A 55660-nucleotide genomic window follows, 5' to 3' on the forward strand; every position below is an offset into this window, starting at 1 on the left:
CGTATCTATGACCGTTAAGCCGCGCGATGCTTTCGGCGACCGCCGACAGCGTAACCTTCTCGTGGGCATACATCGGCGCGCCCAGTTGGGAAAAGTAGACGGCGACCGCATTGACCGCCGGCGTGTTGGGCTCGCTTTGACCGACGGCGGCAGACCGCAGTCGTCCAATGTAATCAACGAAAGCAGATAACTTAGTGCCATCCATGCGCAACCATCCCGACAAGCGAGGATTGGCCAGTGCTTGGACGGAACACCCGTCTGACGGGGAGACTGCAAACCCCCGTGGGAATACATTAGTGAGCGACCTCCTCTAAAACAAGGCGTGGCCTTGTTCTGAAAGGCCATAGACGGTCATGCTTACAGTCAGCAAGCTGAAGCGCTTGCACATCTGTGTTTCGTTCGAGCTGAAGGATGCCGAATGCGTCGCCCTGCAGGGACCTTCCGGGGTCGGCAAGAGCCTGCTGCTTCGCGCCATCGCGGATCTCGATCCCAATGAAGGGGCGATCAAGCTGGACGGAACGCTCAGGGAAGCCGTACCGGCCCCGCTTTGGCGGAAGCAAGTGACCTACCTAGCCGCTGAACCGGGCTGGTGGGCGGACACGGTGCAAGAGCATTTTGACGCCTGGGATGATGCCATTCCGCTGGTCGCGCGATTGGGGTTACCGTCCAGCTGCGGAACCTGGCCCATCCAACGACTTTCCACCGGAGAGAAGCAACGGCTGGGACTTGCGCGGGCGCTGATGCTGCGATCACGCGTGCTTCTGCTGGACGAGCCTACTTCGGCGATCGACGCGACATCGACCGCGATCGTTGAATCGATCATTGCTGAGCGCGTCTCGAGTGGGACAGGTGTCATATGGAGTACTCACGATAGCACCCAGGCCTACCGTGTCGGATCGCGGTTGTTTGTGATGGGAAGTGACGGTCGCATCGAGGAGCATCAGATTTGACCTACATCCAGCTGACTTACAGTGATCTCATTCTGCCTGCGCTCCTCGTTCTCATGGACGGCGCTCTCTCGCTTGCGCTTCACCTCAAGCTTGAACGGCAACTCGCCGTCGCAACTGTGCGGATGGTCGTTCAGCTGGTGCTGGTCGGATATGTGCTCACGTTTCTGTTTGCTACCGTCTCACCCGCTTGGACGGCCCTCGCTGCCGTCATCATGGTTCTCTTCGCATCGCGCGAAATCGTCGTGCGGCAGAAGCGGAGGCTGCTAGGTTTTGGAACCTACGGCTTGGGCGCAGGATGCACGTTGCTCGCTGCCGGTACCGTCACGATGTTCTCGCTTCTAACGCAGCTGCACCCTGAGCCTTGGTATCACCCGCGCTATGCGCTGCCGCTGTTGGGTATGATCCTGGGCAACACCATGACAGGGGTAAGCTTGGGCTTGGACGTGCTCACGACTGGCCTGATGCGCGAGCGAGCCGCGGTGGAAGCCTGCCTCGCGCTCGGGGGTACGCGGTATCAGGCGCTACTGCCGGTCATGCGGGACGCGCTGCGAAGTGGCTTCATGCCCACCATTAACGGCATGGCGGCAATCGGTCTTGTTTCCTTGCCTGGAATGATGACCGGCCAGATCCTTGCCGGGGTCGAACCGATAGACGCCGTGAAATATCAACTCTTGATCATGTTCCTAATTGCCGGCGGAACGGGTCTCGGAACGTTGGCCGCCGTCATGGGAGGCGGACGCCTCCTTACGGATCATCGGCATCGATTGCGCCTGGACCGGATCGCGGTCGAAACGCAGGGGTAAGGACTAGCTCCTTGTCGTTGCAGCCACGCCGCGTGCGTGGGTTATCATCCTCTGGAAAAAGATCCGGCATCTGTGGGCTGGATCAGGCCGATCGTCATCCTCGTTTTCATCGCATTCTTTCTCTTTCAAGAGTACCACGTAACCTTCGCTGCGCCAGAATTTCGCCGGCCGGGCCGCCGAGCAAGCCGCGGCAAGCTCGGCCCGCACTTACTGCTTGTCACCCATGTGGTGGGGCGTCGAAGTGTTGGGATCGCCCGTGTAGTGATGGCCGCCCGACGTGGTGCCCTTCGATTTGCCGATGGTTTCTTTCTTGCCCATGTGGTGCGGCACTTCGGTCTTCGGCCCGCCGTTAGAATGATGGCCGTTCTTTTCCTTATCGACGGTCTGCGCCAGAGCCGGCATTGCGACAAGCGAAACGACAGCGACTGCAGCCATGAGAGTTCTGGTGATCATGTCCGGTCCTCTAGATTGTGAGAACTCCAGTCAACCGCACGCGGCGCCAAAGACCTTGCGGCAGATCAAGCCTCCGGGCTGGAACGCCTATCTTTCCCTATTATTGTGGCCGTGACAGGCAGCGCCGCGACATGATCATCGTGGCGGATCCTTCGTTAAATCCGGCGATATTTCGCACCAAAATGGCCCTATCGACGTCCCCTTCCCGCCCGGATTGGTTCAGCTTCCATTTAACCACAATGCCTATTATTCCCGACACGTGGTTCGCTTGTCGAAGCGTCAGGGATTGGGAGATCTGTTATGAAGCTGAAGACTGCACTTCTGGCCACCGCATTGACCTTTACCGCGCTGCCCGCGCTCGCTCATGACGACGAGAGCTACGGGCATGGAGCGTTTCATGGCGAGCTTGGCGAGGCTCATGAACGTGCCCACGAGGAAGGATTTGAGAGCCACGCCGAGCATCGCGCCTATCACCGCGCCCTTCGAAACTTGCACGAGGCTTATCACGAGGATCGCGATGGCTACGCAGGCTATTATTCCTACCGGTCGCGCTACTATTATTCCCAACCGAGGTACCGCAGTTCTGGATGGTACTATGGATGGTAGCCATGACCGGCCGCTGAAGGCGAGGAGGATAAGTCATGCGGGCTAAACTTTTGACCATCGGGGTGGGAATCGGCCTTACCTTTGCTACGACCGGAGCAATAGCTCATCCTAGACTCACGTCTACTGTTCCGCCGACTGACGGCACGGAGAGCGCCGCTCCACCCACCAGGGAAATTCGCCTGAGTTTCTCGGAATCTGTCATCGCCAAATTCTCCGGCCTAGAGCTGCGAGACGAGAGCGGAAAATCGATTGCGACAGGAATGCCCGCGATCGATCCGAAGGACAAGAAGCAGCTTGTGGTCCCCCTCAATGCGCCGCTGGAAACGGGCAAGTACCGGGTGATATGGCACGCGGTGTCGGAGGATACTCACCGCGTCAAGGGCGAATACACCTTCGCTATCGGCAACTAGCCGTGGAGTCATGGCTCGTCCTCGCGCGTTTCGTGCACTACGGGTCATCTCTCGCCCTGTTCGGTCTGGTGCTGTTTCCCCTCTATGCGTGTCCGCCAGTCAGAAGTCGCGACAGCGGCAGCCGCGGGCTGGCCGCGTCGTTACCGGTCTCACTTATCGTTCTTGTCAGCGGCATCTTCTGGTTCATAAGCGCTGCAATCAGCATGGCCGACGCCGAGCTCAGTTGGGAAACGGCTCGTTTCATACTGACGGAAACTTCCTTCGGCGCCATCTCATTGTTGCGGCTGAGTCTAGCCATAGTGGCAACAGGGATCCTCGCCCTGCTATTCAGAGGTCCGTCGAGGACGCTTGAGCTGCTTCTCGTCGCATTGTGTGCAATTTTGCTGGGCAGTTTGGCTGGCGTTGGTCACACACAGGTCGAGGATGGCCAAGGCCGGGCAGCACACACCTTGTCGGATGCTCTCCATCTTCTTGCAGCAGGTGCCTGGCTTGGCGGACTCGTTGGTTTGTCTAGTCTTACCGTCATGTCTCTCCGCGGCGAGAAGGAACCGTACTACCCGGCGTGCGAGGCAGCATTTCGGTTTTCGACAATGGGGTACACCGCCGTCGCTATCTTGGTCGCATCCGGGCTGATCAATTCGTGGTTTCTTGTAGGCTCGTTTATAAACCTGGTCACGACAACATACGGCCGGCTGCTTCTTTTAAAGCTTCTTCTCTTTGTCGTGATGGTCGGCTTTGCCGGTCTCAATCGCTTCTTCGTGGTCCCGACTCTCCTGGATTCGGCCGCGACCGGTGCGAAGCTCGGGCTGCGCCGGCTCCTGATCAACGTCGCTGCAGAACAGGGCCTTGGCTTCGCCATCGTTCTGATCGTCAGCTTGCTGGGCATCACCGAACCAGCGGCCACGTCTTAATGCACCAGACTCATTGCTATGCTTCGAAGGCTGGTCTCACCATGCGGCCTGACTTCGCATGGGCAGCTACTTAGCCAGCGCCGACCGACAGCGGCAGAACCTGGTTGTCGACCACACGATGCTTGCTATGCCGCGTTGGCGTAGTCCCCAGTGCATCCTGGTTATCCGTCTTTGTTCCGATTTAGGCCCTCATGCGCACGCTCGGTGCGACGCGCGCCGAATTACATCGATCGCAATCGGTCAGGCGCCTCTCCGGCTGCGATAGGCACTCGTTGGTCGCCTTCATTTTCGCTGAGTCGCGGCGCTCAATTTGCGCTATGATTAGCGCAAACCCTTGTTGCAAGAGAAGCCGAACGGAGGCGGCGATGGCGTGTCAGGACCCGGTACGACGCTCGCTGCTGCTGACGGCTCTGGCCGCCGGGGCTTATCTGGCTGCAAAGCCGGCCGTGGCGGAGGAGGAGGATCAGCCAGGCAGCGATGAGCGACCGCAAAAAGGCGACTTTCTCGTTCACTCCGAGGGGGAGCATGCCGGCGAAAGCATCAAACCGGCTGATCTGGAGGTTGGTGGGCCGCCCGTGCACGCTTGGCCGAAGGACCCGAAATCCTCGGTGATCCGCAAAGGATCGCGGCTCAATGAGATTGTCCTCCTAAGGCTTGATCCGGGCGAACTCGACGATGAGTCCCGGTCGCGATCGGCCAACGGCATCGTCGCCTATTCGCTGATTTGCACTCACGCCGGATGTCCCGTCTCCGAGTGGGTGAAGGCGGCAGAGAGCGACAAGAACATTCTGAAATGTCCGTGCCATAACTCCGAATTCAATCCCCGAGAAAGTGCGCAGGTCGTATTCGGACCGGCACCCCGCCGTCTGGCGGCACTTCCACTCGCTATCGCCGACGGCTCGCTTACGGTGGCCGCAGGGTTCATCGGCAAGGTAGGCGGCCAGCCCGGAAGGTAGCGGTCGCACGGTTAAGGACGCGATGTTGACCTAGTCTCTAGTAGTCGGCCGGCTTAGCGCCGCTCTTTGACCTGACCGCTGCTGTCGACGACGAGCGATACGTCCTTGCCGTCCTTCACCGCCTTGACCGAAATGCCTTCAGCGGTGGATTTGATGTCACGGACTTGGGTGTAGCCGTCCGCTTGAAGCTTAGCCAAGAGTTCCTGCTGGGTCAGGGCATGAGCCGGCGCGACTAGGCTGACCATCAGGCAGCAGAGGATCGCTTGGGAGATTGTACGTACTGACATCATCTGCACTTCTCCTGTTATCTGACGTGGGCGCTCTCGAAGAACCAGAGTGGAACGCCGAACGTCAATCCGACACGAACTTCGTCGACCGGACGGTGATTGGTCAGCGCGTGGCGATAGGCGAGATCGAAAGAGAGCTTGTCGCTCACCTGCCAGATCAAGCCTACGAGCCCGGAAAAGGTTTCCTCCTGGCCGAATTCCTTTTCGTAGAAAAATTCCGAGACCGGCCGCACCCTCCATTTCGACGGCCCCTCGATGATACTGCCGAGGAAGACATCGGCATGATGGTCCCGCGTCAGCAGCATTTCCGCGTTGAGGTGGATCGTTCCCCAGTCCCAGCGCTGCGAGACGATGGTCGCCCAGCTTGCGCCGACGCCGCTGTCCCCCGTGCTGTCCGGCAGCAGCACTCCGAATTCGGTCGCGATGCTCGGTCCGCTCTTGTCCTGCAGGCTGCCCGGCACCACGACATGCTTGAGGAACGCACCTGCTGCGATCAGGTTTGTCGGCCCCGACGGCGAAAGCGGCGTCTCGCCCTGTCCCTCGAACACCGCCTCCCATCCTTCGCTCAATCCGAAATTCAGGACAGTCCATGGCGCGACCAGCGTCGGGGTGGCCCCGTCGCGGCGAACGCCGGCCGGCTGCAGTTCGACTTCGAGTTCTCCAGGGGCGGCCACGGCGGCATCGGTGCCGTCGAACGGCCGGTAGGCGAAGGCACGGCCGGAGCATGCCGCGACACCGACAAAGATCAACGATGCCGCAGCGCATCGAACTAGAAACGAGTCACCAATGAGCATCTTCGTTCGTCCGCGGTCGACACCTGGGGGCGATGGGCGAAACAAGTACCGCCAGCAACGCGGCGGAGAGTTCATTCTCTTCTCCTGCCCTTTGGCGATCTCGAGTTCGATCCGTTAATCGAGCGGCTCCGACACCCTCGAGAATCGCATTCCGGCCAGCAGAACAACCTCGACCGCACTACTGAATGCTTGTTGGCAGCCAGCTCGGATAGTGGCACGAGACCGCGCGCGTGCGAGAGAGCTCTTGCCGCAACCTGCCCTCCGGCGGGCGGCTACCGTACGCCGGAGCAAGCCGGTTCTACTCAATCCTCGTCGTCGTCATCGGCAGAGCGCAACCGGCCGGTCTGCGCGTCGACTGAAACCTTTGTGGTTTGGCCGCTCTTTGAGCCGATCGCTTCGAGATACCTTCCATCACGAACGATCTGTACGTTCGACCAACCATCGGACTGCAGTTTCTGGCGCAACTGATCCTCGGTGACCGGTTGATCGCCGGCGATGAAAACCGGGCCCCTGCTGGGTTCGGCGGTCACCATGGCTACGCCAGCTAATCCCAACAGTAACAGACCACCACCGGCCAATATCCACTTTCGATCCATCGCGTTCTCCTCTTCGCGGTTTCGATTGCTCGCGCTTGCCGACGGCGATCATCAGTCGTGGCGCTGAAGGGCTCTTCCCAGAACCTCTTCTGGATCGCTGTAGTCGCCGAACCGACCCTGGCCACGTTGATCTTGCCAGCCTCTCAGCGCGCCACTACTGAAGAATTTCTGAAATTGTTGTCAGAGAGCTGCGGCGATCGATGGATCGGTCATGCACGCCCAGTTATGCCTTGACCCGCAAGTCGGCTAATCCAGCGGTTCGCTAATGCTCGAAAGTTTCTTCCCGTTCAAGAAACCAAGCGACGCAATGGGCTGCTCGTTTTTCAATTCAGGCACGGCGCTCACCACAATGCTCTGCGAGCCGTATCCTTTTGCCTTGGCCACGGCAGCGGCCAGCGTCACCTTTGCCCTGTCCAGCGCAGCCTTTTGGGCCTCAGCGTGTTCAAGGTCCTCGCCTTCGGTGATGGGCTCGACCTTGCTTATCTCGCCGGTCATGTGATCGACGATGACTTCGAAGAACTTTACGTCTTTTGCGGTGTAGATCGAAAGCTGAAGCTTGCCATCTTCAGCCTCGAATTTTCCGGAGATTGGCCTGCCTTCCCGTTCGCTGGTCACCAAGGCCTGTTGCAAGCTAACCTTGGCAGAACCTAACAATCTGACCAGAACGCCTTCGCCTTCATCATCACTGGCCGCGCGCCCGAATCCAACAGACAATCTCGTCAGACCAACGATGACGAGCCCGGCAGCAGAAGTGAGAAGCAACTTCCTGCGAGTCATGGGTCCCTCCGTTCACTGACCTCAATGCCCCCTCGCCCCGCACCGAAACCCGTCACTTGATCATCACCCACGCTGGCTGCAGCCACGGATACGCGATCAAGCCGACGACCGCCGTCGCTGCAATGAGCGCTGGATTGCTGACCTTCCAGCGGAACAGAACCGCGAGTGAGATCACGCCGATCGCAACCGTCAGCCAGTCGCCGATGGCGATCTTGCCAAGCAGGATGCATGCGCCCAGGATCGTGCCGATCGCGGCCGCGTAGGCGCCTTTGACGAACCCCTGCACATTGGCGTTGCCACGGTGGCGCGCCAGCAACGGCGCAACGATCAGGACCAGCAGGAACGACGGCAGGAAAATGCCGACGGTCGAAACCAGCGAGCCCCAAAAGCCCGCAACCAGGTAGCCGACGAAGGTCGCGGTGATCACGACCGGTCCCGGGCTGATCATGCCAATCGCAACGGCGATCAGGAATTGCCGCTCGTCGAGCCAGCCATATTGCTGCACCAGCCCCTGCTCCAGGAACGGGACGATGACGAGACCGCTTCCGAAGGTCAGCGACCCGGCCTTAAGAAAGAATAGCAAAAGCTTGCCGAGCGTGGAGCCAGTCGCGACCGGGGCGATGGCCGGCGCGGCGGCGGGGATGACGACGATTTGCATCGCGGTTGAGGAACGCTTGAGGACGTTTCCGTAGTAGAGGATCCCGACAATGCCGGCGCCGATGAACAGCAGCGCCGCTTCGGCCTGCAGGACGACAGTAACAACAAGGCAAACCCCAGCGATGGCCCACTGCAACCAGTCCTCCATGCCAAGCTTCGCGAGCCGATAGCAGGAATGCAGGATGAGCGCGATGACCGCAGGGCTGACGCCATAGAAGATCGCGGTCACCGGCTGTAAGCCGCCGAGGTACACATAGAGCGCGCCGAGCGCCGCCACGATGATGAAGTTTGGCAGGATGAAGCACCAGCCGCCGATCCAGGCACCCCAGAAGCCGCAGCGAAGCCAGGCGACATAGATGCCGACTTGGATCGCGAGCGGGCCGGGAAGCGACTGGCAGATGGCAATCGACTCCCGCATCTGCTCCTTGGTCAGCCACTTCTTGTCGTTGACCAGCTCCCGTTCCATCTGGCCGACGAGTGCGACCGGGCCGCCGAAGCCGAGAAAGCCAAGGCGAAGGAAATACCGTGCCAGTTCACTCTTGCTATTGTGTTCTGCCTGCATTGTCGTCGTCACCTGTGCCCCTCTCTCGTGATCGGCGTGGCCCGCCGGAAACTCCAAACTGACTCGTGCGCTGCATGGCGTTGAGCGCCATTGCGAAGGCGTCGCTGACGAGCTGCGGATCGCCATAGAAGACGAGGGTAGACGAGCCGGACGCTCGCGCTGATTCGCTGTCGCCAGGAGTCTGTTTGGACGCCCGCTCTTTTCCCTTGATCATCGCTGGCTCCTCATCGTTCCATTCCCTTGCAAGTTCGACCGCTCAAACTGGCTATTCGCGATCCGAAATGGGCTCGAGAACGCCGACAGCCGGTAGGCCCAGTCCCCTCGGGGTCATGACAATCCATGAACCCGACGATGCCACCTCGAAGCACCCGTCATCCGGCTCCGGAAGGTCGAGGCAGAGATCGTCTGAACGAACGAACCATTTGCCTGTCAGCACCTTGCCCATCGAGTAACTTCTGAACGTCCCGTCACGTTGGTAGACTTCGCGCCAGTGCACCTCATCGGTAAGCTGCCTGTCAGAAAACCGCGCGCATATCTGTGCGCCCGACAACTTCTTCAACTCTTCGGCCGATGCACTGCCGCTCCAGAGTGTGAGCATGGTCAGCAGTCCGACGGCGGCATATCCGACGCGCGTCCTTGCACAGAGATTGCTCATGCTTACGGCTTCGATTTGCATGACTTCAGGCACATCTGGTACTCGGTCTTGCAGGCAGGGCCCGCGTAGTTCTTCATGCATGCCTTGTGCTGCTCGGCGCATACCTTGCAGGACGATTGTGCCTCGGCCACGCGATCGGCGGCTAAAAGGCCTGCCAGCACGGACAGCGCAACGACAACTCTCTTCATCCGCGGTCCCCTCTTGACTCTGCTCCGTGTTGCCTGCTCCTCACCTAACTCTTGGTGCTCGCGGTCTTGTCGAGTGCCGCACGCAGCCCTTTGGCCAGCTTGATCGCATCGTCATTGGCCCAGAAGTGCCTGAAGAACAGGCGCGGCTGCTCGTTGAGCATGTGGTTGTGGACCGCTGTTACATCGATGTCGTTCGCCTTCAGCGCCTTGATCACAGGATTGACCTCGTCGCCGGTGAGCACGAAGTCGCCGGTGATGGCTGCCTTGCCGCTCCCCGTCGGCTGGAAATTGATGGACTGTGCCACACCCATCGGGCCGACCGGTGCGAGTTGCATCCCAGCTTCGCTGATCGGATCGCGCCGCGGAACGGCGAAGGCGTAGACACCGCCATTGTTCTGTCCCTTGGCGCCGATGATCTGATCGAGCTGGGCGGTATCGAGGTCGATGGCGGGCGGTGCGGCAGCTGCCGAGGGCGCCAGCGGCGTTTTGCTCACTGCCAGCGCGTCGCGGATGGCAGCAGCCATCTTCACGGGATCGCCGTGACCGCCGACATGCATGTAGAAAGTCGCAGGGCTCGCCCGGAGCAGGTGATTGTGAACGGCGGTGATCTCAAGCCCGCCGGCGACCAGCTTCGCCATGACCGGATTGATCTCGGTTTCCAGCAGCACGAGGTCGCCCATCACCATGGCTTCGCCGTGCATCGGCATAAACGCGACCCAGCCACCGAGCGCAAGCGTCGGCTTGATGGTCACGCTATCCAAAGTGACGGTCAGGTCGCTGCGCGGGAATCCATAGCGATGCACCTCGCCGGAAACTGCCGGCTTCCGACCGAAGATCTCATCGATCTTTTGCCACTCGATTGCCTGGGCATGCGCACTGGGGATGAACGGCTCGGTGAAGATGTTCCAGTCGATGGTCTGCGCATTCGCAATTGACGCGGATGACAGCGCCAGAATTGAAGCAGCCAGAAGATATCTGAGACACATGGTGAACCTCCATGGTTGGATAGAAGGGCCTCCGCCTGCAGCGTGCCCGGAAGGAGCGGACAGCGTCATTTTGAGAGACCCTCGTAAAGCCGTTCGACGGCGGGCCAATTGACGGCCGACATGAACGCGCCGACGTAGTCGGCAGCCTTGGCGCCGTAATCGATGTGATAGGAATGCTCGTACATATCGAGCGCCAGGATCGGCGTGCTCCCGGCAAGCGTATGGCAGTGATCGGATGCCCATTGATTGACGAGCTTCCGGTCACGCGGCGACCACGTCAGCAGTACCCAGCCGGAGCCGCCACCGAGCGCCTTGCCCATGGCAACGAATTCGGCATTCCAGCGTTCATAGGTACCGAAATCGCGCGTGAGCGCATCCTTCAAGCTTGTTCCGGGCTCGCTTTCATCGCCAAGGCCATCGAAGAACATTTCGTGCAGGATCATTGAATTGCTTGCGATGAGTTGCTCACGCTTCAATCCGTTGAGCAGGAAGCCCGGCGCGGTCGCGTAGTCGAGTTCAGCAAGCTTCTCATCGATCAGGTTTAGCCGCTTCACCGCGCCGCCATAGTTGTTCTCGTAATGGCTGATGATCATCCGCTCCGACATGCCACGCACGCGGCTCGGATCGCAGGAAAGGGGTTTCATGGTGTAGGTCATGGCAGCTTCCTGACGCATGTACCGGCAAGCAACCGGGCGGTGGGAACGCCGGCAGCCAAAGGCACAGTCGGATCAGAAAGCTTGCGGGAGAGGACTCGGATAACGGCAGACATGATGCGCCCTTGGTGAAAACCGGACGCGATTCTTGGGCATGTCGCCTCGTGGGGAGATCGCTTTCCCCATGCCGCATGTAAGTCCCGCAAAGACCAGTTTGTCAACGGGGATCGGGACCCTCTGCCACGCCCTGGCAGAGTTGGATTGGGAACTAATCCAGGGAACTTCGCTGTAGCAAGACCGTCAATCTGCCTGCGCAGCCCGCCGCCCTTTCCCTCAAGATGCTTCCTTCAGATCAGGGCAGTTTGCCGGGCGAAATTTATTCGCCATCCCATACCGGTCGGGTCGCCGACATCAGTGTCGGGGCTTGATCACGGATGCCGACCAGCTCCCGCGCTAATCTAAGAAAAGCAGGATTGTGTGAACCAGATCATAGAGAATTCGCGCAGGAGGTACTTTTCTTCTCGTGCACAACTCGTCAGGCACTTCAAGAACAGAAAAAGCAAGCCTTCTGTATTCAATGATTGGTTGAATATTTTATCGCCTTCGCCTGTCGCAAGAGCTTGTTCCGGATGCAAGGTTAGCCTAACTTTTTCCGGCCGCACCCGCGGTGACGAACGACCGACGGCTTGACGGAGACGGCAATGAGAACAGCCAACTCCAAATATTCGGAATTCCCCAGCAAGATCGATCTTGGCAGACGGCACTTTCTCGAAAAGGTCGCCGTGGCCAGCGCAACTGCAGCCGTCCTTTGGCCGGGATCGGCGAAAGCGGTCATGGAGCTGTGGGAGGAAGGCGACCCGCTCTGCAGCGTTCACTACGAGGCGCTGCAGAAACCGGACGGCTACGATCTGGACATTGCGTATCTCGAAAGTTTCATCGGCGTGTCGAAGTCGCTAACCGGACTCGCCGAGCTCGACCGGCACATCGCAAACCAGTACATGGAACGCTTTGCTACCCATCCGCAGCTCTCAAAGAACCTGGACCTGCTGATACGGGCCTATCGAGCAATACCTGGGGGCAACCCGGGTGAGAATGAGGTCAAGCAGTCGATCTGGATGTCGTCGGATGCCGCCGTGCGAGCCGGCGCGAAGCAGCTCATCTATCTCTGGTACATTTCGGCCTTTTACATTCCGCTCGACATCACACCGGGCCCGAAGCCGCCGCTGCAAGATGATCCTGCCGACACTCGGAAGAAGATCTGGGTCTATGGCACACCGGAGCAGTACAGCCGCGGCATGATCTGGCAGGTGATCCATGCGCACGCGCCGATGACGCCGGGCGGGCCTCGCCGCTATTGGGCCAGCAAACCGCACGTCGCGTGAATGTGGACCGGCAACCACGCACTGTAACTGGAAAGTCGCTGAAGCGACATAGTCGCCAATAGCAAGAAGAGAGTCCGGTTCTAGTCCCCTGAACCGCAACGCTCCGGATCCGCGATCAATGGCTGCTCGGGAGACATGATCATGCGACCAATTCTCGAACATGCGGAATTCGACCTCGTTGTCATCGGTTCCGGCGTGGCTGGCGCGATGGTTGCGCATCAGGTCGCGAAGGACGGCTTCCGGGTCTTGATCCTGGAGGCCGGCGGCGTCCCTCCCGACTCACTCGGCCGCTGGGCCATGGTGCACAACTACACCAATTCTCCTTCCAAGGCGCCGGACTCGCCTTTCTGCGGTGATGATGTGCTGCCGGTCGATCCGAAGGTCGACCCGAAGACCGATCCCGGCAAATACCGTTTTCTGCAGCCGAGCCCGATCGAAGACGGCGGCAAGAACTATTACGACTACACCGCCGAAGCGATCGGCAAGAAGCGCTTCTTCAAGAGCTATTACGAGCGCATCGTCGGCGGCTCCACCTGGCATTGGCAGGGTATCTACATCCGGATGCTTCCCAACGACTTCAGGATGAAGACGCTCTACAAGGTAGGATTTGATTGGCCGATCACCTATCGCGAGCTCGAACCCTGGTACGTCAAAGCCGAATACGAGATGGGCGTTGCCGGCAGCGATGAGGAAAATGAAGACTATTACGAACGGAAGTGGGGAGCTTATCGCAGCGAACCGTTCCCGATGCCGGCCCTCGCGCCTAGCTTCCTCGACAATGAGCTCGCGCGCGTCATCAATGACAAGAAGGTTCCGGATCATGGTTTGCGGCTGAAGGTCAATACGGTCCCGCATGCGATCAACTCCCGACTCTATGCGGGCCGCCCCGAATGCGACGGGCACACGTCCTGTGTGCCGCTATGTCCGATCAAGGCGCGATACGAAGCCGTCATTCATGTCGAGAAGGCATTGTCTGCGGGCGCCGTTCTGCGAACACAGGCGGTCGTCACCAAGCTCGATGTTGACCCCGAGCAGAGGTGGGTATCGCGCGTTTGGTACAAGCGGCCCGACGGAACCGAAGACCGCGCGTCAGGGCGCGTCGTGGTGCTCGCCGCCAACGGCATCGAAAATCCCAGGATTCTGCTGTCGTCCGGGGCCGCCAATTCCAGTGACAAGGTCGGTCGCTATCTGATGGATCACCCCATCAAGCAATCTTTCGCACTGGCGCCCCAGCCACTCTTTCCCTTCCGCGGACCGCAGACCACCTCCGATATTGCGGCATTCCGCGACGGCGATTTTCGCGCGCGCTACGCCGGCTTCAAGACCTCGATCAAGAATGACGGCTGGGCGAGCACCAAAACGGGCTCCCCCCGCGGAAACTTCATTCCCCCGAAGGACCCGAGCGGCAATCAGAACCTGAATGGGACAATCCTGGATTTCGTCGAGAACTTTGCTCTCTTCGGAACCGATCTGCGGAAGAAAATCAACGATCATGTGACTCGTCAGATCACGCTGAACAGCGCCTGCGAGCAGCTGCCGCGCGAAACCAATCGCGTGACGCTTTCCGCGAATTCAGATGGGCTCGGCATCGCGAAACCAATGATCAGCTACAATCTGGACGATGACGAGTACGTTCGCAGCTCGTTCAAGACGATCATCGATGTTCACAAATTCATCTTTGATCAGCTCGGCGCGATCGATCGCGTCATGCAGGCCGACCCACCGGATAGCACCATCTATGGTGGCTCTGGCCACATCATGGGCACGACCCTGATGGGCAACGATCCAAAGACGTCAGTCGTTGACAAACATTGTCGCACGCATGACCACCCAAACCTGTTTGTGCTGGGCAGCAGCGTATTTCCTACCAGCTCAACGGCGAACCCCACGTCGACTGTCGCGGCGCTGGCGTTGAGGGCCTCAGAAACGATCAAGGAACAGTTGAAGGGCTGAGCGCCGAGGGAAAGCCTTGGTTTGCCGCAGGGTGCTTCGGAGAAACAGAATTCTTGAGTTTCGCTTGGCAGGGGGAGTTATCAATGCCGGCAGGATTGCTCGAAGTGGACGGCACAATTGAGCTCAAACAGTTCTGGCCAAGCGGTCAATCGGACGCTGACACTACAAAAGTCATTTTAAGCGTCGGGCCCGACGCGATTAAATTCCGCAAGGACAGCTCTTCGCCATTTCACCCGACGCATGTGTTCAACAATGCGAAGGTCAAGGGCAAGTTTAGTACTCCGCCCATCAAAAACGGAAAAGTCACAATCCGACTGCAGGGAATCGATGCGACCGAGCTCCATTATCAGCCGTCTGCGCTCTCGGCGAAGGAGAAGAACGGCCTGAGTGCGACGAAGCTGACGGCATACAAAGGTCTCATCCACTTCTATCGGCAGCTACTGGGGGCCACTTCGGCGAAGGCGCTGCACGACTTTCTCACGTCGACGGGAAAGACGGTCCTCGACTGTCGGGTTGTGACTCAAGTGGATACCCCAAACGAGGTGTTCGACACTTACGGTCGGCTGGTTGGCGACATCGAAGTGACGGTGAATGGCCAGGCGGTAAATCTGAATCACTGGCTGGTCGAGCATGGCTGGGCATATCCTACGTTCTACTCAAGCATGACCAATGATGAAATCAATGCGCTTCTCGCCCTTGCAAAAATCGCACGGTCAAAGAAGACGCTTGTGTGGAAGTTTCTGTCCAATACGATTAGTCCCTTCGATTTCAATCTGCGCGAACCAAAGGTCGGCGACCTCAGCGTGCTGGCCACGGACAAGGGACCTGCCATCTTTCCCAAGCTTTATCGGCGCTATACCAACTGGTCGGCACGCAAGAAGGCGCAAGTCACAGGTCAGAACTTCCAGGCGTTTCTAGCGGCCGGATCTGGCGGAACGCCCGACATCTGCTTCGTACTCGCTGATTTCCTGGCCACTGGCGTTCATTCGGCGATCCCCCACAACTTTGCCGACTTCGTGGTGGGCGGGAAGACAACCAAGTTCGCCCCAGATAGTCTGGTTTTCAAAGAGGCGCCTTCCACGTTGCTCGGGCCCGACAACAAGCCCATCACCCATTTCTGAGTCTAGTACGCGCGATCTTCGGCCTAATGCTCTTGCGTGGTCATGATTGACCTCCTTCGAATGTTGCAGAGGAAAGGGAGTCCGTGGGACTGGACCCACCACCAGATCAACAGGCAAGTCCGCCCAAGAACCAGACCAGAGCCCTATTGGCGTCGGCCACCAATGCTTCAGACGTCCTCGGCGGAGATCATCGATCGGTTCCGATCGGATCGCCTCATTGCATCTGGCATCTCTGCTAGAGTCGTGCGAGATAATGCGCCAGCGCCGAAATATCGTCCTCGCTCAAGGGATAAGCTACCTCGGCCATAGCGGCCACGCCGCCGCCGGATCGAGCGCCGGCTTTGTAGTCATGGAGTGCCTTCGCAAGATATTCCTCCCGTTGACCCGCAATGCGGGCGACAGCCTTGCTGCCAGCGTAGTTGTCGCCGTGACAAGAGGCGCACCGCCCAGCCGCAGCCGCTTTCTTGCCAGCTTCGGTCAAGTCGGGATGATCGTCGGACACCTTCGCCGCGGCTGGATCGGAAGGCTTGAGCGAAGAGAAGTAAGCGCTGAGGTCGCGGACATCTTCGTTGCTGAGTTGTTCCGCGATTGGTCCCATGACCTCATTCTTACGCGCACCGCTGCGGAAGAAAACCAGCTGCCATTGTAAGAACTGATCAGGTTGCGCCGCCAATGACGGCGTGTTCTCGGTGGCGGAGACACCTTTGTCGCCGTGACACCCCGCACAGGCCTCTGCCTTGTTCTTTCCGGCCTCAGCATCCGCAGCAACGCGATGCATCTCCCCACTGATCGCCAATGCGACCAGGATGAGCAGCGAAGCGTATCCCCAGGATCTCATCCTGGACGGCCAGCTGCGGACCGGCGGTCCTTTCACAATCTTTCGCATAATCGCGATCTCCGCTGTTTGACCTTAGCCTCCCAATCGCCTCTGCGGTTCCGACTGGTCACCGACCGATGGCAAGGGCGCGATCTCGATCTGATCGAAGCGCGCTATGTCCGTGTGCTCAGTCCAGATCCCGCACCGTCCCCTTGCGTGCTCGCCACGGTCGAACGCGGTCAGGACCCATCGACCGTCCAACTGCATCGTGAAACCATCGCCGCTGACGGCGACTTCCAGCGTTTGCCAATGATTCCAGGCAATATCCGCGTCGACCCCGGCGATTTCATCAGGCACGCCGTGGACCACATGGAGCAGCGACAGGCGCTGGTCAAACACGCCGACACGAACGAGGTAGTAGTCGTCCGGACTGGTCACACGCATCGCGAGCCCGGCGCTCGGCCGCGATCCTTTCATCAGCCTGAACCGCGCACGGATCCGCACATCGGTTGCGGCCACAGGATTATAGATTGCCAGCGATGGCTGCTCGTCCCTATCCGCTGCTGAGCTTTGGATGGCCAAGTCGTCGTCAACGGCGCCTTCGTGAACTACGTTCCAACGATCTCGATCGCTTCGACCGGCATGCCAGAATTCGAAATCCCGTGGCGGAACCCCGACCCGTTGGTGCGACAGATCGATGACGGCGGATTGAGCTAACGCTGGGACGATCAAACTTGTGAAGTAAACGAAGTTCGTTAAGGCGGCCGCCGCAATGCTGCGCCAACTGTGCTGGCCGGCGCTGCGCCGCCGAAAAGGAAGCGGCGCCACGTCGAGACGACGCAAAAGCTTGCTGTTCGGCCAGAGCTTGTAGAGGACTGTCGAGTTAACGGCGGGCATGCTGCGTCCTTCTGAAAACCGGACGCGATTCTTGGGCATGTCGCCTCGTGGGGGGATCGCACGCCCCCATAGATCGAATAAACCGATTGCCGTCGCTGCTGTCAATCGGCTGTCAGATAACCAGCAAGACTCCCGAAATCAGCAACAAAGCGAGGACGATCTTTCGGAACATCGCTTCGTCAATGTAGTCAAACAGTCTCAGCCCAAACCATGTTCCGATTAGCAAGCACGGCAAACCCATCACGAAGAGTTTAACGGTCTCGCTGGTCACCGTTCCCTTTCCTCCAAGCCAGAGCGCTGACATGAGGAAGGTCGTAACGGCAACGGGCTGGAATATCGTGCGTTGAAGGTCCTTGGACCAGCCGCGCAGGCCGCACCAGATCGTCACCAGTATGCCTGCTAAGCCGGTCAGGCCTCCAAGCACGCCGTTGAGGAAGCCAACCGCAGCGTCGGCCGCGCTCCCTCCGGTGGAGATCGGTTTTAGGCTGGGTCGAAGAAGTGCGTAGAGACTGTACGCAGCGAGGAACGCACCAACCGCGATGCGGACGGTTCGAGGATCGGACCAGGTCAAGAGAGACACTCCGGTCGGAACCCCGAGAGCGGCGCCGACGATGAACGGCAGCAATTTGCTCCCATCGAGCGCGCGGCGCAGTCTCCAGACTGAGTAGCCTTGCACCAGAAGACCGAAGCCGACGATCAATGTCGCGCTCTGCAGCGGCGTGAGGATGTAAAGCCATAGCGAAGCCGCCACAAGTCCAAAGGCAAAGCCCGAGAGCCCAGCAACAAGTGCACCCGCAAAGGTCGCAAGCAGAAACAGCGGCAGTTCAAAAGTGGACCCGTCCATGCGCTCGCTCCATAGAAAAGCGAGCAGCGCTTGCATGGGGTCACCATTTTACGGGGAGGCTGCGACGTCCCCGATCAGTAAACTAGCGCAGGAAGCGAACGGCCGCAACGAGCGACGGTTTTCCGCCGCCTTTCCTATTCGCAACGGCGATCAGGAAGGATTACTGACCGTTGCTTGATCTTCAATCGTCTGCGTGAGGGCGGATCAGTCCCCGCTCTCTTTGAGCGGGCTCAAGGACCAGCCTAGCTGCTTGAGCTGCCGCAGATCCCTTGAAGCCTCTGCCAAGAGCCAGTCGCGGAACGTGACGATCTTCGGCTGGGCTGTCGTCGCCTTCGGACAGATGATCCAGTTAGGTCTTCGATAGTCGCAACGCTTCCGGAAATGGCCGCACCAGCCGCCCGTTGATCAGGTCCCATGCCGCCAATGTCGTACGGGCAAGCGCAATACCCTGCCCGTTGATCGCCGCGTCGATCACCATGCTGGCCCGATTGAGCACGGGGCCGTGAATGATATTCGTGTCATTGACGCCCGCCGCCTGCAGCCACCTGGACCAATCGGTTCGGCTGTCCATATGGATCAGCGGATAGTTGAGGATATCGGCCGGCTTGCTGAGTCGTCGGCGGCCCGAGAGAAGTTTTGGACTGCAAACGGCAAAGAGCTGCTCCGCGCTCAGCTTGACCGTGTCGAGCCCCGGCCAATTGCCCTCGCCATGGCGCACCGCAAGGTCGACTTCCTCTCGCGCGAAGTCGACGTGATGAAGCGTTGCGGAAACGCGAAGGTCGATCCCAGAATGAGCTTCGGCAAAATGGCCCAGCCGGTGAACGAGCCATTTGGCCGCGAAGTCCGGCGAGGTGCTGACGGTAAGGACGCCGGCGTTCTGCCGTTGCAGAAGCCGCTCTGTGCCAATCGCAATGCGGTCCAGGGCATCGCGAACGATAGTCAGATAGTCCTTGCCGGCCTCGGTGATGATCAGGCGCTGGCGCTCGCGATTGAACAGCTTGATCGCAAGCTCAGCCTCCAGCGCCTTGACCTGATGGCTCACGGCGCCCTGCGTGACGCAAAGCTCCTCGGCTGCGCGGGTAAAGCTTTCATGCCGCGCCGCGGCTTCGAAAGCCTTCAGCGCATTCAGGGGCGGCAAGCGTGGACGCATCGCACAAAGACTTCATGAGAAAAACTAGGGCCGGCCAGAGAAACGATGCTTTGCGGATAACGGCCCGCTGACCTTATGGGAAAGCTTCAATGCAGCATTTCATGAGATTTGGAGCTTGTCGATGTCAACCGTTGCCCGCAACGCCTCGACGTTTCGGCTGATCCGGCCGGCCGGTCCGCTCCCACAACTTCATCAGGAAAATTCGGTGCAAAGGCTCGGCGCTCCGGGACGCGGGCTTCGAGCTTGGTCCGCGCGGCGCAGGCTGCGTCAGGCACTCCGCGATCTGGCCGACGACAAGCATCTGCTCGCCGACATCGGCCTCACACGCGAAGAGGCGCTGGACGAGGCCGCTAAGCCATTCTGGCGATAACAAGCGCCCGTTACCAACAAGATAGAGGAGGAACAGATGGCAGAGCCAATCGTCTATGGCTTCCCGCGAAGCACCTACGTCAACATCGTGCGGTTGATTCTGACGCACAAGGACGTAGCGTATGGCTTTCATGACCTTGAACCGGTGATGGGCAAGCGTGAGCATTTGGCGCTGCACCCGTTCAACCGGGTCCCGATTCTTCGGCACGGCGACTTCACGGTCTACGAGACCAGCGCGATTGCCTCCTATGTCGACGAAGCCTTCGGAGGGCCAAAGCTGACGCCGCGCGACGTCCGCCTCCGGGCGCGCATGAACCAGTGGATCAGTGCGGTCAACTCCTACTACTACCCCTACATGATCTATCACGTGACCCACGAACGGCTGGTCTTTCCGGAACTCGGCATCGCATCCGACGAAAAGGTCGTGGCACACGCGATACCCAAGGTCGAGCTTGCGCTTGGCATGGTGGAGCATGAATTGGAACACGGCCAAGACTACCTGCTCGGCACGGAAATCACGATCGCGGACTTCTTCCTGCTTCCGAGCACATTCGCCTTCAGCCTAACGGACGAAGGCAAGGCGATGTACCCGAACTATCCGGCTTTTTGCCGATGGCGCGAGCGCATGGAAAACCTGCCGGCGACGCGAAAGCTTCGCGCGATCCTGCCGCCGCGCGAACCGATTCCGCATGCCCGCGAGTGGGCGAATTCGCACCGACCGAGATACTGACCCTGCAAATCCAAACTTGTCGGAAACCGCGGCGAGGCAAGGATGCCTCTGCACACCGCATTCGACCCCAAGACCCGGCGCGTCTTCATCGCGCATATCGCGCGCAACACCGTCGAAGTGATCGATCACGCTGAGGGTAAACACGAAGCGACCCTGCGGGGATTCCACTAGAAAAATATATCCCTCCGCTGGAACCTTTGTCGGCTGCCTCTATTTGCTCGCTGTCCAATGCTAGGAGGTAGATACTATGACGAAAATTCTTTTTGCGACGGTCGCCATTCTCGCATTTGGGGCACCTTCATTTGCGCAGCAGGATAAAACCACCGGACAAGCGCCCCCATCAGGCACTTCCGCGTTCTACGTAGCTCAAGATCCCGCGACGATGAAATGTAAAGTTGTCACTGCCCAGCCCGCGCCTGGTGAAATGAAGGTTATCGGTACGGCTCATCCGACACAGGCGGAAGCGCAAACAGCTTTGGCAGCTGAGAGAACTTGCGCCAAGTAATGAAGTGAAGGCGCGAGTACGGGGATGAGGCATTGGTTCGACAAAACTACTGACGCCCCAGGCCTCGGCGTCGATGTTAGGTGTTCTCGCGAACCATCGCCGACCGAACCACCGTTCCAAGCGGCGGAATGCCCTTGGTGGTCGCCAAGACCGGTGTCTCCTCCGACAGGCCCGCCGTAATCTCAATGCGACCGTTATCGATGAGACCAGTCCTGACGGCGAGGCGCGTGACCCGATCGGTAGCGATGGCGTAGACGAAGTTGCCGCCATCATCCGAACCTACGGCAGCGGTGGGTACGGTAAGCGCATCGGGCCGTCGGTTCATTTCCAGTGAGACCTCCGCATACGTGCCCGGATAAAGCCGTTCGTCGGGATTGGGCAGGTCGATCTCGGTCCGCATGTCGCGGGTCTCGGGATCGAGGCGCAGCGAGAAGCGGGTTACCTTGCCGATGAATGGCTTACCGTCGAAACCAGAGGGCTTTACAACCGCCGGATCGCCGACGTGAAGGTGAGACACGTCGTTCTCCGGAACGTCGCAAAACACCCTGATCGTGTCGATCCGCTGCAGTGTGAAAAGTGATCCTGCGGACGGCGTAGTCCGCGTTGCCGCGGCGGCCTGGACCAGATCGCCCCGGTTCACCTGGCGCCGCGCCACCACGCCATCGAAAGGCGCCACGACCTGCGTATAGGCAAGCAGCGTCTTGATCCTCTCCACGGTGGCGGCGGCGACGTCGACCTGGTGGGCCGCGAGATCGCTGTTCGCCTCCGCAACGCCGAGGTCCGCCTTGGCGATGGCAGCATTGGCGTGCACCTGATCGAGTGTCCGGTCGCTGATGAAGTTCCGTCCCTGACCCAGCTCCTCCCGGTCCTTCGCCAGGGCGTCCTGAAGCGCCAGCTCTGCCTTGTTGTGATCTAGCTGACGGCGCGCGCTCTCCAGCACACTTCGTTTGGCTTCCAGCTCGGCCTTGGCTTCGGCAAGCTCCTGCTTCATTTCCGGAACGTCGATAACGGCGAGCACTTGACCCGCCTTCACATGATCGCCGATATCGACCCGCACCTCCGACAGGTATCCCGAGACTTTGGCGAAGAGATCCGCTTCCTCAAAAGCTTCGAGGGTCGCATTGGTTTGAAGACGTTGGGCCACCGTGACTCGGCGTGGCCGCACAACCTCGACCCGCGGAAGGTTGTCGACCTTCGTTTGCTTCACCGGTGATGGCGATGCCGCCAGGTGTTGCCGCTCAACAGCGACGCTTCCTGCAGCGACGCCGATTAACAAGACCCTGATGACGGTTCGGCTCGTGAAATTCATAGTACGCCACCTTTAGCATCCACTCTGGCCATTCGCTTATTCCGCCGCCAGATCGCGGGATTCTGCTGCTTGATCGCCAGGATACCGCACTGGCCCGAGCCGCGGTTCCCGCTCGAAATAGCGGCAATGCGGGTCGTCGGGATCCAGCGACGCGGACGTCGACGTATGTCGCGACTGGAGCATGGCTATGATCGCGGGCAGAATGAACAGCGTAACGCAGGTTGCGCCGAGCAGACCGCCGATCACCGCCCGCCCAAGTGGTGCACTTTGCTCTCCGGTTTCGCCTAGTCCGAGCGCCATCGGCAGCATCCCCGCCAGCATCGCGAAACTCGTCATCAAGATCGGACGCAGGCGGCTTCGTGCGCCTTCGATGGCTGCCTCCCACGGCTCGCGGCCCTCAGCGCGGCTTCGCTCTGCGAAAGTTACAAGCAGGATGGCGTTTGCCACGGCGACGCCGATTGCCATGATCGCGCCCATGAACGATTGAATGTTGAGTGTGGTCTGGGTCAACCAAAGCATGATTACAACTCCCGCCACTACGCCGGGAATCGTCAATCCTACCGCCAGGGAAAGCCGGAACGACTGGAAGTTGGCGGCCAGCAGCAGAAGGATGACGCCAACGGCTATCAAGAGCCCGAGACGGAGGCCGCCGAACATCTCTGCCATCGGCTGGATCGCTCCGCGCAGCGTCACACTCACCCCATTTGGCGGCTTTCCCACGTCGCCGATCGCCTGCTGCACACGGCTTGCCACGCGTCCTAGATCCTCGCCGTAGATATTCGCGCTAAGCGTCAGCATACGTTGCATGTTGTAGCGATCATATTCGCCAAGCGCGGTGCTATCCGTAACATGAGCAACATTGCGAAGGTCGATCTGTTGGGCCGATCGGCGAGCGATTGGGAGGTTCTTCACCTCTTCCAGGGAATTCATCCGGCGCTCAGGGATCTCGACTTGCACCTGATATCCAATGCCGCTCTTTGGATCGGCCCAATAATTGGCCGAGGTGTAGCGACTGGATGAGGTACCTGCGACAATCGATTTCGCCACGTCGTCCGTCGTCACTCCCAGAACGCCCGCTCGCTCGCGGTCGACGGCGACTGCAACGGTCGGGTAATCGAGTTCCTGCTCGAATTCCAGATCTCGCAGCGTCGGCACCTGTCCCAGCCTCGCTCGCAGCTTATCGGCATATTGGCGGCTGCTGGCGAAGCTCGGCCCGCTCACAGCGACTTCGATCGGGGTTGGCGCGCCGAAGCTCATCACCCGGCTGACGATGTCGCTTGGCTCGAACGAGAAGCGTACACCAGCGAGTTCCTGCGGCAACTTCTTGCGCAGCCGCTCCTTCAAGTCCTCGATGCGGATCCCGGCGCCACGCTTTAGCTGCACCTGCAGCACGGCTTCCTCGGACCCCGAACTCCAGAGATAGATGGTATTGATCGGGTAGTTGGGCGGCTGCGTTCCGACAAAGCCAAGACTAATGTCCACATTGTCGGGCCCCACCTCGCGCTTGATGATATCGAGTGTTTGTAGCGTAATCTGCTCGGTACGCTCGATCCGCGTTCCCGCCGGAGCCCTAAGATGCAATTGCATCTGGCCGGTATCCACGATCGGAAAGATCTCCGTGCCGAGCGAGCTGCCGACTACGAGGATGATGGCACCACTCGCAACGAGATAAGAGAGTACAATGATACGCCGGCGCTTCATGACCGCGCGCGTGAGCTGATCGTATCTGGCGCGGAACCGATCAAAACGACCGTCTTGCGATTTGTGTCGCTTGGCCGGTTTGCGCAGCATCCAGACCGACAGTACCGGCACAAAGGTGCTGGAAAGCAGATACGATCCTACCATCGAGAAGCCGACCGCCAAAGCGAGCGGCACAAAAAGATTGTGCGCTGCGCCGGTCATGAAAAAGGCTGGAATGAACACCGCCAGGATGCAGAGCATGGCCACGAAGCGCGGCAGCGTGGTTTCGGCCGTGGCCAGGCTTGCGGCACGGGCGAGGCTATGTCCATCAGCGAGACGCGTGTGGATATTCTCGATGGTGACGGTCGCTTCGTCGACCAGGATGCCGACAGCCAACGCCAACCCGCCCAGCGTCATGATGTTGATCGTCTGACGCGATATCCAAAGCGCGATCACCGAGGCCAGTATCGCAAGCGGAATATTCAGGACGACGACGAGCGAACTGCGCCAGTCCCGGAGGAAAAGTAGCACCATGAGACCCGTGAGAACCGCACCGAGCGCCCCTTCAACGAACAGGCCCAGGATCGCACGAGTCACATATGGGGACTGATCGAACTGGTAACTTACCTGAACGTCGTCTGGCAGTACGGATTGGAAGCGGGGCAAGTTGGCCTTGACGGCCTGGACGACCGCAAGGGTCGATGCGTCCGCTCGTTTGGTGACGGGGATATAGACGGTGCGGCGCCCATTCACTAGCGCGTAGCCGGTCTGAATGTCGGCGCCATCTTCGACCGTTCCGACATCGCGTATGAACACGGTCTGCGTTCCGTGCGAGCGGATGGGAATGTTACTCAGGCCCTTGAAATCTCCGACAACGGAGTTGACGGGCACCATCGGCATGAGATCACCGATGCGGATGTTGCCAGATGGACTGATCGTGTTGCCGGCGGCCAATGCCTGCACCACCTCGTCCGGCGACATGTTGTAGGACCGCAGCTTGTCGGGGTCCAAATGAACCAGGATGGTCCGTTGGCTCGACCCGAATGGCGGCGGTGCCGACACGCCTGGCAAGGTCGCAAACAATGGGCGCACCTTGAAGAGCGCCGCGTCCTGTAGTTCGGCGACGGTTTTCGTCTCGCTGGTGAAGACGAGATCGCCGACCGGAACGCTGCCACTGTCGAACCGCATCACGAATGGCGGCACAGTGCCCGCCGGCATGAACGCGCGAGCGCGGTCGACGTAGGCTACCGTCTCCGCTGTGGCCTGCGCCATGTCGGTGCCGGGATGGAATTGAAGTTTGATCAGTCCTACGCCCTGGATCGACTTGCTTTCGACATGTTCGATGCCGGTAATGTAGAGAAAGTGGTACTCGTAATAGTTGACGATGAATCCTTCCATCTGGGCCGGGTCCATGCCGCCGTAAGGTTGGGCCACATATAGAACGGGCACCCCCAAATCCGGGAAGATGTCGCGAGGCATGCGATCGAGCGCCAGAAAGCCTACCCATGCGACGGCTATAACCATCGTCAGAAGCGAGATCGGACGTCGCAGCGCCAAGGACACCAGGTTCATCGTTCCGCCTCAGCCGGTTCTGCCGCGTCCGAGCGACCCCACGCGCCTCGACGGCAGCAACAAACGCTACTGACACATTTTGGAGAAATGCAGCTCATGTTTCGGTCCAAACGCCCAACGCACGAGGTCACACGACCACGAGCAGTGAGCAGAACTTGGACGGAGAACCGTCTTGGTATGCCGGGGGTCTGCAGGCCCCGACGTGAAGATCAAACATTGCAATCCAACGTGATCTTCTCAACTAAATTTACATTTACGTTTCTGGAAATCCAATTGACGAGAAATTGTAGGCGTACGTTAACTTGGAATGCTGCGTCTCGAGCCTATGTCGGCAATTGTGAAGCGTCGTGTTAGGATATTAATTGGCACAAGTCGCGCCTTCGGCACTACTGGGGTGACGTCATTCCGTGCTGACTGATAGCGAAAAAATCGCTCGTGCTGCTGCGGAAGGTCGCCGCCGTCCAGACCTTGGCTGAAGCGTCGGCGGCATGTGAGGTCCCGCACAACGATCACGCAGCACCACCTGGACGACGCCGAATCGGTCGACGACCGCGACCGCCACCTGATAGTCGCGCTTTTGGCAGTCTGCGAGCGCGGCTTGCGCCAGTTCCAGGGCTATGCTGAGTGCCAGCGATTCTTAATGAATCCTAGGCACGTGCCTAGGCGAAACTAGCAAGAAGAAATAACGCGCCAATTAGACTTCTCGTAATCATGACCACATCTCGCTCGAGGGGCAGATGATGCGTGCAGTTGTAGCAACATATGCGTGAAAGCCTAATCGCCATGTTTCGAAGCGTGGTGCGGACCTCCAAAGCGGTTCTTGAATTATGCGCTTGCCCTATCGCCTTCCCAGCGTCGCTTCAGTTTCTCACGACGACAATCAGCGGCTTGTCCCTGGCCGCTCTGCTGTGCACGACCAATGCCTTGACGCTTGCGCTGGTACTTTCATTGCGGGCGAGATGGACGAGATCGGCCGCGATGATTCCTGCTTCTCCGGCATTGAGCCGAGTCGCGGCTGCTCCTTCGACTTCCACGACAAGGCTTCCTTCGAACACATGAAGTAACTCCTGCGCACCGGGATGCTTGTGCCATGGAGCAGCCGTGCCGGGTGCGAAGTCGACGACACTGACGATCGTCTCCTGGACGGTTTCGCCCTGACTTTCGAGGTCTTTTCGGAGTATCTGGGTGAGCTTGGGCGCTGTCTGCGTCTGTGCCCAGGCGATCGTTGGCATGTATGGAAGCGCTGCTGCCGCTCCAGCAAGGTAAAGCATTTCACGGCGGATCATTTTCATCTCCTGCCTCTCGAGTTTCTCGGCGGTTGCTGTCCCTCGTGTTGCCTATCCGCTTCGGATACCCAATGAACCCCGTGCTCGGGCGGAAATTCCGGGAACCAATTCCGCCAGGCTTTGGACCTTGCGCGTGATTTGGCATTGCCGATAGAGGATTATGTGCGGTTCTTTAGCATGTCGCTTCATGGGAGAGCCGAAGCTCACCAGTTCGACATTAAAGGCCAAGCTCCAAGTACGATCACCGCGATGCCCGCGAAGGCTTCCAGTCCCGATGCGGCACAGTTACGGATCGTCTCCGTGCGCTCAACGAGGCGCAGAAGCCATGTCCGAGCGAACACCGCCGCCAATGGAAAGAGCGCAACCGTGAGGGTCATGCCGGCGGCGAAAACGGCCGATAGCAGCAAGCCCCATTTGACCGCACCATGGGCTGCTGCATAGGTCATGATGAAGGTGGTAAGCGGGCATGGAATGAGGCCGGTTGCTATCGCAAGCAGCGGCGCGGAGCGGTCATGGCGATGAGGTTCGGGACGAAACGCGCGCCACAAGAGCCAGAGTCCGATCAACACGATCAGGATTTGGCTGGCCTGCTCCAGGGCTGGCGCACGACCGGCGCCGCCAATCGTGTGTTTGAGGACGGCATAGCCGGACAGCACCAGGACGACGGCCGAGCCGACATGTGTGAGGATCAGCAGCAGGCTTGAGCCGAGGGCGCTTCGCCAGCGGCCATCTGCCGCATAATAGGAGGCGAGCACCGATTTGCCGTGGCCGGGCAGCAGGGCGTGCAACATGCCGAAGGCGAAGGCCGCTGCGGCCAGCGACGGCAGCGCACCGGCTCCGTTGGCCTGCAGCGCGTTCAGCGCCTGCGCTGCGTTCGCATAGAGCGCGCGCTGCGCCTCGAAGATCGAATCGAACGCCGCGATCAATGAACCCGCCCGCTTTGGATTTGCTCAGGCATCGTTGGGCCAGCGCCGGTGATGCTCGTCGATGACGAACAAGTGAGCATGGCGTTTCATAGGCGCGCCCTGCAAATGGGGATCGTCCAGCGCAAGGCCAGGATGATCGTGCTCGACCACTTCCGGGTCGTCGGCCGGCCACTGCATTCGCGCTACGACCACGCCCGCGAGCGTGATCGCCGCGAGCACGAACGCCGTGATAGACAGGCCTGCCCAATTGCCGAGCCAGCCGGCCACGGGGTAGGTGAGCAGCCAGCAGGCATGGGAGAGCGCAAACTGCGCCGCGAACACCGCCGGGCGGTCGGAAGGCTGTGCCGAGCGCCTCAACAACCGCCCGGTCGGGGTCTGAACCGCGCTGTAGCCAATTCCCATCAATGTCTATCCCACGAGCAGAGCCGGCCAGATCTGATCGTGCCCGGTGGGGAGAACAGCCGTCAGTCCCAGCAGCAGGAGGGTGAGCAGGGCGGCGGCGGAAAGCATCACGGCGCGATCCGGCAACCGGTCGAGCACTTTCGGCAGCAACAGTGCAGCCAGCATCGAGCCGCCGCCAAAACAGGCGAGCGCGATGGCGACATCGTTGTCGGGCCGCCTCAGCACTCCGCGGACCAGCACCACGGTATTGACGATGACCATGGCGCCCGCCGCGGCAACCGACAGGTTCAGGGCGAGTAGCCCGCGCAGGCGCGGCGTCGCCAGGTAGATCCGGACGCCTTTCGTGGTGTTTTCGTAGAACGACTGGCCCGCTTCAGCCTTGGCTTGTGTCGAAGGCAGCCGCACGGACACCACCAACAGCGCGGAACACAGAAAGCCGATCACTGTGCCGGCAAATAGATTGTTGAACGAGATGACCGTCAGCAGCGCCGCCGCCAGCGTCGGGCTGAGCAGGTTCTCGAGATCATAGGCCAGGCGCGAAAGCGACAGGGCGCGCGTGTAGTCGCGCTCCTCCGGCAGCACGTCCGGAATGGTTGCCTGGAAGGTCGGGGTGAAGGCCGCGGATGCGGATTGCAGCAGGAAGATCAGCACGTAGACCTGCCAGACCTCGGTGACGAACGGCAGCGCGACCGCGACCGAAGCCCGCAGCAGGTCCATGGCGACCAAAAACGGCCGACGCGGCACATAGCCGGCGAGGCTTCCCGCGATCGCCGCGATGCCGACATAGGCGATCATCTTGATCGCAAGCGCGGTTCCCAGCACCGCGCCCGCCTTCTCGCCGGCAATCTTGAAGGCCAAGAGTCCGAGCGCCACCGTCATCAGGCCGGTGCCGATCAGGGCGATGACCTGCGCGGCGAACAGATGGCGGTAGGTCCGGTTGGCGAGGACGGACAGCATGGCAGGCTATTCCGCTGCCCGTCTCGGCACGAAATGGTGTTCTGTCTCTAGTTGCGAGTGCCGCGGCGCGAAATAGGCATACAGCGCGGGCAGCACGAGCAAGGTCAGCAATGTCGCCGTGAGCAGCCCCCCGATCACGACAGTGGCGAGCGGCCGCTGCACTTCCGCACCGGTGCCGGTGGCCAGCGCCATCGGCACAAAACCAAGCGACGCAACCAGAGCAGTCATGATGACCGGTCGGAACCGGGTCAATGCGCCGTCCTGGATCGCAGTCCGTGTATCCACGCCGTCGCCGATCAGCTTGCGGATCTGGCTCAGCATCACAAGCCCGTTCAAGACGGCAACGCCGGACAGCGCAATGAAACCGACAGCGGCCGAGATCGAGAATGGCATGCCGCGGAGCCACAGCGCGGCGATGCCGCCAGTCAAGGCCAGAGGCACGGCGCTGAACACCAGCAGGGCGTCGCGTGCCGATCCGAGTGCTCCCAGCAGCAACAGGAAGATCAGCGCAAAGCAGCCCGGCACGACGAACAAGAGGCGCTGCCGGGCAACCGAGAAATTCTCGAACTGGCCGCCCCAGGTCAGATAGGTGCCCGGCGCGAGCCTCACCTGCTCGGCGACCTTGGCCTGCGCTTCGGCCACCAGCGAGCCGATATCCCGCCCGCGCACCTCGGCGGTTGCGACCACGCGCCGCTTGCCGTTCTCCCGGCTGATCTGGTTGGCGCCCTCGGTCAATTCGAACGACGCGAGCGTTCGGAGTGGAATGGAGGCTGCCGGCGCATTGGGATTGGCATGCGGCAGCGGCACCGGCAGGTTTTCCAGCGTGGAGACATCGGAGCGCAGTGCATCGTTCAGGCGAACCACGATCTGGAAACGGCGATCCCCCTCGAACACGAGGCCGGCGACCCGGCCGCCAATGGCGGTTCCGATCAGGTCCTGGACGGTGGTGAGGTTGAGTCCGCGGCGGGCGATCTCGGCCTTGTCGATCCTGATCTCCAGGAACGGCAGGCCGGTCGTCTCCTCGACCTTGACGTTCTGGGCACCCTCGATACGGCGCAGAACGTTGGCGATGCTCCCGGCCGTCCGCTGCATTTCGGCAAAATCGTCGCCGAAGACCTTGACGGCGAGGTCCTCGCGCACGCCAGCGATCAATTCGTTGAAGCGCATCTCGATCGGCTGCGAGAAGCCGAGCTTGTTGCCCGGCAATTTGCTCGCCTCGGCTTCGATCTCCTTGATGAGATCGTCCTTGGACATCGACGGATCCGGCCACTCGCTCTGCGGCTTGACGATGATGTAGGTGTCGGAGGCGCTTGGTGGCATCGGATCGGCGGCAAGGTCCGGCGTGCCGGTTCGTGAAAACACGAACGCGACTTGCGGAAACTTGCTGACCGACTGCTCGATCAGGAGCTGCATCGCCTGTGCCTGCGCCAGCGAGGTGCTGGGCACCCGCTTGACCTCCATCACGATGTTCTTTTCGTCCAGCGTCGGTGTGAATTCCTGACCGAGCCGGGTGAACAGCGCACCCGCCCCGAGGATCAGGAGCAACGCCAGCCCGATCGCTGGCAGCGGCGCGCGGGCGGTGCGGGAGAGCAGCGGCGCATAGACGGATTTCAGCGCGCGGATGATGGCATTCTCCTGCTCCCGCACCGGCTTTGAGATGGTGATCGCGATCGCCGCCGGGACGAAGGTCAGCGACAGCACGAATGCAGCCGCGAGCGCGATCATGACCGTGAGCGCCATCGGCTCGAACGTCTTGCCTTCGACGCCGGTGAAGGTGAGAAGCGGGACGTAGACCAGGATGATGATGAGCTGGCCATAGACGGTGGGCCGGATCATCTCGGTTGCGGACGCCGTGACCGTTTCCAGCCGCTCAGGCAATGACAGGCCGCGCCCAAGCTCGCGCTGCCGTTCCGCGAGATGCCGCAGGCTGTTCTCCGTGATGATGACGGCGCCATCGACGATCAGGCCGAAATCGAGCGCGCCGAGGCTCATCAGGTTGGCGCTGAGCCGTCCCTGCAGCATGCCGGTCGCCGTCAACAGCATCGTCAGCGGAATCACGCAGGCTGTGATCAGTGCCGCGCGGAAATTGCCGAGCATCAGGAACAACACGGCGATCACCAGCAGCGCGCCTTCGGCCAGGTTGGTCGCAACCGTCTGGATCGTGGCGTCGACCAGTTGAGTTCGGTTGAGCACCGTTCGGGCATGGATGCCCGGCGGCAGCGTCCGGCTGATCTCCTTGATCTTGCGGTCGGCCGCAGCGGCCACCGTGCGGCTGTTGCCCCCGATCAGCATCAGCGCAGTGCCGAGCACCACCTCGCGGCCGTCGACGCTCGCGCTGCCGGTACGCAGCTCCTTGCCGATTGCGACATCGGCGATATCGGAGACGCGGACCGGCACGCCGCCCCGGGTGGTCACCACGATCCGGCCGATATCATCGAGATTTTCCACCCGCCCGCTGGCCCGGACGACGACACCTTCGCCGTTCTGCTCGATGAAATTGGCGCCGCGGCTGATGTTGTTCGCCTCGATGGCGTCGATCACTTGGGTGAACGACAGCCCATAGGCTGCCAGCCGGACCGGATCGGGCTGCACCTGGAACTGTTTCACGAAACCGCCGATCGCATCCGCGCCAGCGACCCCGGGAACGGTCCGCATCTGCGGGCGGATGATCCAATCTTGGACCGTGCGGAGATAGACCGTGCGCCGAAAATCGTCCGTCAGCCGCTCGCCTTCGGGCGTAAGGTAGCTGCCGTCGCTCTGCCAGCCGGGCTTGCCGTCCTCCACCGGTGTGGTCGCGCCCGGCTTTTCATACTCCACCGCCCACCAATAGATCTCGCCGAGGCCGGTAGAGATCGGACCCATCCGGACATCGACCCGGGGTGGAAGGTTGATCTTCGCCTCGTTGATGCGCTCGGCGATCTGCTGGCGGGCAAAATAGATGTCGGTGCGGTCGGCGAACACGGCGGTGATCTGCGCGAAGCCGTTGCGCGAAAACGACCGGGTTGACTCCAGGCCCGGCGTGCCGGCCAAGGCTGTTTCCAGGGCCACCGTGACCTGCTTCTCGATCTCGACCGGGGTCAGCGCCGGCGCGACCGCATTGACCTGGACCTGGACGTTGGTGACGTCAGGGACGGCGTCGATCGGCAATTTGGTCAGCGACAAGAAGCCGGAAGCGGCAGCCGCCAGCGTGACCAGCACAACGAGCCAGCGCCGGCGAACGGAGAAATCGACGATCCACGGGATCATCGCCTAGTCCTCGTCGCGAGGTTTGGCGAATTCTGCCTTGAGCGAGAACGTGTTCGAGACGGCAATGGTCTCGCCGGCAGCGATACCGGAGACAATTTCGACGGACTGCCCGTCCTGCTCGCCAAGCACGACACTGCGCTTTTCGAACCCGTCCTTGTTGCGGACGAAGATCGCCTTTCCGCCATCCACATTCTGGATCGCGGTTGCGGGCACGACGACGCCGACGTCACGCTCGCTCAGTGCGATCGCGGCCGTGACGAACGATCCCGGACGCCAATATCCATTCGTATTGTCCAGCGCCGCCACGACACGGGCGGTCCTGGTTTCCTTGTCAAGCAGTGGGCTGACGAACACGATCTTGCCCGTTGCCGTCTCCGGCAATCCGCGCGCCGAGACGCGCACCGACTGACCCTCCCTGACCTGCGGCAGGTCGGCGGAAGAGACAGACAGCTCGACCCAGACGCGGCTGAGATCGACAATGACAAACAACTCGGTCTCGAGGTTGTCGCGCCCCACCGCTGCGCCAAGCTCGACCTTGCGCTCGGCAAGCCGCCCCGAAACCGGGGCGCGGACGTTCTGGCTGCGCAACGATGCGTCTGGGGATTGCGGCAGGCCGGCGATTTCGTCCGCCTCCACGCCCAATGCGAGCAACTTCTGGCGAGCGATGTTGAGGCGCATCTCGGTCTGCGCGGCGGCATTGCGCGACTTGATGTACTGCTGCTCCGGAACGGCCCGCCCTTCCCACAGCGACTTGTCGCGTGAGGTGAGGTCCTGCTGCAACTCGTTGGCAAGACGGGCGGAGAGATACTCGCTCTTGGCGTCCGCCACTTCGCGTGCTTTCAAGAACGGCAAGCACGTCACCCTTGGTGACGTCATCACCGATATTCTTGCGCAACTCGGCCACTGTCCCCGACAGCTTCACCGAAACATGGGACACGCGGCCCGCATCGGGAATCGCCGTCCCCGGTACGGCCAGGCGTTTTGCGACCATGCCGGGACCGACCGTTGCCAAGTCGATGTGCGCCAGCTTGATCCGATCGTCGTCCATGGCAACGACGGGTATCTTCGGCGCGGCCTGTCCAGACGTGCCGTTCGCCTGCGTCGGGGCATTGCCCGGCGCTATACCGACGGTGCGCTGCAGCCTGGTCGAAACGTCCGGCATCAGTGCTACGAAGGCACCGCCTGCCAGAAAGGCGACGACTGCAATGAAGGAGCCATTAGCCATCGAAGTCTCTGATCCGGCGCGAAGAAAACGGATGCATCGCGTTAAAGATATTTTGAGATGGCCTTGAACTCGGCCACCACGCTCTTGGTCGATTTCGCGGATCCAGTCGCGGCGGCATCCAGGCAGTGATCGACATGATCGTGGATCAGGGTCCGCTTGGCCTCGCCGATCGCCTTCTCGACCGCGTGTAGCTGCTGGGCGAGATCGAGGCAGGACCGGCCTTCGCTGAACATCTCGATCACCCGGTGCAGATGTCCCTCGGCGCGTCGCAGCCGCTTGACGATCTCGGGGTGGGTTTCGTGGACGTGCTCGTTTGCCATGCCCCATACCCTATCCCCCTGGAGGGGATCATCGCAAGACCCCCAATCCCTACAAGGGCGGCAATCGGCAACTTGCAACGAGTGTCTAAAGTCGCGTAAGCTTCTCCGTGGGGAAAGGCAGACTCCCCGTCAGACTTTTCGGTCCAAGCTCTGCGCAACACGCGATCCGTCGTGGAGCTTGCGCATGGACACCGAACGAAACGCCTCTCTCCAACACACCGTCGCCATCCTCTCGCGCGGAGATGCTGCCGCACGCCGGGACGCAACCCCGCAGAACAGCCGCTTTGTCCGCGTCTTCGAGGCCCTAGCCTCAGTTGGCGTCGAGGCCCGCCCCGTCATCTACGACGAAATGTTCGCTGATGCGGTTCGCGACCAATTGCTTGAGGTCGATGGAGTCCTTGTCTGGGTCAATCCCATTCATGAAGGGAAGACGCGCGCGGCGCTCGATGAGTTGCTGCGGGAGGCTGCGGCAAGAGGCCCCTGGGTGAGCGCACATCCCGATGTCATCCTGAAGATGGGGGTCAAGGAGGTGCTTTACCGAACGCGCGATCTCGGTTGGGGCGGCGACACGCATCGTTACGACAGCGCGGCGGCTTTCCGTGCTGAATTCCCGTCGCGCCTGCGGGCTAACGGTCCCCGCGTGCTCAAACAAAACCGGGGCAATGCAGGCCAAGGCGTTTGGAAGGTCGAGTCTCTGCCAGATACTGACGCCGCAGTGCGGGTGCTGCACGCCCAACGCGGTAGCCTGCCTGAGGACATACCGCTGGAGGCCTTCATCGTTCGCTGCGAACCATATTTCGGGTGGGGAGGCTGCATCATCGATCAACCGTTCCAGCCGCGCCTGCCGGAAGGGATGATCCGCTGCTACATGAGTGGCTCCAAGGTCGCCGGCTTTGGGCATCAATTGATCAAGGCCTTGATACCTCCGCCGCCGGAAGGCCTGGACTCGCCGGAAGCGGAACCCGGGCCAAGGATCATGCACGGGCCCGACGCCCCGTCGTTCCAGGCGCTGCGACGATTGATGGAAGACGAATGGACACCACAAATGCTGGAAACGCTCGGCATCGACGGAACGGCGCTCCCGGTCATCTGGGACGCGGATTTCCTCTATGGCTCGCGCGACAAGTCCGGCCGCGATACCTACGTGCTCTGCGAAATCAACGTGAGTTCATGCTTTGCCATTCCCGACGAGGCGCCGGCAACGATCGCGCGGACGGTTAAAGACCGTCTTATGCGAACTTAAGAATCCGGCTGCCGCGCCGACTTCCGTTCGCGGCCTAAGAGCGAAGTCTCTGATGACACGAGGTTGTTGCAAAGATGGCGGCCTTGGACATCGTGAGCACGGGCTCTTACAACGCAGGCCAATCACGTCCGGCTCTCATAAAGCTCACTGCTGATTTCAGCGGTTCTCGTCACGTTCAGGATGCGCTCGCCAGTCACGACCCACTGTTTGATGGTCCATGTCAGTCTTGCCCGCAGATCCCTCGTGGTCGGTAGCCGGTCGGCTGACATTTTCTTGAGCCTTCCAGTCGCGGTCGATCTGAACGTTCTCACCACGCGCCTTATCTTGGTTGCGAGATTGGTCCGATTGTTGTGGCGTACGGTCTGGCTGCACCGGAACCGACTGCCCCTCCTTATACGTCTTGGATAATCCGGACTCTTCTGCAGATGCGGGAACCAAAGCAAAGGACAACGATGTTGCCATTGCTACTGCAAGAACGCGCATGGTCTCTCCTCCTCCGTTCGACCGAGGCTAACGGCTCGGTCAAATTTTTGTTCGAGAGAGGAGCTAATTCTTGTGGTTCTCGCCGCAAGTCGGGCGGTTGGCCTTTTCGCCGCCTCGCCTTCGAGGTCCCGGCGAGTGATTTGAACTGGCGCAGGTCGTTCGACGCCTCCGCGAGCAGCCACTCACGAAAAGTGACAACCTTCGGCAGCGACGCGGTCACCTTGGGGCAAACGATCCAATAAGTCTTCGACACCGGCAAGGACTGCGGGAAAGGCAACATCAGCCGACCGTTGATCAGATCCCAAGCCGCTAGTGTCGTGCGAGCAAGGGCGATACCCTGCCCGTTGATCGCGGCATCAATAACCATGCTCGCACGATCGAGCACGAGACGGTGTGTGACATCGGCGTCATGTATGCCGAGGCCGCGCAGCCAATTCGCCCAGTCGGATCGGCTGTCCAGGTGGATCAGGGGAAATTTCAGGATATCTGCGATCCCGCTAATGTAGCGGCGGCCCGACAGCAACTTTGGACTGCACACCGCAATGAGCCGTTCCGAGCAGAGCCTTACGGCATCGAGGCCCGGCCAATTGCCATCGCCGTGGCCTGCCGCAAGGTCGACCTCCTCGCGGGCAAAATCGGCGTGATGCATCGTGACCGAGACGCGGACATCGATGCCGGAATGCGCTTCCGCAAAATGACGGAGCCAATGCACCAGCCATTTGGCGGCAAAGTCTGGCGAGGTACTGACGGTGAGAACGCCTGCGCTCTGCCGCTGCAGCAAACGTTCGTACCCGCAGCGATACGATCCAGCGCATCGCGCACGACAGCGAGATAGTCCCGGCCCGCCTCGGTGATGATCAGGCATTGCCGCTCACGATTGAAGAGCTTAATCGCAAGTCCTGTTTCAAGCGCCTTCACCTGATGGCTCACCGCACCTGAGTGAGACACAGCTCTTCTGCGGCGCGTAAAGCTCTCGTGTCGGGCCGCGGCTTCGAAGGCCTTCAGTGCGTTCAGCGCGGCAAATGCGGCGCATTCCAATCCACCCAGAAGAGTTCATGAGGAAAATTGGGGCAGGCCCGAGAAAGGATGCTTTGCGGACTGCGCCTTGCCTATGCGGCACTGCGAAATCATGGGATTTGGAGCTATTAAATGTCAATGCCTTTTGCCAATAGCGACTTTCTGGCGCGAGTCGCCGCAGCGCGACAATGGGGGATCGTCAACGAAATTCATGGCCGGCGCTGCTCGACCGCTGGCTTGCCAGCAGCGAGCCGATGCACCAGTGCGCCGGTCTGCGCGCGATGGCCGATGATCCCCACACCTCCTTGCCGACCTCGGTCTTACCTGGCGCTGATCGAACTCGATCGACTGCAAGCGAGCGACCTGGGAGGAGAAACGATGTCTGAAATCACTGTTTACGGCTTTCCGCGAAGCACGTTTGTCAACACGGCTCGTGCTAAGCCACAAGGACGTGGCCAACACCTTCCAGGACCTCGAGCCTGTGATGGGCAAGGCCGAACATCTACTACGGGAAACACAGACTCCCCACCAGACGGCCAAACCGTCCAAGCTCTGTGCAACGCTCGATTTTCGATGAGATTGCACATGGACGGGACTTCCATTCAATCTTCCAGACAGATTGCCCGCTCACGGCGACGTAGCGACTTCAGGTCGCCATGCCCTTGAAGAGCCTTCATCATCAAAATACAGGCGCTCCGGACAGCGCCTTCGACCAGCCGCATTCGATCCGAAGACCCGGCGGGTCTTCATCGCGCATACAACGCGCAGCACAGTCGAAGTGATCGATCACGATAAAGGTAAATATCAAGCGATATTGCGGGGATTTCCAGGATTGCCGGCGCCGGGCAGATGGATGGATTTTCATGCGAACTCCTGATCTTCATTCTCGTCACATTCGCCGGCGCGCTGATCGCCGGCCGCTCCGGCTTTGCCTTTCGGCTCATCGTCGCCTCGATCTGGCTCAACATTCTCTCGCCGCTGCAGACGGCCACCCTGATCATCGCCTATGGCCTCATCGTTCAGGGCTATTGGGTCTGGAAGCTGAGGCGGTCGCTTGATCACCACAAGCTCTGGCCATTTATGGTCGGCGCAGCCATCGGCGTTCCCGTAGGCGTCGCGTCCTCACCTGGGCTAATCCTGCTCATGTGCGCGCGGGTGTCGGCGTGTTCTTAGTGTCGTACTGCCTCTATGCCCTGCTCCGTTCGTCGATCCCTCCGGCCGAGGCCGGCGGCGCGGTAGCGGATGTCGGCGTCGGCTCTCTCAACGGCGTGCTTGGCGGCATCACCGGCCTCGCCGGCATTCTCGTCACCATCTGGTGCGGACTGCGCGGCTGGCCAAAGGAGGTGCAGCGCACGTTATTCCAGCCGGTGGCAGTCGCAGTTTTCTTTATGAGCGCGCTGTGGATCGGCGCGAAGAGCACCATGAGTCCGGAGACAATCAAGCTGTTCCTGATTGGATTGCCGGCCCTTCTCGCTGGCATCTGGCTCGGCATGAAATTGTTCGGCCGGCTCGACGAGGCAATATTCCGCAAGATCGTACTGGCGCTGCTCCTCGTATCGGGCGCCGCGCTGATGATCTAGGAGGCCCGTAGCAACGCGGGGGAAATCGCTAGTGGCGTAGGAAATCGTGGAATTGAGTAGCGGTGGAGCAACTCGAACCCCGATATCGATGCTTGTCATTTGCATTGCTTTTCGAGAACGGCCGAACACAAATCGCTGCTCGCGATGGCAGCAATCAGCTCCGAAGTCCTCGCGTGCACCTTGCCCTTACGATCCAACTCTCTAGACCCCAGGCTTCCACGGACGTCGCATCCACTTCCAAAGAGCGACTGCCTACACCTGCCCCCAATGGGTTTTTCTTGATCTCTCAGTGCACACGTCGTGCACACGGAGGCTACTAACAGATTGAAAAACCTAAACTCTCGGTCCACTCCATCATGGGACCGACTGTGTCGCCAGCGACGTAAAGTGCCTACCGAAGCTCACTGACCGCACCAGTTTCGCACCAGAAACGACGTGAACAAACCACGACGAACGCGATCAAATTCAAACGAAAATGCAGCAAAATCAACGAAGCTTATTGATGGTCTGCCGCTCATAACGGCCTGGTTTCTGGTGCGAGGCCTGCCGCAGATATAAGGAAATCACCCGCGCTTTGATTTTTGACTGGCCTCCTTCGCCCTGCGGCTTTGAAAACGCCATTACTTCCGTACGCTTGAACGCCGCGTGAAAGCTCGCCACTAGATGGCTCCTTTTCTGCTCAGCATTCCAGGGTGCTCCTCTATTCAACCGCCAACTGCAGTTGTCCAGCTGAAGTCATAGTGAGCGCTCAACAACTTCATTGCGATAACAGCGACGGGAACGCAGATGATTTGCAACAACGTTCTGGTCGAGAACACCGTATTTAGAGCGGCATGATGTCGCCTCTAGCGCTGGTGACCGAGAGGGATTCCAAGCTTGAGCGCCTTTTGGCGGAGTGAGCCTTCGGAGCGCTTTGTCAGCTTCGCGATTTTTGCAACGGGCGTCTTCGCTTTCGAATGCGCGCGCAGCTCTTTCACGTCAGCCTTTGTGTATTCGCGACGCACAGTTTTCTTCTTCGTAACCATATTCTTTGCCTTATTCGCCACTTTTAGCTCCTCGATTCGAGAGCGGGCGTACTAGCACAGCCGCATTGAGGCGCAACCCTCGATCAGCTGACTCTATATGCTGGTACGATCAGTGAAGTCTCTGGTGACATCAGCATTGCAAGGCGATTTGCCCGATCTATCGAATTGTTTCGGCAATTCCTGGTGGGCCAACATTACAACTTGAAGTAATCTGACCGATGTAGGGCCAAATCCTAATTTTACCGTGGGCCTGCGATGCTTGGTAACACTGCTAGTAGAAGAGATGCGCGGGGACCAATGCCAACTATTAGATTGCCGAGCGGACCTATGGCAGCCTTCCAAGACTCCTCGCATTCTATCCGCGCAAGGGTTGTCGGCAGATCCTTTGAAACGCAGAGAATTGTGAGTGGCGGTACACTCAATCCCAACATGAGAATATTTTGATTCCAATGACCCCGCGTACGTTAGAAGACATTGTAGAGGCGCTGCGGCCGAAACCAGGCACAACGCGAAAATGCACCGTGCTACTCGGTGCTGGCTGTTCGATCAGCGCGGGGATTCCGTCGGCAGGTGCCGTGGTCGAGCATATTAGGACCTCATATCCTGCCGCCTACGCGCGCGCGACCACGAAAGACTATCCTAGCTGCATGGCCAGCCTCGACCGGGGAGTCCGGCGCGACCTTATTGGCGGATACATCGACAATGCGAAAATCAATTGGGCTCACCTCGCGCTCGCTCAACTTATTGATCACGGCTTTATCGATCGAGTACTTACCACCAATTTTGATCCTCTCGTTTCTAGGGCCTGCTCACTTATAAATTCATTCCCGGCGGTTTATGACTTCGCCGCATCGCATCTCTTCAATCCCGACCAGGTGAGTGAAAAATCGATATTCCATCTCCATGGCCAGCGTGATGGCTTTGTGCTTCTCAACACGCGTGAAGAGGTGAACAAACATCGGCGCTATGTGAAACCTGTTTTCGAGGATGCGCATAAAGGCCGGATTTGGATTGTGGTCGGTTATAGCGGCGAGAACGATCCGGTTTTTGATCTTCTGGCCGATGTCAGGACATTTGAGTATGGGCTCTATTGGGTGGGCTATGGAAAGACGCCGCCGGCCCATGTCTCCAAACGGCTCCTCACCCCCGGACGCGGCACGCACTTCTTGGGGGGTTGGGATGCCGATGATTTTTTCGTCACGCTGGCTCAAAGGCTCGGATGCTTTCCCCCGCGTTTCGTAACGCAGCCATTTTCGCATTTGAAATCTATGTTTCGGATGCTGAAGGACTACAAAGCTCCGAGAAGCAATCTGGACGACGAGCCTGGGCTCCGCGAAAGCCGGTTGATGTCGCCGCCGTCATACGGCCCCAGCTCGACGCCCTGATCGCTGGCCAGGAGCAAGCTCTATCTGCCGAATACTATTTCCTCGCAGGCGAGCATGAGCGCGTTGCCGCCTTGTTTAGGGGCCGGCAGCTGAAGAAGCTGACCAAACGGGAACGGGACACTTACGGCTGGTCCCAACTGATTCTGGGCGATCGTGCGCACTCAATGGCGAAAATCGACGATGATCGTGACGTTTATCGGAAGGCCGCTGAGCATTTCGCCATCGCCGCGAAGATTCGGGTCACAGAAGCTGACGCGCTCTACAATTGGGGCAATGTCCTGTTCGACCTGTCTCTGGCAGCCCGGGATGGCGCGCCGGAAGTGATGACCAAGGCGGCGGAAGCGCTGCTCAAGCGCGCCGTCGTGAAATATCGGGCTGCACTGGCAATAGATCCTCAATTTTCAGACGCCCACAACAGTTTGGCGAATGCGTTGGCGGATCTGGCGCGCGCAGAATATCCCCGCAGCGACAATTTGATACTGAGAGAAGCATTTGGCCGTTACGAAGCGGCGCTCCGACACACTCGAACGCCAGACGTCGTTCACAATAATTTTGCCAAGGCATTACATGATTTGGCGCGGATCACGGACGACCTCGTGCTGTTCAAGAAGTCGATGGTGCATTTCCAAGCTGCGGGAGCGGCTAATCCAAACTATTACAGCGTTTATCTGAGCTGGGGCCACGCACTTGCCGATCTCGCGCGTAGGACCGGCGCTGCCAGGAGCTATAAGGCGGCATTTGAGAAATACCGCCGGGCTGCAGAGATTGAGCCGACGGATACAGCAGCGCATCACAGTTGGTATTATACAATCCTAGAATTCGCCAAGAAATTGAAGGGAAAGGAAAAGGCGGCTTATCTGAAGCAGGCCGCGGCCGTGTCCGCCGAACAAAAGCGCCGGCGCCGCAATCTGGAGCGCCGCGTTCTGCGATCCGAGGGAGCAAGATAAGGGAGCGGATGCCGAGAGGCTTGCGGTTGAGCTTCAGCTCCCGCGGCGTAGACGATAATTGTTGCGGACGTGACCACCCGCGCTGTGCGCAAGTGGGCAAGCTCACATTTCGGCCCGTGCAATCTGTGATATGGATTGGCCTTTGGCGCACTTTTGGGGATGGTGTGCAATGCCGAAGAATATTGTGATCTTCTCCGACGGCACAGGCCAAGCCGGCGGCATCAATTTCGACGAAGCGCGGACGAACGTTTACAAGCTCTACCGCGTCTGCCGCGTCGGCCCGGACACGAAGGTCGAACCATCCGAACAGGTCGCCTTCTACGATGCGGGTCTCGGTTCGGCGTCGGATGGCGGTCATTTCAAGATCGGCTGGATGCGCTGGCTCTACAACCTTGCCAGCATGGCGACGGGCCTCGGGATCACCCGAAACATCGTCGATTGCTACGCCGCGATCATTGCCCTTTATGAGGAAGGCGACCGCGTCTTTCTGATCGGTTTTAGCCGAGGGGCCTACACGATTCGATCAGTTGCCGGCGTTATGACTTATTGCGGTGTCCCTCGTCATATGCCGGATGGCTCGCCTCTGCGCCGCGATCCAAAGAGCGTCCACAAGCTGGCCGAGCATGCCGTCAAGGATGTCTATCAATTCTGCCCATCCTACTCGCGCAAAATTCTTGGATACCGGCAATTCTTGTTGGAGACTCGAGACGCGATCGCCGCCCAATTCAGACAGCAGTACGGTAGCTCAAGCACCATCAATGGCGCCGAGCGGGCGAACGTCTTTCCATACTTCATCGGCGTGTTCGATACGGTCGCCGCCCTCGGCCACAAATATCTCGGCACGGCGCTCGTGACCTCCGGCATTGCGCTGCTGATCGGGGTGCACTGGCTCGGTGGCTTCCTTCAGCCGGTCTTTCCATGGGCGGGATGGGGGGCTTGGATTCTGAGTTACCTCGGCGTCGCCGCAGCCCTGATCGCTTTTCTCATGAACTATCTCAAGATCGCGCCATCCTTGCCCGGCTACGGGTTCTTGAAGCGCCTCCGGACCGTGCATTTCGCCCCGCCGAAGCACAAATTCTACGACACGACGCTGGATCCAAATGTCGGCTATGCCAAGCATGCGATCTCGATCGACGAGAACCGCGCGGACTTCAAGCGCGTCGGCTGGTCGCCCACGGTCGAGAAGCAGGACGTACGCGACGCGCACGGCAACCTCTATTTCGAGCAGGTCTGGTTTCCGGGCGTGCATGCCGATGTCGGCGGCGGTTATCTGGAAAACGAGGCTCGCTTGTCCGATATCGCGCTGAACTGGCTGCTCGCAGGAGCTTCGCTCATCCCGGGCGGCCTGAAACACGACGGCAGTGTCCTACGGCTGTCACCCGATCCCGCCGGCCCGCAACACAATGAGCAGGCGGGTAGCTTCCTCAAGGCTGGGGTTCGCGACCTTCCCATTGATCCTGAGACTGAGGAGTCGAGATCACCGATGCACAAGTCGGTCTATCGGCGTTTTCGAGGCGGGATCGGTTCTTCTCTATGACCGCATGGCGGCTTATCGGCCGGATAACATGAGGGTACACGTTGACTTCAAGCGCTACTTCGATGGAAGCGCGGCGCAGCCGCCGCAATGCGTCGCTGACGACATTGAACAGAAGTGGGAAAATGCCGGCCATGTCGGACGGCTCTTACCCAGATACGCGGTTCTGTCGGGCGACATTCGAGTTGCCTTGGCCTCCGCCGAGACAAGTAGCGCAGATCACAATGCTGAGAGTGGACTCGCCGACCTGCCGCCAAAAACACCGTTTGAAAAACCGTTTTAGTTCGGCCTTCTCAAACGGTTTCTCGCGCTAAGGTCTTGATTTGTATGGTGGGCGCACCAGGGCTCGAACCTGGGACCCGCTGATTAAGAGGCGTATGATTTCCCAGTAAAATCAATGGCCATTCCGACAAACACGTGTTCAAACCTGCATTGAATCCCCAACAGGTTTTACCCTTGTCGGAATGGCCCGATAGCAAACTCTCGGCGAAGAGCCGCTCGTATTTGGATGAGTTCTTGGAGTTGTGCGTCCAGATGGTGACGGAGCGCTGCATCGGCCGACGGCGAAGCCGACCGGTCTCCTGGACGTGACATGTTGGGCACCTGATGCATTCGCAAGAGAGCGGCATCGATGACGTGCGGCGGCGTTCTGCGGTATAAAATTCGAACCGTAGGTCGAGGGCTCATTTTTTGACCTTACGCAGACGTCGCGTATGAGGCTTTGAATGCCAGCAGCGCTTCACTCTGTCATTTGGGCGGCCCTAGTCGCATCCCAAAGCGGACAAGCCAGCAATCACAGCCAGCCAAACCGCGGGAAAACGTCCGAGACGCCCTAACTTCGCTGATAACTTTGAGTTTTCTTGGGGATTGAGCTTACCTGCTACGTGTAGATCAGAGCTTTAGGTTCATAGTCTCTCCTTCTTCGGAGGATGCGGGTTGACCCAACTAACCGTAGTCATCAGTAACTGCAACCGCGTGGATCGCGCCGAAATTAGCGTGCTGAAAGGCACGCTGAACATCAAATATGGACCCAACGGCCTTGGCAAAAGTACTCTGGCAAAAGCCATTGTCAGCCAAATTCGTGGAGACGGCACTCTAGGTGACCTCATGCCATTCAAAAGCCGAGGCAAGGCCGATGCACCGTCGCCATCTGTGGAGGGTATTGACGGTATGGCGTCCGCCCTTGTCTTCGACGATGACTACGTTCAGCAATTCGTTTTCCAGAAAGACGAAGTCCTTAAAAACAGCTTCGACATCTTCATCAAAACGCCGGATTATGTCGCGGCGATGGAGGCCATCGACATTCTGCTAGCTGCTGTGAAGCAGACGCTCACCAACAATGCGGAAATCGAACAGACCATTTCAGACTTCAAGGAATTGCGGGATGCGTTCGGCAAGTCGAAGCCCGGTAACATTCCGAAGAGCAGCAAGATTCATAAGGCGTTCGGTACCGGCAATAAGACCGAGAACATTCCCGACGCGCTGAAGCCCTTCGAGACCTTCATCAAGAGCCAGGAGCCCTCCAAGTGGATTGGCTGGCAGATCAAGGGCAACGAGTATCTAAAGCTGGGTGACAATTGCCCCTATTGCGCCACCCCCCTTGTTGGTGAGGGGCAGAAAGACATCGCGCTCGCAGTCGAGAAGGAATTCGACGCCGCGGCTGTCGGTCACCTCAACACGCTCAAAGCCGTTATCGAAAGGCTTGGCAAGTATTTCAGCGAGAAGTGCCGCGAAAACCTGCAGAGGGTAACCAAAACCAAGATTGACCTGACCGCCGCCGAGGTAAGTTTCCTTACGGGGCTTAAGGCTGAGATCGACGGCATGATCACCCAGCTGGAAGGTCTCCGGGCTATCTCCTTTTTCTCCCTGCGGGACGTGGACCAGATCAGTGAGAAGATCACCCCGCTGAAGATCGACTTGGCGCTGATGGACAAGCTCGATTCCCCAGAGACCCGGAGCATCACAGACCCTGTCAACGCGCAACTTGAAGACCTGCTTACGAAGGTTGGCGACCTGACTGGAAAGGTCAACAAGCACAAGGCCAAGATCAAAAAGGCGATAGAGGCCAACCAGGTCAGCATCAACACGTTTCTGAAGTCCGCCGGCTACAAGTACGCTGTCGAGATCGTTCCGGAGGAGCAATCCTACAAAATGAAGCTGGTGCACCGGGATCTGGCCGGTCACCTGGAAACGGCGTCGAAGCACCTGAGCTACGGCGAAAAGAACGCCTTCGCCCTGGTTCTTTTCATGCACCAAGTGCTGAGCGAAAACCCGGACCTGGTGGTGCTGGACGACCCCATATCGTCGTTCGACAAGAACAAGAAGTTCGCCATCCTGCACGAACTGTTCGAGGGCAAGGCAAGCCTGAGAGGGCGGACCACCCTTTTGTTGACCCATGACATCGAGCCTGCCATCGATGTTATCAAAAGTACCAAGGACGTGTTTCAGGGGGCAAAACCATCGGCATCTTTCCTTTCTTCGCGCGGGGGCATTGTGAAAGAAGTGCCGATCGCGAGGGAAGACATCCAGACCTTTGCCAGGGTCTGCAGGGCGAATATTGCCACGCTGCAGGATCCGATCCTGCAGGCCATTTATCTGCGGCGCGACTATGAGCTACGTGATGAAGTCGGCTTGGAATATAATCTGCTGGCAAGCCTGTTCAAAGGCCGCGCCGTTCCCACGCTGCAGACGGCAGCTGAAAACCGGAACATGAGCCTGGAGGAGAAACAGGCAGCAGAGGAAAGCATCCGAGAAGAACACTTACCAGGGTTCAACTACGATGCGCTGGTCGCCGAGGTGAACGACGCGAACGCCATCCGCGCAAAATTCGCGGCCACGGACGTCGGCTACGAGAAAATCCAGCTGTTCCGGATTTTCAACATCGAACACGACGATGACGTGATCCGCAAATTTATTAACGAGTCGTACCACATCGAGAATGAGTACGTGATGCAGCTCAACCCGCATAAGTTTGAGAGCATACCCGAGTACGTCATTGATGAATGCGTGCGCATGCTGCCGCCCATCCGATAGACCTTAACCAGCATTACATTGAGGTTCGCATGCTTGACGATGGTGCCGGAGAGCGCGACTGCCGCAATTGAAACGCGCTTTATGAAGCTGTGGATCCATGGTGGACACCAATCTATCGGGAGCGTGTTTTAGGACTACGAGCTATATCACCAGTTGCGCACCCGGTGACCAAGTAAAATCGCCGTTCACCTTAATGGGGAAGTTGATGAGTGAGGTTCATGAGGTGCTGTGCAATTTGCAGACCTCGAACACCATTCCAGACCTATTGGTACATATCGCTGGAGATGGAACGGCGATCAGCGCAGGACTGGCGCGTGCTAGGCGTGCGCGATTTTCTGACGGTCTTGGCGATCAATGAGCGCCGCGGCCGCCAGTGAGATCGAGGGACGCAGCTCGAAGAGTGGATCGCATTGGGGGGAATGGGTGGCTTCAATGGGCCGATCCAACAGCAAACAGTGTCGATGGCGTGTTCAGTCGGATCATCGCCCAAACAACCGCCGAGCAGGTTGAAATCCCGGAGGCGCAACCACCGATACCGACATTTGGTTCAAGTTGCGATCTGATCGAGGCCGCCTCATGCGTCCCGAACGCAGTGAGCATCTTCTAAGTTGTTGATTTTTCTTGATGCTGCAGGTGCTTCCGTCCCGTTTTGTTCACGGTCGTTTCACCCAATTCATTGCGATTTCGTTGCGCTCAGGGATGAGAACAGTGATGGCTGCGCCAAGGTCGCAGCCAACAGTTCGCCTCGTCGAATAGCCGGTCCAAATCCGGAGGGCGTCGAGAATTGCCCCAAGCGCGAATCCCGGGACTACGTCACCCAGTGCGCCAGGACCATTATGCGCGTCAGCGACAGACCGACCGCGAGCGCGCGGATTGACGCGAAGCCTGCAAGGGCATGGAGGACGCCGCCGCAGACCTGCGCTGATCGGAGCCACGCAGCGCGTTGAGCACTATGAAATCGCCGGGTCTTTCGGCGGCCGATCGCGACCGTGAGCCTGGTCCATGACGAAACCCTCATGCGCTTCATAACGGAGCGGACATGCGCCTTCCATGCTGAGCACCGAAGCGTTTCGCGGTACCGCAACTTCAGTCACTGCATTGCCTTTTCACGCATCACCCGTTTCGGTCTTCGCCTTGCGCTTCGATCTCGGCGTGACACATCAAGACGGCCCGCTTCAGTTCGGCCAGCTGCCCGCGAAGCGCGTCGGCAAGGCGCTGTCTGGCGAAGATCGCGGCTTTCCTCGAACGGGCGAAGAGCTGCATTGGGCATGGAATCCCACGATAATGGTTCGCTCGCAGTCGATGGGTTAAGACTGAAGAAGGTCACGGGGACCCTCAGCTTGCGTTAGTGACCGCATCAGTTCCCCCCAGTTCCCTCCTCGGGCCCGCGCCGCTCTCGCGTCCTCCCTCCGCGCTGATCGCCATGAAGCAAGGCGGCGGGCCAGAAGCAAAGCCGGGCGACGGCACGCCCATTCCGACCATCGTCTTCCACGGCGATCGCGACACGACCGTGCATTCGAACAACAGCGGTCGAATTGTCCGGCAATCCATCGGCGAGCCGGGCCGCCAATCGGTGCGGGTCTCCTTCCGATACGGACTCGCATCACGTCGGCTCGATTCTTTCCGTCGGGAACGACCGGCCGATTGGGCCGTTCGACTGCGCGACGGATGCCATTTCCTAGTGAGCCACCAGTGAGCGTACTTCTCGTCGAGGACGACCCTCTGATCCGCGAATTCGTAGTCGAAGCGCTGCGCGAGGCAGGCTATCACGTGATCCACGCGAGCACTGGAGAGGAGGCTCTGGCCTGGTGCGAGCACCACGTCGCGCTGGTCACCGACGTCAGGCTGCCCGGACAAGTCGATGGATGGCAGATCGCGGAACGCTACCGAGAGCAGGATCCGAACCTGCCGGTCATCTACGCAACGGGCTTCTCGCCCACCCCACCACGCCCCCGGCAGCCGCATCGTGAACAAGCCCTTCCATCCGGAGGAGATCGTCCGGACAATCAAGGAGCTCGGCGAGGAAAAAGGGGGCACCGCCTGGTTAGCTGCTCTACTCATGGCATAGCCTTTCTCTTCTTCAAACAGTTCGGTGAGGGGTCGTTGCGATCCTGTACGCCGATCCTGCGCAGGGCATGTTCGTAGGCTCGAGACAGCCGCGCGATCTCTTCAGGCCCGAGAGGTGAGTTTTGAATTATCCGGTAGATGGCCAATTGTTATTCCCATGCGGGCACCAATCGCTGAAGGAGCATTGCATCGTCGAAGCAAATTTTGGTTTCGCGAACTGCCGCCTTACTTTCGTCCTGCGAGGATGCAGTGAGAGGTAGTTAGCGAAGAGCGCCGCTGACCTGCGGTCGTACTCGTCTGCCTTTCCGGGCGACTGGATCAAGAAACTTCGCTGCGCGCAGAGGAACGATAGCGCGAGCGCCAGGTTTTCCCCGACGCCCCTGCCCCAAGGGGCGAAGCCCGTACTGGCCCGAGCTCATAGCCCCTGCCCCCCGAGCTGGGCCTTCATCCGGCGAGCTTGGGAAGCGCCGCGAACCGGAGGCATCGGCGAAGCTCCCGCCCTTCCGAATCCTTTGCTCCCCAGAGGCTATTGGTCTTCGTCTGCGGCGGCCGAATCCTGGGTGCCGAGCAGCTTCAACGCGGTCTCGATCTTGGCGAGGCGCGCCTGGATTTCGGCGCGCTCGTTCGAGCCGGGATCGGCTTCGAGCCGCGCCAGCAATTGCTCCTTCTGTCCCAGGAGCTTTGCAACGGCAGTCATCTCATCACCGAGAAAAGTAGCCATATCGAAGGGCCGCTCAGAGAGCGGCCCTTTTCCTAGTTCACCAGCGGCCGGTGCCGAAGCTGAAACCGATGCTCGGGCCACCGCCGTAGTAGCCGTAGCCGCGATCGTAGTAGCCGGGCCCGCCATAGGAGCCGTAGCTCCGGCGCACCACATAGCCGTCGTCTCCGCCGTAGTATCGCTGGACGTAGCGGGGACCGCGGGTGCGGTAGCAGCGACCGTACTCACTGCAGACCAGGCGAACCTGATCGACGTTGGCCACCTCCGCCGACCCGAGCGAGGTTGGATTGAGCGGAGCTGCCGACGCAGCCGACGCCAACAAGGCGGTCGCGAAAGCACCGAGCGCAATTGTCTTCATGTTCGTCTTCCTCCGTTTGGCGAGATCAGTCGATTTCTTCGATGACGCGACGTTCCTGCGGTTCGACGATGTAGGTGCGGCTATCCCGGTGAATGTACCGGTACTCCCGCAGGCTCGGCGCATCGCGATAGACCTCGTCGGGGAAGGCATCGATTTCGACGCCCTCCGGCACGCGCTCGCCCCGGCGGATCTCGGTTCGGACCGTGCTGCCGGTCGTTTGCCGCTCGCGCTCGACGGGACGCGCCTTGGCGTGCTTGCGGATCACCTCGCGATCACGATCGGTGAACGTCACTTTGCGCTGCTCGGTGCGCGCCGGCGCCGCCGCCGTGGAGCGCCCCGAATACGGCAGGACCGCGACGATCTGGTAGCTGGAGGGCTCCACGATCACGATCTCGTCCTTGACCAAGACAAAGTTGTAGCCCCGGTACTGCGGCACGACCTCGACCACCTCAGTCGGCAGCGGCTGCAGGCGGACATCGCGCGGCACGGCCGTGCCCACCGACAACGAGAAGTTCACGTTGGTGAGAGGCTGCACGTTCAGACGCGAAATCGACGTGCTGATGCGGGTCCGCTGCTGATCGTTGATATTCACCGACGCGTTCACGTTGGTGTTCGACGAACGATCGGCCGTGTTCTGCTGATTGTTCGGCTGCTGGGCCGTATTCGACCCGGTACCCGTCGGCGACTGCGCCTGGTTGGAGCCCGAGGCGGGCGGGTTGGCGCTTTGCGTTTGGGTGTTCGTGTTCGAAGGAAAGTTGGTCTGCGCCTGGTTGGTCGAATTATTAGAGGTCGGCGCCTGCGTCGTATTGGCCGTTCCGGAATTGGACGGCTGGCCTGCAGCGGTCTGCCCGGTCGACGATGGAGACTGCGTCTGGGCCGAATTGGTGGAAGGATTGGTCTGCGCGGACCCCGAAGACGAGTTCGACGACGGTGTCGAAGTTGAAGAGGACGGCGTCGTCGATGTGGAATCCTGCTGGCGCTGCGTGGCCGACGGATTGGAGCTCGACGTGCTCGGAGAAGACTGCGCGAGAGCCGAAGTCGCGATTGCCACTGCAGCGGTCGTAGCCAAGAGTAAACGCTTGTTCATCTGAAACCTCCAAAATGCGGACGTCGGTCAACATTCCATGCGGCGCGCGGTTCCAATTCGGGAAAACTTGGTAACTCTCCTGAAGCAGGGATCTGGATGTCCTCCGAGGCGCAGAAGCATTCTGGTGTACCGAAATGGCGCGTGCCCGCTGCAGCCGGGAATAAGCGGAACTTCACTCGCACCTCGCGGTTGGCATTGACTGCTTACAACCAACGAGGAGAACACCCATGAAGAAGCTGATCGTGTGCGGCGCTCTCGTCGCCTTCGCCCTCGGCACCCAGGCCGCCAGCGCCGCCGAGTTTTACATCGTTCGCGACGCGACCACCAAGAAATGCACCGTCGTCGACACCAAGCCGACGACGACCACCACGACGGTCGTGGGCGATGGCGTCTACAAGACCAAGGTCGAGGCCGAGTCCGCGGTCAAGACCACGAAGGTCTGCACCGAACAGTAAAGCGATCATCGGGCTTAAGACCCGACGGAAGCGTTCTGACAGCAATTGGAGGAGAAATGCCCGTACTGATTTTGTGGGCCGTTCCCGCCGTTCTGGTCGTTGGCGGCGTCGGCTATTTCTTGGTTCACATGCACTGAGCGAACGATCGTCAGCATGAACGGCTCGCCCGCAATCGGGCGGGCCGTTTTTTGACCCCGCCGCCGCTGGTTGCCATAAGGCAGAAAAAGGGCCCCGTGTGGGACCCCAATCTCAATGAGCGAACACCCTACTCTAGAACTGCGGAATCGCTTTCAATTGCTCCTCGTTGCCGCTCATGACGGCGTGTTCGGGGAACCAATCGTTCGCTTTGCGGCTCGTGGCCGTTGTCGACGCCGCGCCCGTGGGTGTCGTGAAGGATTCGATCAGATCCCCGTCCCTATCGACGTTCGATGGTCACGACGCGGACGGAAACGCCCTTACCTTCGGAGCGCAGGCAGTGATCAGAGAAATGTGGCCAGACCTGCTTCGAACACTCTGCCGCTCCCGACGTGGAGTCGCGGACCTGCTGGATCGTCGGCTGCGAAGGAGGCGTTTCGTCCGCGAGGGCCGGCGTCCCGAGAATGACGATAGCTGCCGTCGCGGCAAGAATGATTTTCAGGGGTTCCTCCTGATCGGCGACAACGGTTGGCGTCGTCAGCCGTTCCGGCAGCGATCAAACGAGCTGCTCCGTTTTCGAATCCTTCGCGCGCCACTGCTTTGCCCTCACGGTTGGCGCCCTCCGCGAGCGACCAACTCGCGATATCGGCTTTCATACGCTCTCGCCATCAGGTCGGCGCCAAAGCACTCCTCGAACCGGCCACGGACTATTCTCCGGTCTAGCCGGACGACTTCCTTGACCGCTTCGATCGCCTGCTCCTCGCCGTCTACCATGAAGCCGGTGACGCCGTCTTCAACGACTTCGGGCACCGATCCCGAACGATACGCGATCACGGGCGTGCCACAGGCCATCGCCTCGATCATGACTAGCCCGAACGGCTCGGGCCAATCGATCGGAAATAGAAGGGCTGCTGCGCCGGCGAGGAACGGCTGCTTCCGGATTTCATCCACCTCGCCGACCAGCCGGATGTTCTCACCGTCGATCTCGGGTTCGAGCTTCTTCTTGAAGTAGCCCGTCTCCGCGCGGGGTATCTTGGCCGCGATCCGCAGCGGCATCCGGACGGCGCGGGCGATGCGTATGGCGTCTTCCGGGCCCTTCTCCGCCGTCAACCGGCCGAGAAAGGCCAGGTACGAACCGGGTTCGTAGGAGGGCTGAAGCAGATGCTTGGGTAGCCCGTGCGGAATCGTCGCGATCCAGTTTGCGTCCGGAAGCGCACGGCGCTGGTTGTCGGAGATGGAGATGAAAGTAGCTTCCTGAAAAGCCCTGATCACGTCGGATAGCCCCGGAAGGTCGAGTCGGCCATGCATCGTCGTCAGAAAAGGCACTCCGGTCCGGCTCAGGACCGGCAGGGGCAACCAGTCGACATGGGAGTGGATCACGTCGAATTCGCGCGCGCGCTCGGCGATGGCTTCGATCAGCAATGCGCAGGCGGCGTTCGGATCGACACCTCTCCGCCCCAGACGAAGCGCGCGGGGCCACACCGCGTGGAGCTTTCCCCTGGTGTTCGAATCCCCGCTTGCGAACAAGGTGACGTCGTGTCCGAGATCGACCAGTTCGTCGACCAGCCAGGCGATCACTCGCTCGGTGCCTCCGTAAAGCTTGGGTGGAACGCTCTCGGCCAACGGCGCAAGCTGGGCGATCCGCATCGCGCTAGTCCCCCAAAACGATCCGCAAGCCGATCACGATTGCCGCGGAAATGAGGAACGAGATTGCGAGCAACGTCCAACTGGGCCTTGTGCTTCCGCGGGCTACACGGGCGACGAGCATTTTCATGCTCGTCAACATTCGTCGCGGGGAAGCCGGTGCAGGTAGGCAATCCCGAAGCTGGCGAGCTCTTCGGTATCGCTCTCTCGCTCTTCCCATCTCCTGTGCAGATGACGCTCCAGCAAGCAGCGTCGGCTGTCATGAGCTTCCACGTCGGGGTGCCGCGCTCGGTACACCGTCCAGGCGGTCTCCGTGGCGTTCTTCAAGACGGCTTCGTCAACCATGCTCGCTCTCCGGAGACTGGTCCCGTCACTGCCAACTCAAGGCACTTCGGAAAGTTTCCTGTTTTTCCCGACTGTAGACGAAGTGAGGACGAGATCAGGATGCCTCCGCGCGCGCTCGCGCCGCCCGTCGGCGGTGCAGGCGTTGGGTTCGGCCCGCTCTTGTCGAGGCGAAAAGTCTGGGCGCGGGCTCTACGACTGAGAGTTGTTCGACGGGAGCATCGGGTCCCGTCTGTGGCCCAGACAACCTGTTCTCCATGAAGTCGAGTACCGTCCGACCCTTCTCGGTGATGCGCCACCTCCATTCAGACGCTCGACCAGCGCCTGCGAGAAGATGTCGAGATCAGGCACGCGCGCCGCTAGGCGCTTGGTCCGCTCGGCCCAGTCGCGGCCGCTGCTCGCCAGGATGGCCATGTCGCGCTTGAGGTCAGCCATGACGGCAAATCCATCCGGATAGCTCACCAGGATCTTGAGCACGGTGACCTGGAAATTCACCCCCGTCCTCCGCTATCGCAGCATGGTGGAAGCAACGTGCAACGCGTCGCGACCTACCTGCTTCAGGCTTTCCGGCGCGGTGTCGCCTTTGGCAGCGGCTTCCAGAATCCGCGAAGCGATGTGAGCGCGAGCGCCGGTTTCGAGCGACGCTGCCCCGGCGCCGAGCATATCCATTGCCCCTGCCGCCGGGGCCAGCAGAAACCATTGCCCGTTTTTCCCGTTATCGGCGGGGCGCGAACAGTGTGAAAGGATCATTCGATGAAGAAGATCGCAATGTCGGCGCTGATGGCCGGCGCTCTTGGTCTGGCCTCGGTCGCCACGACGTCTCCGGCCGAAGCTCATTGGCGAGGTGGAGGGGACCCGGCATCGCGGGCGGCTTGGTCGCAGGCGCCGTGATCGGCGGCCTTGCCTCCTCGGCGTACGGCTGGGGGCCCGGCTATGGCTACTAGGGGGGCCCCGGCTACTATAGAACCGGCTATTATGGCGGGCCCTACGCCTACGATGTTGATGGGGTAGCTCTTTTCGAGGTCGGGAATGGTGAGATTGGAGATGAACCAGGCGGGCACGCTGCTATCCTTCCCGCGCAAAGGTGGCACCGGCTCATATGTTCCCGCTGGAAATATCGGATTGCCTCGGAATTTCCGAGCCCCTTGCCAAAGGCATCCAGCGTCTGCTCCGGATTGAGCGAAGCTGTAAGAGCTCCATTGAGGGCTCTCGCGACAGCGCGTGCGGACCCCGACTCCTGTTCATTTTCGTACTCGAATTGGTCGGGGGAGAAGATTAGAAGCGCCACCGCGCCGGACGCCAGCGCGCTCAGGATCATCAAAGCGATCGGAAGCAGCAGCCTCTGCCGAAAGGAAAGAACATTCCAGATCTTCTGCAATTCGTGCTCCTTCGGTCGGTTCGCCCGACGTCCCGCTCAGATATTTGAACCATTACAGTGCTCGCGACGTTCTCCACAACTGGAGGAAGCGACGACGTGCTAATGAGGACCAGATCGACATGCGGGTACTGATCGTCGACGACCATCCCGTTGTCGTGACGGGATGCCGAGCCCTATTCACGGCCGACCCTTCCGTCGAGATCCTGGCGGCTTCGAATGCGAAGGAGGGCCACCGTGCGTACCTGCAGAAGCATCCCGACGTTACGGTGGTGGACGTAGGGCTTCCCGACCTAACCGGGTTCGAGTTGACGCGCCGAATCCGCAAGGATGATCCGGCCGCCAAAATCGTCATGCTCAGCGTGAGTGAGGATCCGGCGTTCGTGGTGCGCGCGGTCGAGATGGGCATTCAGGGGTATATCTCGAAAAGCGATGATCCCCGGCTCCTGGCCAAGGCCATCCGGAGGGTTGCAGCTGGGGAGCGCTTCGTCTCGCCGCGTCTGGCTGAAGCGACGACCTTCGCGAGCGCGGCGATCAAGGCCAGCCCTTTGACGCAGATGAGCGCACGCGAGCTCGAGATCCTGAGGCTTTTGGGTCGTGGCGACCGCATCTCAGAAGTCGCGTCCGAACTTGGCATCTCCTATAAAACCGTCGCCAACACGACCTCCACGCTGAAGACCAAGCTCGGCGCCAAAAATCACTCCGACCTCGTCCGGATTGCAGTCGAGATCGATTTGCACCGCTGAAGAGTCGTCGACTGGAATCCTGTTTTTCGGCGGTTTTCGCGCAATAGCGACATCGGTGAGAGTTCTGCTCACCAAATGCCATCATTCGTTGTGCTTGAAAATCGAATTCTTTGATAGTTTTAAGGCCGGCCGGAGGCCATCCTATGGGATGAGCAGTGCTTCACCTCCTCGGTCGCAAAGCGGGATTACCAGAAAATTACCTTCAAGTTGCAGCACCCCTGCGCACTGGGAGCGGTACGACCTCTGACGGACGGCCAAGAGGGCGAGCCATATGGAGCTATCCCGACGAACTGATTGAACTCATCGTCAGAAGCGTCCGCACGAACCCAATATGACAATTAGGAACGCAATCGGCCGAGCGGAGTTAGATCGCCGCCTCTCATGTTGTGTTGCGAGCCGAGCGAAGGAAGCCCATGCGTCGCGTTCGACTTGTGATAGCAGATCGACGTCCCATCGTTCTACAGGGTTTTGCATCGCTGCTCGGAGCGCAGCCCGATTTCGAAGTGGTTGCGTGCTGTCTTGATGGAGCTAGTTGCCTTGCGGCCATTCGC

Annotated in this window: 59 protein-coding genes and 4 pseudogenes (1 of these 63 running past the window's edge); 26 read left to right on the forward strand and 37 right to left on the reverse strand. The window is 59.9% G+C overall.

The genetic code is table 11. The features are described 5' to 3' along the window. A protein-coding gene (locus ACZIRK_RS16610) for a DUF3182 family protein (RefSeq protein WP_130225092.1) crosses the window boundary here: on the reverse strand, positions 1-205 show its beginning. 1055 nt of this gene lie to the left of the window's left edge; only the first 205 of its 1260 coding nucleotides appear in the window; its start codon is at positions 203-205; its stop codon lies off the left edge, out of view. A gap of 148 nt (positions 206-353) precedes the next feature. Here ACZIRK_RS16610 and ACZIRK_RS16615 point away from each other — a divergent pair, with 148 nt between their 5' ends. Next, on the forward strand, positions 354-950 hold the full coding sequence (locus ACZIRK_RS16615; protein WP_130225091.1) for an ABC transporter ATP-binding protein: 597 nt from the start codon (positions 354-356) through the stop codon (positions 948-950). Continuing rightward, complete coding sequence (locus tag ACZIRK_RS16620) at positions 947-1753, forward strand: ABC transporter permease (RefSeq protein ID WP_130225090.1); 807 nt, start codon at positions 947-949, stop codon at positions 1751-1753. Before ACZIRK_RS16615 ends, ACZIRK_RS16620 begins: the two co-directional genes overlap by 4 nt. A gap of 207 nt (positions 1754-1960) precedes the next feature. Here ACZIRK_RS16620 and ACZIRK_RS16625 read toward each other — a convergent pair whose 3' ends face one another. Further along, positions 1961-2206, reverse strand: a complete 246-nt coding sequence (locus tag ACZIRK_RS16625) for a hypothetical protein (RefSeq protein WP_130225089.1) — start codon at positions 2204-2206, stop codon at positions 1961-1963. Positions 2207-2506: 300 nt separating this feature from the next. Here ACZIRK_RS16625 and ACZIRK_RS16630 point away from each other — a divergent pair, with 300 nt between their 5' ends. The 4 genes from ACZIRK_RS16630 to ACZIRK_RS16645 all read left to right on the forward strand — a co-directional run bounded on the left by ACZIRK_RS16630 (position 2507) and on the right by ACZIRK_RS16645 (position 5089). Then, positions 2507-2812: a hypothetical protein gene (locus ACZIRK_RS16630; protein ID WP_130225088.1), complete on the forward strand. Its 306-nt coding sequence runs from the start codon at positions 2507-2509 to the stop codon at positions 2810-2812. 35 nt (positions 2813-2847) lie between these two features. Continuing rightward, complete coding sequence (gene copC / locus ACZIRK_RS16635; RefSeq protein WP_130225087.1) at positions 2848-3222, forward strand: copper homeostasis periplasmic binding protein CopC; 375 nt, start codon at positions 2848-2850, stop codon at positions 3220-3222. A 2-nt stretch (positions 3223-3224) separates the two neighbouring features. After that, on the forward strand, positions 3225-4133 hold the full coding sequence (gene copD / locus ACZIRK_RS16640; protein WP_165435140.1) for a copper homeostasis membrane protein CopD: 909 nt from the start codon (positions 3225-3227) through the stop codon (positions 4131-4133). 317 nt (positions 4134-4450) lie between these two features. Continuing rightward, positions 4451-5089, forward strand: coding sequence for a QcrA and Rieske domain-containing protein (locus tag ACZIRK_RS16645; protein ID WP_130225129.1), 639 nt, complete (start codon positions 4451-4453; stop codon positions 5087-5089). A gap of 53 nt (positions 5090-5142) precedes the next feature. Here ACZIRK_RS16645 and ACZIRK_RS16650 read toward each other — a convergent pair whose 3' ends face one another. The 9 genes from ACZIRK_RS16650 to ACZIRK_RS16690 all read right to left on the reverse strand — a co-directional run bounded on the left by ACZIRK_RS16650 (position 5143) and on the right by ACZIRK_RS16690 (position 11247). After that, a complete protein-coding gene (locus tag ACZIRK_RS16650) occupies positions 5143-5376 on the reverse strand; it encodes a PepSY domain-containing protein (RefSeq protein ID WP_130225085.1) in 234 nt (77 codons plus the stop codon). A 17-nt stretch (positions 5377-5393) separates the two neighbouring features. Then, positions 5394-6125, reverse strand: a complete 732-nt coding sequence (locus ACZIRK_RS16655) for a hypothetical protein (protein WP_130225084.1) — start codon at positions 6123-6125, stop codon at positions 5394-5396. 347 nt (positions 6126-6472) lie between these two features. After that, entirely contained in the window at positions 6473-6766 is a 294-nt protein-coding gene (locus ACZIRK_RS16660) for a hypothetical protein (protein ID WP_130225083.1), read from the reverse strand. 246 nt (positions 6767-7012) lie between these two features. Then, positions 7013-7543 carry a PepSY domain-containing protein gene (locus ACZIRK_RS16665; RefSeq protein WP_130225082.1) on the reverse strand — a complete coding sequence of 177 codons (531 nt, stop codon included), beginning with the start codon at positions 7541-7543 and terminating at the stop codon, positions 7013-7015. A 52-nt stretch (positions 7544-7595) separates the two neighbouring features. Next, entirely contained in the window at positions 7596-8762 is a 1167-nt protein-coding gene (gene chrA / locus ACZIRK_RS16670) for a chromate efflux transporter (RefSeq protein ID WP_463327757.1), read from the reverse strand. 265 nt (positions 8763-9027) lie between these two features. Further along, a complete protein-coding gene (locus ACZIRK_RS16675) occupies positions 9028-9438 on the reverse strand; it encodes a hypothetical protein (RefSeq protein WP_130225080.1) in 411 nt (136 codons plus the stop codon). Beyond that, positions 9420-9605 carry a hypothetical protein gene (locus ACZIRK_RS16680; RefSeq protein WP_130225079.1) on the reverse strand — a complete coding sequence of 62 codons (186 nt, stop codon included), beginning with the start codon at positions 9603-9605 and terminating at the stop codon, positions 9420-9422. The genes ACZIRK_RS16675 and ACZIRK_RS16680 overlap by 19 nt, the downstream gene beginning before the upstream one ends. 44 nt (positions 9606-9649) lie before the next feature. Beyond that, positions 9650-10591 carry a DUF1259 domain-containing protein gene (locus ACZIRK_RS16685; protein WP_463327758.1) on the reverse strand — a complete coding sequence of 314 codons (942 nt, stop codon included), beginning with the start codon at positions 10589-10591 and terminating at the stop codon, positions 9650-9652. 65 nt (positions 10592-10656) lie between these two features. Further along, entirely contained in the window at positions 10657-11247 is a 591-nt protein-coding gene (locus tag ACZIRK_RS16690) for a superoxide dismutase (RefSeq protein WP_130225077.1), read from the reverse strand. 698 nt (positions 11248-11945) lie between these two features. Here ACZIRK_RS16690 and ACZIRK_RS16695 point away from each other — a divergent pair. From ACZIRK_RS16695 to ACZIRK_RS16705, 3 genes are all read left to right on the forward strand, one after another. After that, positions 11946-12626 (forward strand): twin-arginine translocation signal domain-containing protein, encoded by a 681-nt coding sequence (locus ACZIRK_RS16695; protein WP_130225076.1) that lies wholly within the window; start codon positions 11946-11948, stop codon positions 12624-12626. Positions 12627-12767: 141 nt separating this feature from the next. Further along, complete coding sequence (locus ACZIRK_RS16700) at positions 12768-14579, forward strand: GMC family oxidoreductase (protein WP_165435137.1); 1812 nt, start codon at positions 12768-12770, stop codon at positions 14577-14579. An 83-nt stretch (positions 14580-14662) separates the two neighbouring features. After that, positions 14663-15700, forward strand: coding sequence for a thermonuclease family protein (locus ACZIRK_RS16705; protein WP_463327759.1), 1038 nt, complete (start codon positions 14663-14665; stop codon positions 15698-15700). Positions 15701-15935: 235 nt separating this feature from the next. Here the strand turns inward: ACZIRK_RS16705 and ACZIRK_RS16710 are convergent, their stop codons facing one another. The 4 genes from ACZIRK_RS16710 to ACZIRK_RS16725 all read right to left on the reverse strand — a co-directional run bounded on the left by ACZIRK_RS16710 (position 15936) and on the right by ACZIRK_RS16725 (position 19408). Continuing rightward, positions 15936-16538, reverse strand: a complete 603-nt coding sequence (locus tag ACZIRK_RS16710; protein ID WP_130225128.1) for a c-type cytochrome — start codon at positions 16536-16538, stop codon at positions 15936-15938. Between the two features lie 72 nt (positions 16539-16610). Continuing rightward, the gene (locus tag ACZIRK_RS16715; protein WP_130225073.1) at positions 16611-17453 is read right to left on the reverse strand and encodes a hypothetical protein; all 843 of its coding nucleotides are present in this window, start codon (positions 17451-17453) and stop codon (positions 16611-16613) included. Positions 17454-17526: 73 nt separating this feature from the next. Beyond that, positions 17527-18294 carry a sulfite exporter TauE/SafE family protein gene (locus ACZIRK_RS16720; protein ID WP_245474636.1) on the reverse strand — a complete coding sequence of 256 codons (768 nt, stop codon included), beginning with the start codon at positions 18292-18294 and terminating at the stop codon, positions 17527-17529. A gap of 313 nt (positions 18295-18607) precedes the next feature. Further along, the gene (locus ACZIRK_RS16725; RefSeq protein WP_463327760.1) at positions 18608-19408 is read right to left on the reverse strand and encodes a transcriptional regulator GcvA; all 801 of its coding nucleotides are present in this window, start codon (positions 19406-19408) and stop codon (positions 18608-18610) included. 121 nt (positions 19409-19529) lie between these two features. Here ACZIRK_RS16725 and ACZIRK_RS16730 point away from each other — a divergent pair, with 121 nt between their 5' ends. The 4 genes from ACZIRK_RS16730 (at position 19530) to ACZIRK_RS16745 (ending at position 21012) form a co-directional block, all read left to right on the forward strand. Then, positions 19530-19778 (forward strand): DUF1127 domain-containing protein, encoded by a 249-nt coding sequence (locus ACZIRK_RS16730; protein WP_130225072.1) that lies wholly within the window; start codon positions 19530-19532, stop codon positions 19776-19778. Between the two features lie 36 nt (positions 19779-19814). Beyond that, positions 19815-20507 carry a glutathione S-transferase family protein gene (locus tag ACZIRK_RS16735; RefSeq protein WP_130225071.1) on the forward strand — a complete coding sequence of 231 codons (693 nt, stop codon included), beginning with the start codon at positions 19815-19817 and terminating at the stop codon, positions 20505-20507. A gap of 42 nt (positions 20508-20549) precedes the next feature. Then, complete coding sequence (locus ACZIRK_RS16740) at positions 20550-20678, forward strand: hypothetical protein (RefSeq protein WP_463327761.1); 129 nt, start codon at positions 20550-20552, stop codon at positions 20676-20678. Between the two features lie 76 nt (positions 20679-20754). Beyond that, positions 20755-21012, forward strand: a complete 258-nt coding sequence (locus ACZIRK_RS16745; protein ID WP_130225070.1) for a hypothetical protein — start codon at positions 20755-20757, stop codon at positions 21010-21012. A 76-nt stretch (positions 21013-21088) separates the two neighbouring features. On the opposite strand, the gene ACZIRK_RS16750 is transcribed toward ACZIRK_RS16745, so the two are convergent. From ACZIRK_RS16750 to ACZIRK_RS16795, 10 genes and pseudogenes are all read right to left on the reverse strand, one after another. Then, complete coding sequence (locus ACZIRK_RS16750; RefSeq protein WP_474418183.1) at positions 21089-22288, reverse strand: efflux RND transporter periplasmic adaptor subunit; 1200 nt, start codon at positions 22286-22288, stop codon at positions 21089-21091. 69 nt (positions 22289-22357) lie between these two features. Next, complete coding sequence (locus ACZIRK_RS16755) at positions 22358-25573, reverse strand: efflux RND transporter permease subunit (RefSeq protein ID WP_463327762.1); 3216 nt, start codon at positions 25571-25573, stop codon at positions 22358-22360. A 400-nt stretch (positions 25574-25973) separates the two neighbouring features. Continuing rightward, positions 25974-26204 carry a heme-binding protein gene (locus tag ACZIRK_RS16760; RefSeq protein ID WP_463327787.1) on the reverse strand — a complete coding sequence of 77 codons (231 nt, stop codon included), beginning with the start codon at positions 26202-26204 and terminating at the stop codon, positions 25974-25976. A gap of 229 nt (positions 26205-26433) precedes the next feature. Continuing rightward, complete coding sequence (locus ACZIRK_RS16765; RefSeq protein ID WP_165435135.1) at positions 26434-26859, reverse strand: cupin domain-containing protein; 426 nt, start codon at positions 26857-26859, stop codon at positions 26434-26436. 203 nt (positions 26860-27062) lie between these two features. Continuing rightward, entirely contained in the window at positions 27063-27785 is a 723-nt protein-coding gene (locus ACZIRK_RS16770; RefSeq protein ID WP_463327763.1) for a nickel/cobalt transporter, read from the reverse strand. 24 nt (positions 27786-27809) lie between these two features. Then, positions 27810-29144: pseudogene (locus tag ACZIRK_RS16775) on the reverse strand (MFS transporter). A 6-nt stretch (positions 29145-29150) separates the two neighbouring features. Then, positions 29151-32390 carry an efflux RND transporter permease subunit gene (locus ACZIRK_RS16780; protein ID WP_463327764.1) on the reverse strand — a complete coding sequence of 1080 codons (3240 nt, stop codon included), beginning with the start codon at positions 32388-32390 and terminating at the stop codon, positions 29151-29153. A gap of 3 nt (positions 32391-32393) precedes the next feature. Next, a complete protein-coding gene (locus tag ACZIRK_RS16785) occupies positions 32394-33266 on the reverse strand; it encodes an efflux RND transporter periplasmic adaptor subunit (RefSeq protein ID WP_474418187.1) in 873 nt (290 codons plus the stop codon). Further along, positions 33181-33615, reverse strand: a pseudogene (locus ACZIRK_RS16790) (hypothetical protein); the annotation flags it as partial. The pseudogene ACZIRK_RS16790 and the gene ACZIRK_RS16785, both read right to left, overlap by 86 nt. A 41-nt stretch (positions 33616-33656) precedes the next feature. Continuing rightward, positions 33657-33935 (reverse strand): metal-sensing transcriptional repressor, encoded by a 279-nt coding sequence (locus ACZIRK_RS16795; protein WP_130225065.1) that lies wholly within the window; start codon positions 33933-33935, stop codon positions 33657-33659. Between the two features lie 184 nt (positions 33936-34119). Between ACZIRK_RS16795 and ACZIRK_RS16800 the strand changes: the two genes are divergently transcribed. After that, on the forward strand, positions 34120-35178 hold the full coding sequence (locus tag ACZIRK_RS16800; protein WP_463327788.1) for a Cj0069 family protein: 1059 nt from the start codon (positions 34120-34122) through the stop codon (positions 35176-35178). A gap of 391 nt (positions 35179-35569) precedes the next feature. Here the strand turns inward: ACZIRK_RS16800 and ACZIRK_RS16805 are convergent, their stop codons facing one another. The 3 genes and pseudogenes from ACZIRK_RS16805 to ACZIRK_RS16815 all read right to left on the reverse strand — a co-directional run bounded on the left by ACZIRK_RS16805 (position 35570) and on the right by ACZIRK_RS16815 (position 37543). Next, positions 35570-36442 carry a LysR substrate-binding domain-containing protein gene (locus tag ACZIRK_RS16805; RefSeq protein ID WP_245474634.1) on the reverse strand — a complete coding sequence of 291 codons (873 nt, stop codon included), beginning with the start codon at positions 36440-36442 and terminating at the stop codon, positions 35570-35572. 116 nt (positions 36443-36558) lie between these two features. Then, a pseudogene (locus tag ACZIRK_RS16810) lies at positions 36559-36699 on the reverse strand (hypothetical protein); the annotation flags it as partial. 658 nt (positions 36700-37357) lie between these two features. Next, positions 37358-37543, reverse strand: coding sequence for a hypothetical protein (locus tag ACZIRK_RS16815; RefSeq protein WP_130225063.1), 186 nt, complete (start codon positions 37541-37543; stop codon positions 37358-37360). Between ACZIRK_RS16815 and ACZIRK_RS16820 the strand changes: the two genes are divergently transcribed. Then, the gene (locus tag ACZIRK_RS16820; RefSeq protein ID WP_245474633.1) at positions 37528-37851 is read left to right on the forward strand and encodes a hypothetical protein; all 324 of its coding nucleotides are present in this window, start codon (positions 37528-37530) and stop codon (positions 37849-37851) included. The two genes, ACZIRK_RS16815 and ACZIRK_RS16820, sit on opposite strands and share 16 nt — an antisense overlap. Beyond that, on the forward strand, positions 37842-38258 hold the full coding sequence (locus ACZIRK_RS16825; RefSeq protein WP_245474632.1) for a TSUP family transporter: 417 nt from the start codon (positions 37842-37844) through the stop codon (positions 38256-38258). The genes ACZIRK_RS16820 and ACZIRK_RS16825 overlap by 10 nt, the downstream gene beginning before the upstream one ends. Before the next feature lie 486 nt (positions 38259-38744). Here ACZIRK_RS16825 and ACZIRK_RS16830 read toward each other — a convergent pair whose 3' ends face one another. Continuing rightward, the gene (locus ACZIRK_RS16830) at positions 38745-38918 is read right to left on the reverse strand and encodes a hypothetical protein (protein WP_165435133.1); all 174 of its coding nucleotides are present in this window, start codon (positions 38916-38918) and stop codon (positions 38745-38747) included. A gap of 185 nt (positions 38919-39103) precedes the next feature. Beyond that, complete coding sequence (locus tag ACZIRK_RS16835) at positions 39104-39283, reverse strand: hypothetical protein (protein WP_130225124.1); 180 nt, start codon at positions 39281-39283, stop codon at positions 39104-39106. A gap of 449 nt (positions 39284-39732) precedes the next feature. Between ACZIRK_RS16835 and ACZIRK_RS16840 the strand changes: the two genes are divergently transcribed. From ACZIRK_RS16840 to ACZIRK_RS16870, 7 genes are all read left to right on the forward strand, one after another. After that, positions 39733-40668, forward strand: a complete 936-nt coding sequence (locus ACZIRK_RS16840; RefSeq protein WP_130225062.1) for an SIR2 family NAD-dependent protein deacylase — start codon at positions 39733-39735, stop codon at positions 40666-40668. A 164-nt stretch (positions 40669-40832) separates the two neighbouring features. Beyond that, the gene (locus tag ACZIRK_RS16845) at positions 40833-41615 is read left to right on the forward strand and encodes a tetratricopeptide repeat protein (RefSeq protein WP_130225061.1); all 783 of its coding nucleotides are present in this window, start codon (positions 40833-40835) and stop codon (positions 41613-41615) included. 169 nt (positions 41616-41784) lie between these two features. Next, on the forward strand, positions 41785-43152 hold the full coding sequence (locus ACZIRK_RS16850) for a DUF2235 domain-containing protein (RefSeq protein WP_165435131.1): 1368 nt from the start codon (positions 41785-41787) through the stop codon (positions 43150-43152). 28 nt (positions 43153-43180) lie between these two features. After that, positions 43181-43432, forward strand: coding sequence for a hypothetical protein (locus ACZIRK_RS16855; RefSeq protein WP_130225059.1), 252 nt, complete (start codon positions 43181-43183; stop codon positions 43430-43432). Between the two features lie 653 nt (positions 43433-44085). Further along, complete coding sequence (locus ACZIRK_RS16860) at positions 44086-46182, forward strand: AAA family ATPase (protein WP_463327767.1); 2097 nt, start codon at positions 44086-44088, stop codon at positions 46180-46182. A 1050-nt stretch (positions 46183-47232) separates the two neighbouring features. Continuing rightward, positions 47233-47493 carry a hypothetical protein gene (locus ACZIRK_RS16865; protein ID WP_463327768.1) on the forward strand — a complete coding sequence of 87 codons (261 nt, stop codon included), beginning with the start codon at positions 47233-47235 and terminating at the stop codon, positions 47491-47493. Between the two features lie 381 nt (positions 47494-47874). Next, positions 47875-48327: a response regulator gene (locus ACZIRK_RS16870; protein WP_245475124.1), complete on the forward strand. Its 453-nt coding sequence runs from the start codon at positions 47875-47877 to the stop codon at positions 48325-48327. Between the two features lie 448 nt (positions 48328-48775). Here the strand turns inward: ACZIRK_RS16870 and ACZIRK_RS16875 are convergent, their stop codons facing one another. The 3 genes from ACZIRK_RS16875 to ACZIRK_RS16885 form a co-directional block, all read right to left on the reverse strand. After that, the gene (locus ACZIRK_RS16875; protein WP_165421571.1) at positions 48776-48946 is read right to left on the reverse strand and encodes a hypothetical protein; all 171 of its coding nucleotides are present in this window, start codon (positions 48944-48946) and stop codon (positions 48776-48778) included. 61 nt (positions 48947-49007) lie between these two features. Continuing rightward, on the reverse strand, positions 49008-49325 hold the full coding sequence (locus ACZIRK_RS16880) for a hypothetical protein (protein ID WP_130230643.1): 318 nt from the start codon (positions 49323-49325) through the stop codon (positions 49008-49010). A gap of 25 nt (positions 49326-49350) precedes the next feature. Continuing rightward, positions 49351-50412 (reverse strand): DUF1236 domain-containing protein, encoded by a 1062-nt coding sequence (locus ACZIRK_RS16885; protein WP_130230641.1) that lies wholly within the window; start codon positions 50410-50412, stop codon positions 49351-49353. 227 nt (positions 50413-50639) lie between these two features. Between ACZIRK_RS16885 and ACZIRK_RS16890 the strand changes: the two genes are divergently transcribed. Next, complete coding sequence (locus ACZIRK_RS16890; protein ID WP_130230639.1) at positions 50640-50867, forward strand: hypothetical protein; 228 nt, start codon at positions 50640-50642, stop codon at positions 50865-50867. A 741-nt stretch (positions 50868-51608) separates the two neighbouring features. Here the strand turns inward: ACZIRK_RS16890 and ACZIRK_RS16895 are convergent. From ACZIRK_RS16895 to ACZIRK_RS16910, 4 genes and pseudogenes are all read right to left on the reverse strand, one after another. Next, entirely contained in the window at positions 51609-52649 is a 1041-nt protein-coding gene (locus ACZIRK_RS16895; protein ID WP_130230637.1) for a glycosyltransferase family 4 protein, read from the reverse strand. Positions 52650-52781: 132 nt separating this feature from the next. Next, entirely contained in the window at positions 52782-52991 is a 210-nt protein-coding gene (locus ACZIRK_RS16900; RefSeq protein WP_130230635.1) for a hypothetical protein, read from the reverse strand. A gap of 94 nt (positions 52992-53085) precedes the next feature. Next, positions 53086-53483, reverse strand: a pseudogene (locus ACZIRK_RS16905) (hypothetical protein). Between the two features lie 12 nt (positions 53484-53495). Further along, positions 53496-53738, reverse strand: a complete 243-nt coding sequence (locus ACZIRK_RS16910) for a hypothetical protein (RefSeq protein WP_130230633.1) — start codon at positions 53736-53738, stop codon at positions 53496-53498. A 3-nt stretch (positions 53739-53741) separates the two neighbouring features. Between ACZIRK_RS16910 and ACZIRK_RS16915 the strand changes: the two genes are divergently transcribed. Both ACZIRK_RS16915 and ACZIRK_RS16920 read left to right on the forward strand, forming a co-directional pair. After that, entirely contained in the window at positions 53742-53879 is a 138-nt protein-coding gene (locus ACZIRK_RS16915) for a hypothetical protein (protein ID WP_165435603.1), read from the forward strand. A 606-nt stretch (positions 53880-54485) separates the two neighbouring features. Next, positions 54486-55109 (forward strand): response regulator transcription factor, encoded by a 624-nt coding sequence (locus ACZIRK_RS16920; RefSeq protein WP_130230629.1) that lies wholly within the window; start codon positions 54486-54488, stop codon positions 55107-55109. Positions 55110-55660: the final 551 nt, after the last annotated feature.

This window comes from Bradyrhizobium sp. Leo114 (genome assembly GCF_055229415.2).

Bases quoted from the DNA above. Each gene is read 5' to 3' on its own strand.
- ACZIRK_RS16785 (WP_474418187.1), bottom strand. From the start codon at position 33,266: ATGACGTCACCAAGGGTGACGTGCTTGCCGTTCTTGAAAGCACGCGAA.
- ACZIRK_RS16700 (WP_165435137.1), top strand. From the start codon at position 12,768: ATGCGACCAATTCTCGAACATGCGGAATTCGACCTCGTTGTCATCGGT.
- ACZIRK_RS16850 (WP_165435131.1), top strand. From the start codon at position 41,785: ATGCCGAAGAATATTGTGATCTTCTCCGACGGCACAGGCCAAGCCGGC.
- ACZIRK_RS16720 (WP_245474636.1), bottom strand. From the start codon at position 18,294: ATGCAAGCGCTGCTCGCTTTTCTATGGAGCGAGCGCATGGACGGGTCC.
- copC (WP_130225087.1), top strand. From the start codon at position 2,848: ATGCGGGCTAAACTTTTGACCATCGGGGTGGGAATCGGCCTTACCTTT.
- ACZIRK_RS16735 (WP_130225071.1), top strand. From the start codon at position 19,815: ATGGCAGAGCCAATCGTCTATGGCTTCCCGCGAAGCACCTACGTCAAC.
- ACZIRK_RS16680 (WP_130225079.1), bottom strand. From the start codon at position 9,605: ATGAAGAGAGTTGTCGTTGCGCTGTCCGTGCTGGCAGGCCTTTTAGCC.
- ACZIRK_RS16615 (WP_130225091.1), top strand. From the start codon at position 354: ATGCTTACAGTCAGCAAGCTGAAGCGCTTGCACATCTGTGTTTCGTTC.
- chrA (WP_463327757.1), bottom strand. From the start codon at position 8,762: ATGCAGGCAGAACACAATAGCAAGAGTGAACTGGCACGGTATTTCCTT.
- ACZIRK_RS16745 (WP_130225070.1), top strand. From the start codon at position 20,755: ATGACGAAAATTCTTTTTGCGACGGTCGCCATTCTCGCATTTGGGGCA.
- ACZIRK_RS16875 (WP_165421571.1), bottom strand. From the start codon at position 48,946: ATGACTGCCGTTGCAAAGCTCCTGGGACAGAAGGAGCAATTGCTGGCG.
- ACZIRK_RS16705 (WP_463327759.1), top strand. From the start codon at position 14,663: ATGCCGGCAGGATTGCTCGAAGTGGACGGCACAATTGAGCTCAAACAG.
- ACZIRK_RS16920 (WP_130230629.1), top strand. From the start codon at position 54,486: ATGCGGGTACTGATCGTCGACGACCATCCCGTTGTCGTGACGGGATGC.
- ACZIRK_RS16660 (WP_130225083.1), bottom strand. From the start codon at position 6,766: ATGGATCGAAAGTGGATATTGGCCGGTGGTGGTCTGTTACTGTTGGGA.
- ACZIRK_RS16710 (WP_130225128.1), bottom strand. From the start codon at position 16,538: ATGAGATCCTGGGGATACGCTTCGCTGCTCATCCTGGTCGCATTGGCG.
- ACZIRK_RS16910 (WP_130230633.1), bottom strand. From the start codon at position 53,738: ATGATCCTTTCACACTGTTCGCGCCCCGCCGATAACGGGAAAAACGGG.
- ACZIRK_RS16630 (WP_130225088.1), top strand. From the start codon at position 2,507: ATGAAGCTGAAGACTGCACTTCTGGCCACCGCATTGACCTTTACCGCG.
- ACZIRK_RS16725 (WP_463327760.1), bottom strand. From the start codon at position 19,408: ATGCGTCCACGCTTGCCGCCCCTGAATGCGCTGAAGGCTTTCGAAGCC.
- ACZIRK_RS16880 (WP_130230643.1), bottom strand. From the start codon at position 49,325: ATGAAGACAATTGCGCTCGGTGCTTTCGCGACCGCCTTGTTGGCGTCG.
- ACZIRK_RS16815 (WP_130225063.1), bottom strand. From the start codon at position 37,543: ATGAAAATCCATCCATCTGCCCGGCGCCGGCAATCCTGGAAATCCCCG.
- ACZIRK_RS16900 (WP_130230635.1), bottom strand. From the start codon at position 52,991: ATGGTTGACGAAGCCGTCTTGAAGAACGCCACGGAGACCGCCTGGACG.
- ACZIRK_RS16820 (WP_245474633.1), top strand. From the start codon at position 37,528: ATGGATGGATTTTCATGCGAACTCCTGATCTTCATTCTCGTCACATTC.
- ACZIRK_RS16765 (WP_165435135.1), bottom strand. From the start codon at position 26,859: ATGATCCGCCGTGAAATGCTTTACCTTGCTGGAGCGGCAGCAGCGCTT.
- ACZIRK_RS16895 (WP_130230637.1), bottom strand. From the start codon at position 52,649: ATGCGGATCGCCCAGCTTGCGCCGTTGGCCGAGAGCGTTCCACCCAAG.
- ACZIRK_RS16675 (WP_130225080.1), bottom strand. From the start codon at position 9,438: ATGCAAATCGAAGCCGTAAGCATGAGCAATCTCTGTGCAAGGACGCGC.
- ACZIRK_RS16690 (WP_130225077.1), bottom strand. From the start codon at position 11,247: ATGACCTACACCATGAAACCCCTTTCCTGCGATCCGAGCCGCGTGCGT.
- ACZIRK_RS16740 (WP_463327761.1), top strand. From the start codon at position 20,550: ATGCCTCTGCACACCGCATTCGACCCCAAGACCCGGCGCGTCTTCATC.
- ACZIRK_RS16845 (WP_130225061.1), top strand. From the start codon at position 40,833: ATGGCGAAAATCGACGATGATCGTGACGTTTATCGGAAGGCCGCTGAG.
- ACZIRK_RS16665 (WP_130225082.1), bottom strand. From the start codon at position 7,543: ATGACTCGCAGGAAGTTGCTTCTCACTTCTGCTGCCGGGCTCGTCATC.
- ACZIRK_RS16885 (WP_130230641.1), bottom strand. From the start codon at position 50,412: ATGAACAAGCGTTTACTCTTGGCTACGACCGCTGCAGTGGCAATCGCG.
- ACZIRK_RS16650 (WP_130225085.1), bottom strand. From the start codon at position 5,376: ATGTCAGTACGTACAATCTCCCAAGCGATCCTCTGCTGCCTGATGGTC.
- ACZIRK_RS16840 (WP_130225062.1), top strand. From the start codon at position 39,733: ATGACCCCGCGTACGTTAGAAGACATTGTAGAGGCGCTGCGGCCGAAA.
- ACZIRK_RS16755 (WP_463327762.1), bottom strand. From the start codon at position 25,573: ATGAACCTGGTGTCCTTGGCGCTGCGACGTCCGATCTCGCTTCTGACG.
- ACZIRK_RS16835 (WP_130225124.1), bottom strand. From the start codon at position 39,283: ATGGTTACGAAGAAGAAAACTGTGCGTCGCGAATACACAAAGGCTGAC.
- ACZIRK_RS16685 (WP_463327758.1), bottom strand. From the start codon at position 10,591: ATGTGTCTCAGATATCTTCTGGCTGCTTCAATTCTGGCGCTGTCATCC.
- ACZIRK_RS16780 (WP_463327764.1), bottom strand. From the start codon at position 32,390: ATGATCCCGTGGATCGTCGATTTCTCCGTTCGCCGGCGCTGGCTCGTT.
- ACZIRK_RS16730 (WP_130225072.1), top strand. From the start codon at position 19,530: ATGTCAACCGTTGCCCGCAACGCCTCGACGTTTCGGCTGATCCGGCCG.
- ACZIRK_RS16625 (WP_130225089.1), bottom strand. From the start codon at position 2,206: ATGATCACCAGAACTCTCATGGCTGCAGTCGCTGTCGTTTCGCTTGTC.
- ACZIRK_RS16795 (WP_130225065.1), bottom strand. From the start codon at position 33,935: ATGGCAAACGAGCACGTCCACGAAACCCACCCCGAGATCGTCAAGCGG.
- ACZIRK_RS16865 (WP_463327768.1), top strand. From the start codon at position 47,233: ATGCTGAGCACCGAAGCGTTTCGCGGTACCGCAACTTCAGTCACTGCA.
- ACZIRK_RS16800 (WP_463327788.1), top strand. From the start codon at position 34,120: ATGGACACCGAACGAAACGCCTCTCTCCAACACACCGTCGCCATCCTC.
- ACZIRK_RS16890 (WP_130230639.1), top strand. From the start codon at position 50,640: ATGAAGAAGCTGATCGTGTGCGGCGCTCTCGTCGCCTTCGCCCTCGGC.
- ACZIRK_RS16695 (WP_130225076.1), top strand. From the start codon at position 11,946: ATGAGAACAGCCAACTCCAAATATTCGGAATTCCCCAGCAAGATCGAT.
- ACZIRK_RS16915 (WP_165435603.1), top strand. From the start codon at position 53,742: ATGAAGAAGATCGCAATGTCGGCGCTGATGGCCGGCGCTCTTGGTCTG.
- ACZIRK_RS16715 (WP_130225073.1), bottom strand. From the start codon at position 17,453: ATGCCCAAGAATCGCGTCCGGTTTTCAGAAGGACGCAGCATGCCCGCC.
- ACZIRK_RS16855 (WP_130225059.1), top strand. From the start codon at position 43,181: ATGAGGGTACACGTTGACTTCAAGCGCTACTTCGATGGAAGCGCGGCG.
- ACZIRK_RS16645 (WP_130225129.1), top strand. From the start codon at position 4,451: ATGATTAGCGCAAACCCTTGTTGCAAGAGAAGCCGAACGGAGGCGGCG.